Below are 55,002 nucleotides of genomic sequence, written 5' to 3'. Positions count from 1 at the left end.
CGGCGAGAAGTTGCTCGGCGACGCCCAGCCCGTCGAGGCGCGGCATCATCCAGTCGAGCACGACGAGATCGGGCATCCGCTCGCGAATCTGTTCGAGCCCGTCGATCCCATCGACCGCAGAACGCACCTCGTGACCGGCGCGCTCCAGCCTGCGCACGATGAGCATCCGGATGTCGTCATCGTCTTCGACGACGATAACGCTGCCCATGCGGGACCCCCTGTACTGGCGTCGCGGGCGAGAGCATGCGCGACTACGGTCGCAGTATATTCCGCGACAGGGCGTGGGGAGGGGTCATGTACCGCGACAGTTTGACGGCAGCGGTGCGCCGTCAAACGACGCCGCGTTACTGGATGTCGATCGCGCTGATGCTCGTGCTCGTCTTCTTCGCAAGCGTCATCTCGGCCGAACTCCGGTTTCCGGGCGAGTCGACCGCCCCGTGGTGGCCGGCCGCCGGCATCTCGGTGATCGCGGTGTTCGCCGCCCGAGGTCGGGGCGTTGCGGTCGCCGGGCTGATCGTCGCGGTCACGACGGCCGCGAATCTCGTCGCCGGCACCCTCTGGTGGGTAGCGATCGGTTTCGGCATCGCCAACGCCGCCGAGGCTTGGCTGGTACCGGCGATCACCCGGTACGGACGCCGCCCTGGTCACCGCTTTCGACACCCCGATGCCGCGCAGTACGTCATCGCGACCGGCGGTGGAGCCGCCGTTGCCGGGTTGCTCGTCGGGCTCGTCGTGGCGCTGAACGAAGGCGACCTCCTCGGTACTGCGGCTCAGGTCGCCGCCTCGCACGGCAGCTCGGTGTTGTTGCTCGGCGCGCTCGGGGTCATCCCGCGCGCCTCGTTCATCCCGCGCCGCGCGTTCGAACTGCTCCTTCAGGCGACCCTGCTGGCCGCTGCCGTCGTCGTCGCGTTCGGGCCGGGACAATACGTTCCGGTGGCGTTCCTGATCATCCCGGTGATGGCGTGGGCAGCGTTTCGGTTCACTGCGGGGGTGACCCTGATCGAGATCACTCTGGTGAGCTTCGCGATCACCATGCTGAGCTTCCTCGGCGGGGGGGCCTTCGCGGTCTTCGCCGACGGGAATGGCGAGGTGCTCATCGGACTAATCCAGCTGTTCACCCTCGCCCTCGGTGTGTCCCTGCTGCCGCTCGCGGTGGCTCAGGACGATCGAAACGACCTCTATCTGCGGTTGAGTGCACGCGAGCAGCTGCTGCGTGGTGCGATCATCAGTTCCGACGCCGGGTTCATCGTCGTGCGCCGAGAGGACGGCGGTGGCCACCTCGTCGTGGAGTCGAACCCGAACGGGGAACGGATGCTCGCCTCCTGGCTCAGCCGGGACGGTGACAGGACGCTCGTCGACGGCGTGCGGCTGGCGGAACTCGCCGAGTCCACCGGTGACCCTGTCATGACCGACGTCGCGTTCCCCGACGGCCACCACCTCGAAATCTCGGTGAACGTCGTCGCAGGCGACGCGACGCTGCTGCTGATCCAGGCGATCGACGTCACCGAACAGACCAAAGCGGCGCGGGCTCTCGCCGACGCGTTCGTGCACGAGCGGGAAGCGGCGGATCGCCTCCGCGCGCTCGCCGCTCAGAAGGACGAGTTCGTATCGTCGGTGAGCCACGAGCTGCGCACGCCGGTGACCAGCATCCTCGGCTACGCCGAAGACCTGGCCGAAGCCGACCTCCCCGAGAGCGAACGGCGGAGCGTCGAGGTCATCATGCGCAACGCGCGCCGGCTCGCCGACCTGGTCGAAGATCTTCTCGATGTCTCCCGGGAAGCGGGCCAGTCGGGTGGGGAAGCAAACGCGGTCGACCTGCGCGCGGCGATCAAGCAGTGTGTCGAAGACCTGAGCGCGATCGCCGAGCGCGCCCACGTCACCGTCGCAGTGGTCGACGACGGCCAACGCGTCGTCGCGGCCGATCGTCTCGGTCTCGACCGCATCCTCGTCAACCTCCTCGCCAACGCGATCAAGTTCACCCCGCCCGGCGGGCGGATCGACATCACGACCGCGGCGGTCGGCGACTTCGCCCACGTCGAGATCACCGACACCGGGCGCGGCATCCCGCCAAGCGAGCTGGGCAAAGTCTTCGAGCGCTTCCATCGCGTGGCGGCAGGGAAAGACTTCGTGCCCGGCACGGGCCTGGGTCTGCCGATCGTGCGCGATCTGGTCACCCGCATGGGTGGCCGGGTCGAGCTGCGGAGCGACGGCACCACCGGAACGACGGCGATCGTCGAGCTTCCGCTGTTTCGCGAGGCTGACCTCACCGCTGGCGCCACCCCCCGGTGATCGCATTCGACCGCGGGTCGGGCGCCTCCACCGTTCCCGAGGTCGGAGGCATCGGCGGTCGGCGCAACCCGAGGCGACTCATCGTGACGGCGAGGACCCGGTCGGCGACGCCAGGGGCCACGGCGTGAAGAGCGAGGAACGACCCCTGAACCATACCGACGACCCGCCGCCGCCGCGGGCGCACTGACGCCCGGACGATGGCACGCGCGACGCGGTCGGGTTCGACGGCCGGCGGGATGGGGTGGATGCTGCGACCGGTGCGGTTGGCAGCGTGCTGGTAGATGGGGGTGTCGGTCGTTGCGGGCCAGATCATCGCCACATCCACCGGATGTGGGCCGCGACGCAGCTCTTGGCGCACCGAGGCCGCGAAGCCCGCGACCGCGTGCTTGCTCGCCACGTACGCCCACACGTAAGGGCTGGCGAGGGCGGAGAACACCGACCCGACGATCACGACCACCCCACCGGAACCCCGGAGGGCGGGAAGTGCGGCCCGCACCTGGTCGATGGTGCCGTGCAGATTGGTGTCGATGATCGCGCGGGCCTCGGCGGCCGGCATCCGGTCGATCTCGCCGTAGCCGAACACGCTGGCGGCGGCCACCCACACGTCGATGCGACCGAACCGACGCTGTGCCTCGTCGGCGATGCGCTCCACCTCACCCGGTCGCGTGATGTCGGCCACCACGATGCCCGCCTCGGCCCCAAATCCGACGCACTGATCGGCCACCTCGGTGAGGCTCGACCGGCTCCGCGCGGCCAGCACGAGGCGACACCCGTGACGCGCGAACCGCAGAGCGGCGGCCCGCCCGATGCCGCTCGATGCGCCCACGATCACGACGACCGTCGACGCATCGAGGCGTCGGCGCATGCTCAGGCCGACTCGTGAGCGCCGGCCTGATCCGTTTCGTCGGCCACCCGCACGCCGTGTCGGTACACCAGCTCACCGCCGAGGAACCCGGAGACTCCCAGACCCAGCAGTCCGATGATGCCCAGCACGAGTCCGAGCGCGGACGGGTCGTCGCTGCCGAGGTGCACCGCCCACGCGGCCGTGAAGATCACGACGGCGGTGAGGTTGAGCACCAGGTGGGTGGTGGCGATCTTGCGAGCGCGGGTTCCCGGCGTGAGGCGCGTGTAGTCGAGCAGCCCGAACACGGCCGCGACGACGGCGGCGAGCACCCCGAGGCCATAGAGCCATCGCGCGCCGGTCGTGAACGCCGCGGGGTCGTCGCCGGCGAAGGCGACGATGTCGAAGATCACGGCCATCAGCCAGGCCCCGATCGGCACCGTGACGAGCATCGGATGGAACGGATGCCCGTACGGCCCCGCGATCGGGGTGGCGGGTCGCTTCGCCCGTCGAAGTGGGGTGTCGGTCATGGCGCTACCTCGTCTCTCGTCGATGAAAGGCCGGAGACCTCACGGTACGTAGGGCCTGCTGACGCACAGAAGGGCTTGCGCGGCGGCTCGCACCGAGCTAGCGAGGTCGTGCCCGACGTGGTGTGCTGGGCGGATGCACGACGCCCAGCATCCCGACGAGCCGCACGGCAACGGACTCGCGAGCCGCCTCAACTGGCTGCGCGCCGGCGTGCTCGGCGCGAACGACGGCATCGTGTCGGTCGCGGCGATCGTCGTCGGTGTCGCAGGTGCGACTCCCGCGTTCGCCCCGATTCTCACCGCCGGTGCCGCCGGCCTCGTCGGCGGCGCCGTCTCGATGGCGCTCGGGGAGTACGTGTCGGTGAGCAGCCAACGCGACAGCCAGCGCGCGCTCATCGCCAAGGAGACCCGCGAGCTGCGCGACATGCCCGACGAGGAGCTCGACGAGCTGGCCGGCCTCTACGCCGCCAAGGGCATGTCCCCCGCGACCGCCCGGCAGGTGGCGATCGAGCTCACGACCCACGACGCGCTCGCCGCTCACCTCGACGCCGAGCTCGGCATCCGGGAAGAGGATGTCGTCAGTCCCTGGCAGGCTGCGGGCGCCTCGGCGGCGGCGTTCACGGTCGGCGGTCTGCTGCCGTTCGCCGCGATCCTGCTGCTGCCGGAGCCGGTGCGCATCCCGCTCACCTTCGTCGCCGTGCTCGCCGCCCTCGCCGCCACGGGAGCCGTGAGCGCGTGGATCGGCGGCAGTCCGTGGCTGCGGCCCACCCTGCGGGTCGTGATCGGCGGGGCGCTCGCCCTCGGCGCGACGTTCCTCATCGGAACGTTGTTGGGAGTGTCCGGCGTCGTCTGACCGGATCGGTCGGTGCGCTCACATCCGCGCGAGCTCGTAGACGATCACGCTGGTGATCATCGGGTTCGTCTTCGCGAGGGCGATCGCCTCATCGGCTGACTCGGCGTTGAGAATCGAGTAGCCCGACAGAGACTCGAGGCCCGTTTCGATCGGCTGGACCCCCTGCGGGGTAACCTCCGCTCCACCGCTCATGGGATTGCCGCTGTCGATCATCCGGTCACCCATCGACGCAAACCACGACATCCACGCGTCACCGATCTCTGGGGTCGGGGTCACGTAACCCTTGTAGAGGAACATGAACTTCTTCACGGGGTGCTCTCCTTCTTGTTCGCCGGTGTACGCGTGATCGCGGCCACGTAGTTCTCGAGGGTCTCGGTGTCCGAGCCCCAGTGCGGGCTGTAGCCGTCCAGCCAGCGGCGGACGGCGAGCAACCCCTCGCGGCGCACGGCCAGGAAGTTGACCCGTCCGCTCTTGAGTCGGCGGATGAGCCCGGCGGCCTCAAGGACGGCGAGGTGGCGGTTGATGGCCGTCAACGAGAGCCCCACCTGCTCGGCGACCTGCTGGATCGAAGCGGGCTGCGACGCGAGCACGTCGACGACGCGGCGACGATGTGGACTCGCCAGCGCCGCGAATACGGCGTCGAGCCTCTCGTCGTCCTCTTGATGGTTCACAATAGTGTGAACTATAAGGCGGCAGCGTCAGACCGTCAAGGGCCCGTGACGGGGGTGCTGCCTACCCTGGAGCGATGGACGTCATCCTCATTCCCGGCTTCTGGCTCGACTCCTCTGCGTGGGACGACATCATTCCCGCCGTGCGCGCGGCGGGTCACGAGCCGAAACCCATCACGCTGCCGGGCTTGAAGCCCGCCGACCCCGAGGTGGGGCTGCGCGATCAGGTCGACTTCGTCATCGGGCTCGTGGATGCCACGACCGGCCCGGTCGTGCTCGTCGGGCATTCGGGTGGCGGCGCGGTTGCGCACGCCGTCGTGGATGCGCGACCCAAGCGTATTGCGAAGGTGATCTACGTCGATTCGGGGCCGCTCGGCGACGGCGGATTGATCAACGACGAGTTCACGGCCGTCGACGGGATGGTGCCCTTGCCGCCCCGCGAAGAATTCGACGACGAGACGGTCGTCGACATGGACGATGAGCGCTGGGCGGCCTTCGCGGCGCGCGCGCTGCCGATCCCCGAGAAGGTGGCGACCGAGAAGCAGGTGCTCTCCGATCCCCGCCGCTACGACGTGCCGGTCACGGTGATCACGTGCGAGATGTCGGAGGCGACCCTGCGCGAGCTCATGGCGAAGCAACATCCCTACGTCGCCGAACTCGCCGCCGTGAAGAACTTCGAGATCGTCGAACTCCCGACCGGGCACTGGCCGATGCTGAGCAAGCCGGCACAACTCGCCGCCCTCGTCGCGGCGGCCCTGCCGGCGTAACGCTGCTACTCCGATGCGGGGGCCTTGCCCGACGCCTTCAGGTCGGCGTAGTAGGCGCGCGCCTCATCCTGCCGCTGCTTCTCGGCGCCGGTCGCGATCGGCGCACGCAGGTGCTCCGGCGCGAAGCCGAAGGCATCCACGAGATCGAGCGCGTGCGTGCGCAGCCTCGGCAGCAGGCGGTCGTCGATGTAGTCGGTGATCGCGACAGCACGGGCCGTTGAGAGCCGCCCATTGATCAGATACCAGGCCGCATGCTTCTCGACCAGCGTGAACCCGAAAAGGTCGCGCAGCCAGGTGAGCACCTGCTTGGTGCCGGGGTCGGTGGTGGCGTCGACGGCGTCGGTGAACGCCTCCCACTCGAGCAGCTCGGCGTGCGCGTAGGCGGCCTCGATCAGCTCGTTCTGGTTCGCGTTGAAAAGCGCCGCGGCTTTGAGTGGAGGCAGCTTCGCGACTCCTTTCAGGCGGCCGGCGATCTCGGCGACCATCGTGTGCACCCGGTCGGTGAGCAACTGCCGCTGGGCGCCGGGGCCGCGCACGAACCCGATCGACCGGGCGCGGGATCCGAAGTCGGCGAAGCTCTGCACGAACGACCGCAGACCCGAACGGTTGATCGCCACCTCGCCCACCTGCGCGGCGACCAAGCCGGCAATTGCTGCGGCATCCGCGTTCTTGAAGCCCTTCGCGTAGTCGGCGAGCAGGCGTTTGGCGACCAATTGCAGCAGCACGTTGTTGTCACCCTCGAAAGTGACGTAGATGTCGAAATCCTGCCGGAGGTGCGTCAGCCGATTCTCGGCGAGGAACCCGGCGCCGCCGCACGCCTCGCGCGACTCCTGAAGGATGTCGAGGGTCGACCAGGTGGAGAATGACTTCAGCGCGGCGGCGAGGGTTTCGAGCTCCTGGCGGTCGGCATCCGTCGCCTTCTCGCCGCTGAAGACGGCGTGGAAGGACTCGAGCAGCCGTTCGTGGGCGAACGACATCGCGTAGGTCGTCGCGAGGCGGGTGAGCAGCCGGCGCTGGTGGCGCTGGTAGTCGAGAAGCACGATCTCTTCGCCGTGCGGACCGTCGGCGAACTGCCTCCGCTCGCCGGCGTAGGTGATCGCGATCTTCATGGCGAGCTTGCTCGCGACGACCGCGGAGCCGTCGAGCGAGACCCGGCCCTGGACGAGCGTGCCGATCATCGTGAAGAAGCGGCGACCGGCGCTCGGGATGCTCGAGGTGTAGACACCGTTCTCGTCGACGTCGCCGTAGCGGTTGAGCAGGTTGGTGCGCGGAACCCGCACGCCGGTGAAGTGCAGCCGGCCGTTGTCGATTCCGTTGAGCCCGCCCTTGAGCCCGTCGTCGTCGCCGCCGATGCCGGGCAGGAAGTCCTTGCCGTCGCGGATGGGCACGTACAGGGCGTGCACGCCGTGGTTGACCCCGCCGACGATGAGCTGGGCGAACACGACCGCCGCCTGGCCGTGCAGCGCCGCGTTGCCGAGGTAGTCCTTCCAGGCCGCGCGGAACGGGGTGTCGATGACGAACTCGTCGGTCTCGGGGTCGTAGGTGGCCGTCGTGCCGATGCTCGCGACATCCGAGCCGTGACCGGTCTCGGTCATCGCGAAGGCGCCGGGCACGGCGAGGCTCATCGCGCCGGGCAGGAAGTTGTCGTGGTGGTGCTCGGTGCCGAGGTGCATGATCGCGGCGGCGAAGAGGCCCCACTGCACGCCCGACTTGATCTGCAGCGACGGGTCGGCGATCGCGATCTCTTCGAACTGGGCCAGGTTGCCGCCGTGGTCGTCGAACCCGCCGAGCCGCTTCGGGAACGCCCGCAGTACGGTGCGCTCGTCGACCAGCTTCTTCAACTGGCCGAGTACGCGCTCGCGGTGCTCCGCCATCGACTGCCCGGGAATCTGGTGGAAGTCGTCGCGCTTCATCAGCTCGCGCGATGCGAGGCGCACGTCCTTCCAGCGGCCGAGCAGGGTCTCACCCAACGCAGCGACATCGACACGCACTTGTCCACCGGGAGTCACCGCGGCAGCGCGGTCAGTAAGATCCGTCATGTTCTCACGGTACGTCGGGGGTGCCGAGGCGCGCGGAATCGTCGTCGAGGGCTACGAACCGACCGCGTCGGGCAGCCGCGAGAGTTGTCGATGCTCTACAAGCTGGGCTGCTCAGGTTCGGAGCAGTTCTACAGTTGCACTCCCGTTGCGAACGTGTCGCAGGCCCCGACGCCCTGGGTGAATCCAGTGCGGAACCACGACTGGCGCTGCTCGCTCGAGCCGTGCGTCCAGGTCTCGGGGTTCACCTGGCCACTGCCGAGGTTCTCTTGGATGTAGTCATCCCCGACGACCTCCGCCGCGTTGAGTGCATCGGCGATCTCGGCATCCGTCGGTTCCTTCAGAAGGGCGATGCCGCTCGAATCCTCGGTGTCGCTCGACGCGGCCACCCAGGCGCCCGCGTAGCAGTCCGCCTGCAGCTCGAGCCGCACCCCGTCGGAGGTCGGTCCCTGATCTTGCAGGTCGAGCCCGTTCATGGTGCCGACGATGTTCTGGATGTGGTGGCCCCACTCGTGGGCGACGATGTACATCTGGGCCAGGCTCTGGCCGGTCGCCCCGAACTGCGTCTGCAGCTGGTCGAAGAACGCGGTGTCGATGTACACGGTCTGGTCGGGCGGACAGTAGAACGGGCCGACGGCGCTCGTGGCGTTGCCGCATCCCGTGCCGACGGAGCCGCTGAAGAGGATGAGCTGGGGTGCAACGTAACCCTCGACCTGGGTTTCCCAGTAGAGGTCGAGAGAGGTCGCCGCCCCCTTCATCCGGCAGTCGAGGATCTCGTTCGCCTCTTCGCCTGTGTCGCAGTAGTCGAGCGACGTCTCTTCGACTGTCGGCTCGCCGCCGCCGAGGAAGGGCGCGAGCCCCGAGAGGTCGAAGCCCGTCAGCTGCGAGACGACGAAAAGCGCGATCACGACGAGCCCGCCACCACCCGCGCCGATGGCGGTGTTGCGCCCGCGCCGGGAGACGCGCCCGCCGCTGATGTTCGCGTCGTCGTTGAAGGTCATGAAGGAACGCTATCGGGGGTCATCGATCTGGCGAGCCTCTTGCTCTCGAGCCGATACAGCACGTGGCGGCGCAGGGGGCTCCCGATCGCGACGTTCGGGTGGTCGAAGTCGTCGATGGGATCACAGGTCATGCCCAGGCGCTCCATCACGGCGCGCGACCGCGCGTTGCCGACGCTCGTGAACGACACCAGCTCGGGGACGCCGAGGGTGTCGAACGCGAAACTCGCCGCGGCGACGGCCGCCTCGGTCGCGAAGCCGTGGCCCCAGGAATCCCGCCGCAGCCGCCAGCCGATCTCAATCGCCGGGGTGAACGGCGCCTCGAACCCCACCGGGTTGAGCCCCGTGAAGCCGAGGAACCGGCCTTCGTGCTCCACAGCCCACAGCCCCCAGCCACGCGTCGTCACCGCCGCTTGGAACCGATCGAACAAGGCATTTGACTGCACCCGGTCGAGCGTCGACGGAAAGAACTCCATCACCTGCGGGTCGGCGTTCATCGCCGCCCAGTCGTCGCGATCCGCGTCGCGCCAATTGCGCAGCACGAGCCGTGCGGTGCGGATCACGCCGCCGTGACCTCGGCCGCCGCGACAACCTCGAGCACGCCGTCGCCGTAGGCCTCGAGCTTCTTCTCGCCGACGCCGCTGATGGTGCCGAGTTGTTCGAGCGAGGTCGGCTTCGTCACCGCGATGCCGCGGAGTGTCGCGTCGCCAAACACGATGTAGGCAGGAACCCCCTGCTCGCGCGCGACGCCCGCCCGCCACTCCCGCAGCCGTTCAAACAGGCCGCGGGCGGCATCCGGCAGTTCCACCCCGGCGCGCTGCTTCGACACCTTGGCCTTGCGCTCGGGCTCGCGGCGCAGCATCACCCGGCGGGAGCCATCGAGCACCTCGGCCGCGGCGGGGGCGATGACGAGCGTTCCGTAGCCGTCGGAGCTCACCGCGAGCAGCCCCTGCGCGAGCAACTGCCGCACGACACCGCGCCACTCCTGATCACCCAGCTCAGTGCCGATGCCGAAGGTCGTCAGTTCGTCGTGCCGGTTCGAGCGCACGCGGTCGGTCTCCTTGCCGAGCAGGATGTCGATGAGTTGCCCGGCCCCGAACCACTGATTGCGCTCGCGCTGCAGTCGCACGACGGTGGAGAGCAGCTTCTGCGCGGGCACCGTGCCGTCCCATGCTTCCGGCGGTTGTAGACAGGTGTCGCAGTTGCCGCACGCCTCACTCTGCTGGCCGAAGTAGCTGAGAAGCTGCTGCCGGCGGCACGACACCGTCTCGCACAGGGCGAGCATCGCATCCAGATGCTGGCCCATGCGCTGCTTGTGCGCCCGGTCGCCCTCACCCTCGTCGATCATGCGGCGCTGTTGCACGACGTCTTGCAGGCCGTAGGCCAGCCACGCCGTCGACGGCAGGCCGTCGCGGCCCGCGCGACCCGTCTCTTGGTAGTACCCCTCGACGCTCTTCGGCAGATCGAGGTGGGCGACGAATCGCACGTCGGGCTTATCGATGCCCATGCCGAACGCGATCGTCGCGACCATGACAATGCCGTCTTCGCGCAGGAACCGCGACTGGTTGCGCGAGCGTACCTGCGCATTGAGACCCGCGTGATACGGCAGCGCCGGGATGCCTTCCGCCACAAGCGCGTCGGCGGTCTTCTCGACGCTCGCCCGCGACAGGCAGTAGACGATGCCCGCGTCGCCCGGGTGCTCGCTCTTCAGCAGCGACAGCAACTGCCCGAACGGCTGATTCTTCGGATCGATGCGGTACTGGATGTTGGGGCGGTCGAACGACGACACGAACTGCCGCGCCCCCGCGAGGTCGAGCCGCTCGGCGATCTCCTTGCGGGTGACTTGCGTCGCCGTCGCCGTGAGCGCGATGCGCGGCACTGCCGGCCAGCGCTCATGCAGCACTGACAGCGCGAGGTAGTCGGGCCGAAAGTCGTGGCCCCACTGCGACACGCAATGCGCCTCGTCGATCGCGAACACCCCGACATCCACGCGGTCGAGCAGCGCGAGGGTCTGCTGCAACTTCAGCCGCTCCGGCGCAAGGTAGAGCAGGTCGACGTTGCCGGCGAGTAGCTCCGACTCGACGCGATGCCGCTCGGCCGCGTCTTGCGTCGAGTTGAGGAACGCCGCCCGCACCCCGACCGCCGAGAGCGCATCCACCTGGTCCTGCATGAGCGCGATGAGCGGCGAGATGACGACCCCCGTGCCCGGCCGGACCAGCGCGGGGATCTGGTAGCACAGCGACTTGCCGCCGCCCGTCGGCATGAGCACGAGGGCATCCCCGCCCGCCACGACGTGGTCGATGATGGCCGCCTGCTCGCCGCGGAAGTCGGCGTACCCGAAGACGCGGCGCAGCACGTCGAGCGGGGCTTCGGGGGTGGCAGTCACGCGCCCACCCTACGACGCACCGCCGATCCCCCGGCCTCCGGGACGCGACCCGGGGATGGAGGCCGTCGCGGTAGCTTGGGGAGGTGCTGGCGATCGTCATCGGACTGGCGAGCGCCGTCACCTACGGAGTCGCGGACTTCTTCGGCGGACTCGCCGCGAAACGCACCCCCGCGGTCGTCGTCACCGCGTTCGTCGCGCTCGTCGGGCTCGCCGCACTGGTGCCGATCGCGCTGCTGGTGCCGGCCCGCCTGTCGTACGAGGCGGTGCTCTGGGGCGGGCTCTCGGGTGTGACGGGGGCGGCGGCCATCTTTCTGCTCTACGCCGCGCTCGCGATAGGACCGATGAGCATCCTCTCGCCGCTCACCGCCGTGCTCTCGGCGATCGTGCCGATGACCTGGGGCCTCGTCGGCGGGGAGCGGCTGCCGTGGTGGGGCTACCTCGCCCTCGGCGGGGTGCTCGTCGCGATCGTGCTCGTCGGGTTCGTGCCCGAGAAGGGCGCCGTGCGGCCCCGCCTGCGCGGGCTCGTCTACGCGACCTTCTCCGGCATCCTCATCGGCTGCTTCTTCATCCTCGTCGACCAAGCCCCCGCCGATTCGGGGCTGTACCCGATCGTCGCGAACCGCGTCGTCGCCGGGGCGATCCTGCTCGTCGTGCTCGCGGTGCTGCTGGTGCGAGCGCGTCGGCGTAGCGTGCCTGCCTTCCCCGGGCTGCGCGGGGCGTGGGGGCTCATCGTCGCCTGCGGAATCGCGGATGCCGCCGCCAACGTGCTGATCCTCACCGGGCTGCGGATGGGCGACCTCACCGTGATGAGCGTGCTCGCCGCGCTGTACCCAGGCGGCACGATCGCCCTCGCCGCTCTCGTGCTGCGGGAACGCATCGCGCCCGTGCAGTGGGTGGGACTGCTGCTCGCGCTCGCCTCGGCGGCCGTGCTGGCAGTCCCACCCGCGGCTTAGAGCAGCCCCTGCTCGGTGAGCCAGGCTTCCGCGACGTCGGCCGCGGAGGGCTTGGCATCGCCGGCCATCTCGGCGTTCAGCTCGAGCAACACCTCCGTCGTGATGAGCGCCGAGACCTCGTCGAGCAGGTCGGCGATCTCGTCGGTCAGCACCTCGGCGTTGAGCAACGGGATGATGTTCTGCGCGGCGAACAGGTCGAGATCGTCTTCGAGAACGACGAGGTCGTTCGCGGCGATCGACGGGGTCGTCGTGTAGATGTCGGCCACCTGGATGGCGCCGGCAAGCAGGTCGGCCAGGGTTCCCGGGCCGCCGTAGTCGTCGATCGCCTTGAACGTGAAGCCCTCGAAGCCGTAGACCTCGGCGAGGCCGTCGCGCCAGCGGGGCTCGAACTCGGTGTTGGCGCCGAGGGTGATCTCAGCCGACAGCGGGGCGAGGTCGCCGATCGTCGTGAGGTCGTTGGCCTCCGCGAACTCCGCGGTCACGACGAGCGCATCCGAGTCCTCACCCGGCGCGGCCTCCGTGACAGCCAGCCCGAGCGGTTCGAGAGCCGCGGGGAGCGCCGCCTCGACGTCTTCGGCCGACGTCTCCTGGGCATCCGGGTTCGCGTAGACCAGCGCGTTGCCGGCGTAGTCGGGGATCAGGTCGATCGACCCGTCTTGCAGCGCGGCGATGAAAGTTTCGCGCGAGCCGATGCCGGCCTCGTATTCCACCTCATAGCCATTCGCCGCGAGCACCTGTCCGTAGATCTGCGCGAGCAGCTCGCTCTCGGGGAATGCCTGGTTGCCGATCGTGATCGTGTCGCCGGTGTCGCCGCCGTTCCCTGAGTCGAGCGGGTCGGCCGTCGCGCAGCCGGCGAGCACGAGCGCGCCGACCCCCAGCGACAGCGCGCCGACAGCGGCGCGCTTCATGGTGCGAGAGAACATCCGATTCATCCTTCCGTGACGGGTGTCCGGGTGGCATCGAGCGACCGGGACGGCCGCTGCGCGGTACTGCCGGTGGTGCTTGTGGTGCGCGGGGCACCGATTCGCGTCTCGCCGCGGAACACCCCGCGCGGCGTGACGAGCTTTTGGGCGACGGCGAGGAGCGCGTCGAGGAGCAGGGCGAGGGCGGCGACGAGGAGCGCGCCCACCACGGCACGCGTGTAGTCGCGCACCTGGATGCCCTCGATCAGGTACCGGCCGAGTCCGCCCTGCGCGACGTAGGCCGCGATGGTCGCCGTGGCGACGACCTGGAGGGTCGTCGCCCGCAGCCCGCCGACAAGCAGCGGAAGCGCGAGCGGGAGTTCGACGCGGGTGAGGATCTGCCACTCCGTCATCCCCTGCGCGCGGGCGGCGTCGATCGTCTGGCGGTCGACCGCCTCGACTCCCGAGTAGGCCCCCGCGAGAAGCGGCGGAACGGCGAGGATGACGAGCACCGCGATCACGGGGCCGAGGCTCAGCCCCAGCCCGAAGTTGATGCCGATCAGTACGAACAGGATCAATACCCCGAACGTCGGAAGCGCGCGAGCGGCGCCGGTGAAGCCGATGACGAAGGCCCGCCCGCGACCGCTGTGGCCGATCAGCAACCCGAGCGGGACGGCCACCGCCGCCGCGATGAGGACGCTCAACCCGGTGATCCCGAGATGCTGAAGTAGTCGCGCGCCGATACCGGTGGATCCGGCCCAGGACTCACCATCGAAGATGAAGGCCAGCGCTTCCAGCAGGAAGGTCATGCGGTCCTCGCCTTCACGAGAGCATTCCGCGTCGGAGGTGTCGAGCGTCGGGACCAGGGCATCAGCAGGCGGCCGGCGATCACGAGAATCGCGTCGAAGAGCAACGCGAGAAGCACCGTGAAGACGATGCCGATGACGATCTCCTCGATGAAGTAGCGCTGGAAGCCGTTGGTGAACAGGTACCCGAGGCCACCCGAACCGATCAGGGCCGCGACACTCAGCAGGGAGACGGTGCTGACCGACACCACCCGCAGGTTGGCGAGGAGCACCGGTCCGGCGAGCGGTAGTTGCACCCGCCAGAATCGCGACGTCGCCGAATAGCCCTGCGCGGTCGCCGATTGCAGCACGTCACCCGAGACGCTGCCGAACGCGTCGACGGTGCCGCGCAGCATCATCGCGATGGCGTAGATCGTGAGGGCGACGACGACATTGAGATCGTCGAGGATGCGCGTGCCGAGCACGACGGGCAACACGACGAAGAGCGCGAGTGACGGAATCGTGTAGAGCACGTTGAAGACACCGACCAGGATGCCGCGGAGCCACGTAAGGCGGCTCGCGATCCAGCCGAGCGGAAGGGAGGCTGCGAAACCGATGAGGATCGGGATGGCCGAGAGCCGAGCGTGTTCCGCAGTGAGCTCCAGGACGAGATCCAGGTTGTTCCACAGCCAGGTCATCAGGCGTCGCCCGCCTGGTCGGTCTTGTTGGAGATGCTGCGGGATTTCGGGCTCGCATCTCCGACGGCGAGCTTGCCCCCGGGCGCCGCGATGACGCCGACCGGGTAGCCCCCGGCATCCACCAGCACCTTGTCTTCGCCCTGACCCGAGTGAGTCGAAACGGTCAGCCGCCGCTTGCCGCGGTCGGCGCCGACGAACGCCGCCACGAAGTCATCGGCCGGGGCCGCGAGGATCTCCTCGGGCGTGCCGCGCTGCACGATGCGTCCACCCTGGGCGAGGATCACGACCTGGTCGCCGAGCAGGAACGCCTCGTCGATGTCGTGCGTGACGAAGACGATCGTCGTCTCGGTCTGGTCCTGGATGCGCAGCACCTCCTGCTGCAGCTCGGCCCGCACGATCGGGTCGACGGCGCCGAACGGTTCGTCCATGAGCAGGATGTTGGGCTTCACCGCGAGTGCTCGCGCCACGCCGACGCGCTGCTGCTGACCGCCGGACAGCTCGGCGGGGTAGCGCTGCGCGAACCCACGGTCGAGGCCCACGACATCCATCAGCTCGAGCGCCCGCGCGTGCGCCTGCTCACGCGGCACGCCGGTGAGCCGCGGCACCGTTGCGACGTTGTCGATCACCCGGCGGTGCGGGAGCAGTCCCGAACTCTGCATCACGTAGCCGATCCGGCGGCGCAGAGCGACCGGCGACACGGTGGCGACATCTTCCCCGTCGATCTCGACCGTGCCCGAGGTCGGGTCGACCATGCGGTTGATCATGCGTAGGAGCGTCGTCTTGCCCGAGCCGCTCGAGCCGACGAGCACGGTGACCTGGCGCGGGGGGATCACGAGGCTGAAGTCGTCGACGGCGATCTCGTCGCCGAAGCGTTTCGTCACGTTGCGAAATTCGATCACGCGGGCTCCTTCCCCTCTTCCGGAACTATTCGGCGCGCTGTGCCATTCCCCGATTGCCTCACCCGGCGTCGAAACCCCAACGCTCGCCAGCCTCCCACCGGGCGGCGACATTGCCGACAGCCGGGATGCCACCGGCATCCTTCAGGAGCCGCGCAAGGTGCAACAGATTCCACGTCATCGCGGTGGCGGTGCGATTCGTGTAGTCGCTCTGCGGCCCGCCCGAGTCGTCGTCGAGGTAGCTCGGGCCCGGCCCGATCTCGCCGATCCACCCGGTCTCCGCCGCCGGGGGAATCGTGTAGCCGATGTGTTGCAGGGCGTAGAGCAGGTGCCTGTTCACGTTCTTCACGCCGTCCTCGTTGCCCGTCGCGATCGCCCCGGCGACCTTGCCGTAGAACACCGGCTGCCCCGCCGCGTTGGTCTCGTCGGTCATCGCGTAGAGACGCTCGATGAGACGGCGACAGACCGACGACACCTCGCCCAGCCAGATCGGCGTGCCGATCACGAGGATGTCGGCATCCCGAACCTTCGGCCAGAGCTCGTCGGGCCAGGCATCCGCTGCCCACCCCTGCACGCGCATGTCGGGTTGCACGCCCGGCGCGACGTCGAAGTCGACGAGGCGCACCGATTCGACCGCCACCCCCTGCTTCTCGGCGAGCGCGATGGTGCGATCCATGAGTCCGTGCGTATTGCTGAGGTGCGGGCTGCGGGTGAGCGTGCAGTTCAGGTAGAGCGCCGAGAGGTCGCCGTAGCTCGTCATGTTGCCAGCCAACCCGAAGGTGCTCAGGGAATGCCGAGTCTTGACAAGAGGTTCCCCCCGATATGCCTTCCGCAACACTGAACGGCGTCGTCATCGCCGAAGCTCCCGAATCCGAGATCGTTCGAGTCGAAGGAAACGTGTACTTTCCCCCGTCGGCGGTGCGGCACGAGGTTCTCACCACCTCGCCGACCCCGTACACCTGCCCGTGGAAGGGCGCGTGTCAGTACTTCTCCGTGGATGTCGACGGACAGGCCTTGCCCGACCGGGCGTGGTCGTATCCCAGCCTGTACCCGTCGGCGGTCGACCGCGTCGGCGCCGACTTCTCGAACTACGTCGCCTTCTGGAAAGAGGTGCGGGTCAGCTAGCGTCCCGCGGGTAGACGAGGCGCCGCAGCGCCCATTCGGCAGGGCCACGCTTGCCGCCGCGCTCGAGGAGCGCGGCGAGCACGACGGTCACCAGCCAGGTCGCGATGGCGATCACCGTGATCGACCAGCTCGACAGGTGGGTGCCGAGGCCGAAACCCCACGCGCTCATGAGCGGCGCGAAGACCACCGACTGGGCGAGGTACCCCGACAGAGAGCGCTTGCCGAGCGCCTGAAGCGCACCCCGAACGATGCCGGGCGGGCGTTCGCGGACCCGGGCGGCGATCAGCCCGAAGACAGCGACGTATCCGAGGCCGCCGCACAGGCCGGCGAGAGTGTTCAGCCCCAGCCACGCCCACCCGTACTCGTCGGGCAGCAACTGTCCCGCGTTCTGGAGGGCGACCAGGATGCCGGTGCCCCAGGCGATGGCGATGCCGCCGATCGCGACGCGGCGCAGCAGCGGCAGGTGATTCTCGGGCTGCTCGAGCACCCCCGCGCGGGCGGCGACGAGGGCGATGAGGATGGCGATCGGGATGATGAAGCCCAACAACTGCGCCGCCGTCACCACGACCCACAATCCGATGCGCAACGCTGCCGCGATGAGGTAGTTGTCTTCGGCCTGCGCAAACCGCAGCAAGTCGACATCCTCACCGCTCGGCATCGAGAACGCGCCGGGTGGAAGCACCGCGGGCAACAGAAGTCCGGCGGCCAGAGCCGAGAGCGCCCACATCGCGGTGAGGCCCGCGAGGATGCCGGCGGTGAGCTTGAGCGCGAAGTCCCGACGGTCGAGGAAGATCGCGGCGAGGATGAGGCCCGCGAGGCCGTAGGCACCGACGACGTCACCCATCCAGAGCAGCAGGGCGTGCACCCCGCCGAAGGCGATCATCCAGAGGTGACGCTTGCGCAGCAGCCGGCGTGCGGTCGCCTGGTCGACGCCGGCTTCGGCCTGCCGCCGGTAGAGCTGCCAGATGCCGTACCCGAAGAGGAACGCGAACATCGGGTACGAGCGACCGTCGACGACGATGATCGAGATCGTCTGCCACACCAGGTCGAGCCCGGTGGCGCCCGGCGGATGCGCCGACGTCAGCCCCGATGGCTGGCCCCACAGGTAAAAGGGTGCGTTGGCGACGACGATGAACAACAGCATCACGCCGCGCGCGAGGTCGGGCGCGACGACCCGTCCGGTGAGTGCGGCCGGGCGGGGAGTGACGGAGGCGGCGGTCATGCCTCCAGCCTCACATCATCCCCGCGCCGACCGCCTCCGCCTTTCGACGGATGCTCAGCCGCTCGCGCGTCAGCCGCTCGCGCGTCAGCCGGCGAGGTCGGCGATCGCCTGGTCGCCGGGGCGCACCGGAATCCACTCGGGAGTGATCTCGGCGCGAGCGAGCAGATCCTCGGTCTTGCGACGACGGTTGCGCGGCACGAGGGTCACGACGGTGCCCTCCTTGCCGGCGCGGCCGGTGCGGCCCGAACGGTGCAGGTACGCCTTGTACTCGTCGGGCGCGTCGGCCTGGATGACGAGTTCGATGTCGTCGACGTGAATGCCGCGGGCGGCGACATCCGTGGCGACGAGCACCGTGACGCGACCGCTCGTGAACTTCTCGAGCGCCCGGGTGCGGCGTGACTGGTTGAGGTCGCCGTGGATCGACTCGGCGCGGATGCCGGCCTCGTCGAGGAGGTCGGCGAGCTGCTCGGCGAACGCGCGGGTGCGCGCGAAGACCAGCTTCTTGCCGGGCCCGGCGGCTAGCTCGATCAGCACGTCTTGCTTGTCACGCTGCTCGAGCAGGAACGCCACGTGGCGGATGTCGCTCGAGGCCTGGTCTTCACCGGAGATCTCGTAGACGGCCGGGTCGACGAGGAACTCCTCGACGAGCGACGCGACACCGGAGTCGAGCGTCGCCGAGTAGAGCAGCTTCTGGCCACCGTCGCTCGTGCGCTGCAACAGCTCGCGCACGGGCTCGAGGAACCCGAGCTCACACATGTGGTCGGCCTCATCGAGAACCGTGATGACGACCTGCGAGAGGTCGAGCCGGCCCTGCGACACGAGGTCGCCGATGCGGCCCGGGGTGCCGATGATGATGTCGACGCCGCGCGAGATCGCGCCGGTCTGGCGGGCGTAGGGCACGCCGCCGTAGATCTGCGTGGTGAACAGCCCGACGCTCTGGGCGAGCGGCTGGATGGTGCGGTCGATCTGCAGGGCGAGTTCGCGGGTCGGCGCGAGGATCAGCGCGCGCGGGGCACGGCCCGGCTTGCGCCGTTCGGTCGAGCCCTTCTGCGACTGCAGGAGGCGCTCCACAAGCGGAGCACCGAAGGCGATCGTCTTACCGGAGCCGGTCTTGCCGCGGCCGAGAACGTCGCGACCCTCGAGCACCGACGGGATCGTTGCGGCCTGGATCGGGAACGGGGTATCGGCGCCGAGTTCGGCGAGCACACGCACCAGGTTCTGGCCGAGACCGAGTTCGCCGAAACCGCTGCTCTGCATGTCGGTCGCGTCGACGGCCTGCGCCTCGAGGCGGGCGAGCACGACATCCTCAGCGTGGTGGGCGGCCGGACGCTCGGTGCGGTCGCGGTCGAAGCGCTCGCGGGGCACGTAGTTGCGAGACTCAGCGCCGTCGCGGTTGCGGGGCTGGTACGCGTCGCGGGCCGGACGCTCGCTCCGAGGGGCGGCGTCGCGGTCGTAGCGCGGGCGCTCGGTACGCGGGGCGTAGCCGTCGCCGGCGGGACGCTCGGTACGCGGGGCATAGCCCTCGCGGGCCGGACGCTCGGTACGCGGCGCGTAGCCGCGGTCGTCACGGGGAGCACGGTCGGTGCGGGGCGCGTAGTCGCGGGTCGGGCGTTCGGTGCGGGGCGCGTAACCGTCGCGGGCGGGGCGCTCGGTACGGGGCGCGTAGCCGCGGTCGTCGCGCGGTGCACGGTCGGTACGCGGGGCGTAGCCCTCGCGCGCCGGACGAGCGGAACGGTCGAACCGGTCACCCGTGCGGGGCGCCTTGTCGCGCGGTTCCCAGTTGGGGCGGGTCGACTGACCGCGTTCGACGTTGTCGCGCCGCTCCGAGGAGTCGGCCTGACGCTCGCGCACCGGTCGCGGTGCGGTGCCGCGCGGCCGCACGGGCGACTTGCCCTGCGCGGCGCGCTGCTCGGTGCTCCAGCGGGCCTTCTTGGCTCCGCCGGTGGCGTTCTTGTTGCCGGCGCGCACGGGCGCGCCCTTCTTGTTCGTGGGCATTCTGGTTCTTTCGATACTCGGTGTTCAGCGTGCGACGCGCGCCGAAGCACCCGCCGAGAACCCGGGCATACGTAGACCGGGGCCGTTTTCCTGAATGGATTCCTCGTGCCTCGACTGAGTCACGATCCGGCCCGCTCGACTGACAGTCTTGCTTTCGCGCCTGAGGCGCGTGTCGAGAGCCGACGCACCGACGATACAGCATCCCGCCCGTGAAGAACGGCCATTTGCCCGACATGGCCCCTTCAGCGCGTGCGCAAGGGGCCTTCTCGGGCAGATAGCCGGGTCGCTTAGGCTTCCGGGATGCGTGTGGCTGTCGGCATCCCGGTGGCGGTCGCCGCGCTCGCGCTGGCCGCATGCGGACCGACCGGGGCGGATGCCGGAAGCATCGACCCACAGATCGACGCCGTCGGTACCGATCTCGCGACCGACCCGAACGTGACGGTGCTCGACGACCTCGAGTACGGCGTCGCGGGCGGGGTGCCCCTGCTGTTGGACGCCTGCCTGCCGCCCGACCGCGCCGTCGATGCGGAGCCGGTGCCCGGCATCCTCGTCATCCACGGCGGAAGCTGGCGCGAGGGCACGAAAGACAGCGTCGGGTGGCGGGCCGTCTGCACCTGGCTCGCCGCCGCCGGATACCCGGCGTTCTCGGTGAACTACCGGCTCGCGCCGGAGTGGGTCTTCCCCGCCGGGTTCGACGACCTGCAGACCGCGGTGACCTGGTTGCGGGATGACGAGCGGGCCGAGCGCTTCGGCACCGATCCCGCCCGCATCGGAGTCTTCGGCGGCTCAGCCGGAGGCAATCTCGCGGCACTGCTCGGCACCTCGGGCAGCGGTGACCTCGGCATCGGACCGCGGGTCGCCGCCGTCGTCGACCTAAGCGGTCCGATTGACCTGACGGGGGTCGACCTCACCGACGATTTCGCACCCCTGCAACTCGAGTACCTCGGCTGCGACAACTTCGCGGACTGCGCCACCGCCGAGCCCGCGTCACCGAACGCCCACATCGACGACAGCGATCCGCCGTTCTTCATCGCCCACTCGACCACCGAGAAGATCCCGCTCGACCAGTCGGAGCACTTCGTCGAAGACCTGAGAGCCGAAGGCATCGACGTCGAGTTCCTCGTCGCCGACGGCACCCTGCACTCGATCGCGCTGCTCGACGACGACCTCAAGTCGCGCATCCTCGCCTTCTACGCCCGCACCCTCGGTCTGCCGGCCCCACCCGCCGACGACTGATCTCGAGTGCATCGATTTGCGTCGAGCGCAATTGCTTCATCCCGCGCGCTCGGCGCAAATCGGTGCAGTGGGCGGGCCGAGGAGGGTCAGGACAGAGCGCGCTTGGCCTCGCGGCGTTCCCGGGCGCCCTCGACGAGCGAGTAGAGAGCGGGAAGCACGAGCAGCGTCAGCACCGTCGACGAGATCAGGCCGCCGGTCACCACGAGCCCGAGCGGCTGCGAGATGAATCCGCCCTGCCCCGTCACCCCGATCGTCAGAAAGAACAACGCGCCGATCGTCGCGAGCGCCGTCATCAGGATGGGGCGCAGTCGCCGGGCGCCGCCGTGCCGCAAGGCATCGCGCACGTTCATCCCACGCTCGCGGTACTGATTGACGAGGTCGATGAGCACGATCGCGTTGGTGACGACGATGCCGACCAGCATGAGCAGTCCGATGATCGACGCTGCACCGAACGGGATGCCGGAGACCAGCTGCAGCAGGAAGGCGCCGGTCGCCGCGAATGGGATCGACACGAGCAACAGCAACGGCTGGCGCAGCGAGCGGAACGTCGCGACCATGATCGTGTAGACGATGAGGATGGCGGCGAGCAGCGCCAGGTAGAGCTGGCCGAAGCCCTCCGCCTGGTCGGCCGCCACTCCGCCCACCGACGCCGAGACACCGTCGGGCAGGTCGGCATCCAGAATCGCCTGCTCGAGCGCGGGGGTGACCGCGGCGAGGTTGGGCGTCGAGGGCGTGATCGTGATCGTGGCCGTGCGGATGCCGCGCTCGGTCGAGATCTGCGCGGGGGCGTCGACCTCTTCGATGCTCGCGAGCTCCGAAAGCGCGACGAGCCCGCGTGACGTCGGGATCTCGAAGTCCCGCAGTTCCTGAAGCGTGACCGGCGCGTTCGGGTCGGTGACGTAGACCGAGAGCACGGTGGCGTCGATCGTCACCTCTCCCACCGCTGCAGGCAGCATCGAGTTGGCGACGATGCCGCCCACCGCGATCTCCGAGAGCCCGTACTCGGCAGCGGTCTTCCGATCCACGACGATCGCGAGATAGGGCTGCGTCACCGCGAGGTTCGACTCCGCCTGCGTCGTGACCTCGAGTTCCTGCACGTCGCCGAGCAGCGACGCGGTCGCCTCGGCGAGCACGTCCGCGTCGGCCGCCCGCAGGTCGATCGTCACGTCGTTCGAGAAGCCACCGCCGCCCGAGCCCACCGACACGTCACCCACGCCGTCGAGATCGTCGAGCTGCGCCGTGACGGTGCGCCGCAGCTCTTCCTGATCGGCGGAGGCGTCGGTGGTGATCGAGAAGGTCGCGTCGGCGCCACCGCCGAAGAACGAGCGGATCGAGCCGCCATCGCTGCCGATCGACACCTGCACGACGTCGATGCCGTCGATATCGAGCAGCGTCTGCTCGACCTCCTGCGCGGCTTCGTCGACCCGATCGAGGTTGGATCCGGCTGGCAGCGTCTGAGTGACCGTCATCGTGTTCTGCCCGGAGTCCGACACGAAGTTCGTCGGCACGAGCGTGTAAAGCCCGGCGGTGCCGACGAGCACGACGGCCGCCGCCGAGAGCGTGACGACCGGGTGCCGCAGTGTCCAGTCGAGGGCGGGCAGGTAGGCGCGCTGCAGCCGGGTGGGCTTGTCGAGCTCGTCGGCCTCCGTCACGATCGACCCGGGCTTGGGCGCCTTCAAGAACCAGTACGCGAGCACCGGCACGATCGTGAGCGACACGAGCAGCGACGCGACGAGAGCAATCGTCACCGTCAGCGCGAACGGCCGGAACAGCTCCCCGGTCACGTCGCTGACGAGGGCGATCGGCAGGAACACGGCAACCGTGGTGGCCGTCGACGCGGTGATGGCGGTCGCGACCTCGCGCACTCCGTTTCGGATCGCGGTGAGCTTCTCTTCCCCCAGCGACATGTGTCGTTTGATGTTCTCGATGACGACGATCGAGTCGTCGACGACGCGGCCGATGGCGATCGTGATCGCGCCGAGGGTGAGCACGTTGAGCGAGTAGCCGGTCGCCCACATTCCGATGAAGGTGATGAGCACCGACGCCGGGATCGAGATGGCGGTGACCAGGGTCGAGCGGATCGACAGCAGGAAGATGAGGATGACGACCACGGCGAAGACGAGACCGAGCACGCCCTCCGTCGCGAGCGACTCGATCGACTGCTCGATGAACGGTGCCTGATCGAAGACCGCGGTGAACTCGGTGCCGTCGCCGAGCGCTTCCGCGAGCGCCGGAAGCGCGGCGTGGATCACGTGCGACACCTCGACGGTGTTCGCGGCGGCGGCCTTGGTGATCGAGATCGTCAGCGACGGGTCACCGTTGACGCGTGAAAGCGCCGTCACCGGGTTGGAGACGATCTCGACGTCCGCGACATCGCCGATCGTCGTGGTCGCGTCCGAGCCTCCGAACAGCGGCAGGGCGGCGATGTCGTCGGCCGAGGTGAGCGCACTGCCGGCCTGCACCGTGAGCTCCTGATCGCCTTCGTCGATCACGCCGGTCGCGAGCAGCACGCCGTTGTCGTCGAGCGCATCCCGGATCGCCTGATTCGACAGACCGGCCGCGAACAGGGCGTCGGTGTCGGGCGTGATCGTCACACGCTGTCCGCTCGCCCCGGAGAGCGACGCCTCGGCCACACCCGGCAGGTTGGCGAGGTCGACGATCGTCTGGTCACGCAGTCGGGCGGAGAGCTCTTCCGCATCCAGGTCGCTCGTGACGGCGAGAACGACGACGGGGAGGTCGCTCAGCGAGAACGCGACGACCTGCGTGTCGACCGCGTCGGGAAGGGTGTCGGCGATGCGGCCTATCGCGAGGGAGATCTTCTGCTCGGCGCGTCCGAGGTCGGTGCCGTAGGTGAACGAGGCCGAGATGGTCGAGACGCCCGCACCGGAGGTCGCCGACGTCGACTCGAGTCCGTCCACGCCCTGGATCGCGGCCTCGATCGGGGTCGACACGTCGTTCTCGACGACATCCGGAGTCGCGCCGCGGTAGGTACTGATGATCGTGAGACTCGGCAGCGAGATGGAGGGGAACAGCTCCTGCTTGAGCGAGGTGAGAGCGATGCCGCCGAAGATGCCGATGACGATCGTGAGCAGGGCGATGAGCGCGCGGTTGCGCAGACTGAACACCGACAACAGATGCACGACAGGCTCCTCAAGCAGGGGATGGAAGGCAGGCACGCCGCCGTGCTACCCGAGTCAGTATCGCAACCGGCGGGAACCCGACCGTACTCCCGAGGGATGAATGCCGCTCAGACGACCTGGGCGTAGTCGCCGTCGGTGACCGCGAGCGGGGTGCGCGCGACCGACCGCCAGGCGGCGGCGAGCGCGTCGACTCCCCGGTCGATGACGTCGGGCGGGTAGGTGAACGGGATGCGGATGAAGCGCTCGAAGAGCCCCTCCACTCCGAAGCGCGCACCGGCGGCGATCACGAGCCCCTCGTTGCGGGCGGCGAGGGCGAGCTGGGACGAGATCGGAAGCCCGATGTTGACCCACGCGGCGATCCCGCCCGCGACGGTCGGCATCCGCCATGACGGGAGATCTTCGGCGAGCCGCCGCGCGAGGTGGTCGCGACTCGCCCGCAGGTACGCACGGCGGTCGTCGAGGATGCGGTCGAGGTCGGCGAGCAGGTCGACGAGGATGAGCTGCTCGAGGATGGGCGTGCCGAGGTCGGAGGCCGCGAACCGGTTGCGCGCCACCCGTTGGATGAGTTCGCGATCGGCCCGGATCCAGCCGATGCGCAACCCGCCCCACACCGACTTGCCGAGCGAGCCGAGCATGACGGCGCGGCCGAGGGTGGCGAACGGCGGCTGCGCGGCCTGGCCGTCGAGCTCGAGTCCGCCGATCGTCTCATCGATGATGAGCGTGGTGCCCTGCTCGGCGGCGAGCGCGACGACCTGCTCCCGCTGCGCGCGAGGCATGGTCGCGCCGGTGGGGTTGTGGTTGTCGGGCATGAGGTAGGCGAGCACCGGGCTGGTGCGCTGGAACGCCTGCTCGAGGGCCGAGGCGTCCCAGCCTTCGTCGGGCGTCACCGGCACGGCGACGACCCGCGCGCCGGCGGCGCGGATGGCCTCGACCGCGTGCGGGAAGCTCGGGGATTCGATGATCGCCCGATCGCCGCGCGACAGGAGCGTGTGGGCGAGCAGAACGATCGCGTGTTGCGCCCCGACGGTGATCAGCACCTCGTCGGCATCCGTCGGCAGTCCCCGAGCGGTGTACCGGTCGGCGATCGCCTGGCGGGCCAGTCGCATCCCCATCGGATCGAAGCCCGACTCGTCGAGGAATGACGGCAGGGCGGCGACCGCCCGCTGGGCCGCGTCGGCGACGGCCGGATGAGCCGGCAGCACGGCCTTGCTGAAGTCGAGTTGATCGGTGACGAACACGTCGGGCACGATGCCACCGCGGGAGGGCAGCCGTGCGACGCTGCCGGATCCGCGCAAGCTGTCGAGGTAGCCGCTGTCGCGGAGGTCGGCATAGGCGGCGGAGACGGTGGTGCGACTGAGCCCGAGCTGCGCGGCGAGCTCGCGTTCGGCCGGCAGCCGGGTGCCGAGGGTGATGCGGCCGTCGAGGATCAGCAGCCGCACCCGGTCGGCCAGTGCGGCGTAGGCGGGGCCGTTCGCGAGGTCGCGCCAGCCGACGATGAGGGCGGCCAGGGCGCGGGCAGAGAGGGATGCCATCCAGCCACCGTAGCAGGATTGGCACCTTGCTCAAGGGCCAATTTGGGAGTTGGCTGGCCTCATGCTCGCATCGGACCCCTCATCCCCCGCCCTGTGGGTGCGCCGCGGGGTCCAGTTGGTCATCGGCCTCGTCGCCTACGGCATCGCCATCGCGCTGCTCGTGCGGGGCGGGATCGGTGTTCCGCCCTGGGACGTGTTCGCCCAGGGGATCACCCGGCAGACCGGCATCCCGTTCGGGCTCGTCGTCAGCCTGGTCGGCGCGCTCGTGCTGCTGCTGTGGATTCCGCTCCGCGAGAAGCCCGGCGTCGGCACCGTGCTCAACGTGCTGCTCATCGGGCCTAGCGCCGAACTCGGACTGTGGCTCGTGCCCCAACAGACCGTGCCGTGGCAGCAGGGCGTCGTGTTCGGCGGCGGGCTCGCGCTGCTGGCGATCGCAACCGGCCTGTACATCGGGGCACGCCTCGGGCCCGGCCCGCGCGACGGGCTGATGACGGGGCTCCACCGCCGCACCGGCTGGCCGATTTGGGTCGTGCGCACCGGTATCGAGGTCACCGTGCTCACCATCGGCTTCGTGCTCGGTGGTCAGCTCGGCGTCGGCACCCTCGCCTTCGCGCTGCTCATCGGCCCGATGGTCAACGTCACGCTGCCGCTGCTGCGGGTGCCGGAGCGGCCCGTCCCGATCGTGGAGGAGGAGGTGCCCGCATGATCGCCATCACGATCTCGCTGCTCGCGTTCGCGGCCTGGGCCGCACTCGCGACCGTCGTCGCCGTCGCGACCGATGGCTACGGCCGCGTGCCGACGAGGGCCGAGTAGTACTCCTTCGTCGGGCCGGCTTGGCCGCCGCCGGGGGTGCCTGGGATGCCGCACAGCCAGTCGAACTGCCGCTGAGCGATGGCCTGCGCCTCGTCGCTCACCGGGTCGACGCCACGCTGGGCGGCATCCGCCCAGTCGGCACCGAGCCGGGCCGCGGTCTGCTGAAACGCTGACTTCTCATCGCCGCTCAGCCCGCGCCACCAGGCGTCGGACTTCGCGTACGCATCCTTGCCCCAGCGCTCCTCGACCTCTTCCTTGTACTGCGTGTGGTCGAAGCCGTCGAACATGTTCTCTGCCATCGGTTTCTCACCTCCTTTCAGGGTCTGGATCGTGGTCTCGACGCTGGCGATCTGCCGGTCGAGCCGACGCTGCTCCTCGCGAAGCCACGTCAGGTGGAGCGTCAGCGCGTGCCGGTCGTCGCGCTCGCCCGCCAACACCTCGGCGATCGCCGGGATGCCGAGTCCGAGTTCGCGCAACAGCAACACCCGCTGCAAGCGCACGAGGGCATCGGCGTCGTAGTACCGATACCCGTTGGCGCCGACCCGGCTCGGCGGCACGAGGCCCGTGTCGTCGTAGTGACGCAACGTGCGGCTCGTGGTACCGGCCAACTTCGCGATCTGTTGGATGCTCCACTCCATGCCGTCCACGCTAGAACTTGACGTTGCGTCAATGTCAACGCCTAGCCGCCGACTTACCGTTTTCAGGAAGGTGAGGGGAAGGAGTTGCTGATGTGACCCGTGTCACCTCGAATCGGGCTGGTTCCGGACATCCGCCACACAACCTCCTGAAAACGGAAAGGCACCCGGGTGTTGACCACCCCGTCATTCGCGATATATCGTGACTAGGCAACGCGATATATCGCGAGAGAGGACGGGGCGATGTCCCAGCAGAAGTGGCTCCTCAGTGAGCCGAAGACGATCGAGATCGACGGCATCCGCAAGCTGAAGGTCGGTCTCGTCGCCGGTCACGTCGACGTCATCGCGCACGACGAGCCGGTCGTGCGTGTCGAGGTGCACAGCGTGAGCGGCAAAGACCTGCGCATCACCGCCGAAGGCGAGACCCTCGAGATCGACCACGCCCAGCTCTCCTGGGAGAACTGGCTCGACGTGTTCCGCAACTTCCGTCCGGGCGCGGCGCGGGCCGACGTCAGCATCCTCGTGCCGCGCGACGTCTCGCTGAAGCTCGGCGTCGTCAGCGCGACCGCGCTGGTGAGCGGCCTGCAAGAGGATGCCGACCTCAGCACCGTGAGCGGCGACCTGTCGACCGATGGCATCGCCGGCGACCTACAGCTCAACTCGGTGAGCGGTGAGCTGAGCGCCCGCAACCACTACGGCCGGATCTTCGCGCACACCGTCAGCGGCGACATCACCGCCACTGGCGCGGTGCTCTCGTACACGAGCGACGGGGTGAGCGGCAACGTGTTCCTCGACCTCGCCGAGATTCCCGACGTGGTGAAGGTCAACTCGGTGAGCGGCAACGTCACCGCCCGGCTCGAAGCCGATGTCGCGACCTCGTACTCGATCAACACCGTCAGCGGCCGGCTCCAGCTCGACGACGCTTCGTTGCGGGTGCGCGGCAAGTACACCGGCAAGACCGGCGTGCTCGAGGGTCGTTGGACCGACTTCCGCGTGAACACCGTGAGCGGCGACGTGAGCGTGCTGCATGTCGCGCGCGCCGAGACGCCCAACCCGTGAGCCCGCCGGTCTTCGCCCACGGGCACCTCCGGCTCTACCTGCTCAGGCTGCTCGTCGATCGCCCGATGCACGGCTACGAGATCATCCAGGCCCTCGCCGACCAGTCGGGCGGCACGTACCAGCCGAGCGCAGGCACGATCTACCCGCGCCTCGGCAAGCTCGAAGAGGAGGGTCTCGTCACGAAGGAGGCCGACGGCCGCAAGACCGTCTACGCGATCACCGACGCCGGACGCGCCGAACTCGTCGCCCGGGAGCCGGAACTCGACGGCATCGAGACCGAGTTCACCGACTCGGTGCGCCGCCTCGCCGACGAGGTGCGGGCATCCGTCAACGACGCGATGCGCACCCTGCGCGCCGACCTCGCCGCGGCGGCCCGCGAGGCGCGGTCGGAGGCGCAGGGCGCGGCACGCGAAGCGACACGCAACGCGACCGACGATCCGCGGGTCGCCTCCCGGCTCCGACTGCACGAGGCCGAGGCGGCGCTCGGCGAGTTCCGCAGCGACGTGCGCGACGAGCTGCGATCCGCCGCGTCGTCGGGGATCCTTGCCCCCGAGACGGTGACGCTGCTCACTGACGGGTTGAACGACCTGCGCCGCCGCCTGGTGCAGCAGCTGCGCGGCTAGCCAACAAACCCGAGCGGGATGTAGACATCCTGCACTCGGTCGTTTGCCGCGGTGTGGTCGTTGCGGGTGTAGAGCGCGCACGCGACCTCGCGGCAGTCGACGTTCTCGTCGGCCGTCGGCGGAACCTCGAGGTAGGCGGTGAAGGTTCCGGAGTCGCGGTCGTCGAACGAACGTGCGCCGAACAGCCGCCAGGCCCAGTCGTCGTTGATCCAGTTGCTCGGCGCGAACTGGATCGTGCCGTCCTCGACCTCGACGGCTTCCTGATCGGGCACGCCGCCCAGGCACGGTCCCGGCTTCTGCGTCGGCTCGGTGGGAATCGCGCAGATCGCAACGTAGATGCCGCGCGCGGGGTCGTACCCGGTGCCGCTCACCACGAACCGGTCGCCCGGCGCGAGGGCCGAGGTGTCGACGGTTCCGCCCGGTTCGACCGACACGATCTGGATGCTGCGCTCGCGCCCGTCGTCTCCGGTCGCGGACGCCTCGAGCGGCCACTCCTCGTCGGGAGCCTGCTGGTTCGACTCACCCTGAGGGACGTGCGTGAGAATCGGCACGATCACGATTCCGATTCCGGTGAAGACCAAAGCGAGCAGAATCGCGACCACCCACGGCCATCGCCTCCGCCGGGTTGTCATCACCGCTAGATCATAGGTCCGGGGGATGGAGGCGGCAGACTGAGGGCGTGAAGACCGTGCTCGCTGTGCTCGCCGGGGGAGCCGTCGGCACCGGGGCTCGGCTCACGGTCGACCTGTTGCTGCCCCACGGCGGCGCGGACCTCCCGATCGGCACATTCCTGGTCAACCTCGTCGGCTCGTTCGCGCTCGGTGTTCTCGTCGCACGGCTGTGGCCAGTCGCACCCGAGTGGCTGCGCGTCGGCCTCGGCCCGGGGCTGCTCGGCTCGTTCACGACCTTCTCGGCGCTGGCCGTCTCGGCTGTCGAACTGACGACAGAAGGTGCCGGGGTCACGGCGGCCGTCTACGTCGTCGCGTCGCTCGTCGGCGGCATCACGGCGGCCGCTCTCGGCATCCGTTTCGGCGCCCCTCGCGCGACCGCCCCTCCGCCGATCGGAGCCGACGAATGACCCCGCTGCTCGCTGTCGCGGTGATCGCCGCGGGTGCCTTCGGCGCCCTCGCCCGCTACCTGATCGGTCGAGCGGGCGCGAAGGCGGCGTGGCCGTGGCCCGTGTTGCTCGTCAATGTCGTCGGCTCGCTCGTCGCGGGCGTCGCGCTGCAGACCGACCTCGCCCTCATCGTCGCCACCGGGTTCGCCGGCGGCCTCACCACGTTCAGCACCTTCAGCGTCGAGACCGTGCAACTGGTCGGCCAGGGGCGCTGGCGCGCGGCGGCGGCATCCGTCGCTCTCAACCTCGCCCTGGGCCTCGCCGCCGCGACGGCGGGCTGGTTCCTCGGCCCGGTGTTCTTCGGCTGAACCTCAGCCCTTCTCGGCACCCTCGGCAGTCGACGTGATGCGCCGCTGGAAGACGAAGAACAACACTGCAACCGGAATCGACATCAACACCGCGGCGGCGAGTTTGAGCGGGAACTGATTGCCCTGCCCGAGCTGTCCCGAGGTGAGCGTCGCGACACCGGTCGTCAGGGTGTGCAGATCGGCGTCCTGCCGCGCGACGAGGAAGTACGAGAATTCGTTCCACGAGCCCTGGAAGCTCAGAATGAACAGCGTGATGAGCGCGGGCCGGGCCATCGGCAGCACGATCGACCAGAACGTGCGGAACACGCTCGCGCCGTCGATGCGGGCCGCCTCCTCGACCGAAACCGGGATCGAGTCGAAGAACTGTTTCATGATGAAGATGCCCGCGGCGTCGATCATGATCGGGATGATCATCCCGGCGAATGAATCGAACATGCCGAACTGTTTGAGCACGAGGAACCGCGGGATGAGCAGGGCCACCGGCGGCACTGCGAGCACCGCAATCAGAGCGGCGAACACGATCCGACGACCCGGAAAGCGCAGGCGCGAGAGCGCGTATCCGGCGAGCGAGTCGAAGAAGACGCGCCCGATCGTGATGCACACCGTGACGATGGTGGAGTTGCCCGCCCACTGCAGAAGCGGCACCTCGGTGAAGAGCCGCTCGTAGGCGGCGAACGACCAGGTCTGCGGCAACAACGAGAGCGGATTCTGGGTCGCGTCGGCGTCCGTCTTGAAGCTGCCCGCCACCGACACCAGGAACGGATAGATGTAGATGACTGCGAGCAGGATGAGGATGGCGTAGCCCACGCCCACCCCGGCGAGTGCGCGGGGACCCAGCCGGTACCGCCCGCCGCTGACGGCAGCACTCATGATGCCGCTCCGTTCGGTCGGGCGTTCGCGGCATCCCGATGCAGCCGCGCTACGGCGCGCGTTGCACGACGCACGCCCGGGCGACCGAGATCGCGGTCGCGCAGGACCCATCTCTGGATGAGCGTGAACGTCACGATGATCGCGAACAACAGGAACGAGATCGCCGTACCCTCTCCCCACTGCAGGTCTTTGAACGACGCCTGGTATGCGAGGTAAGCGGGGGTGAGCGTCGTCTTGCCGGGGTCGCCGCCGCCAGTCAGGTACACCTGGTCGAACACCTGCCAGGTGCCGATGAGCCCCAGGGTCAGCACCGTGAACAACGTCGGCTTGAGCAAGGGCAGCGTCACGGAAAAGAAGGTACGAAAGGGCCCGGCGCCGTCGATCGATGCGGCCTCCTGCACCTCCTGGCTGACGCTTTGCAACGCAGCGAGGAAGAGCAGCATGAACGTCCCCGAGGTCGTGAAGACCGCGAGGCTGATGAGCACGCACATCGCCACCGACGGGCCGGAGAGCCAGTCGTACCAGCTCAGGCCCAGTGCGCCGCCCTCGGCGATCGGTCCGCTCGAGCGGATGCCGAACACGGCGAGCAGCTTGTGGCCGAGCCCGCTCGGGTCGGAGAACCAGTTCGGGCCATCCGCCCCGAGCCACGAGATGACCCGGTTCACGGCTCCCGATCCGGCAAACAGGAAGATGAAGATCGTGGTGATCGCGATTGACGAGGTCACCGACGGGAAGTAGAACGCGGTGCGGAAGAAGCCGCGGCCCCGCAGGATGCGCCGGTTGACCTGCACGGCGAGAAAGAGCGCAAGCGCCGTCTGCAGGGGGACCACCGCGAGCACGTAGTACAGGTTGTTGCGCACTGCGGTGCCGAAGTCGCGTTGCGACAGGCCCTCCTCGACGAGAACCGCCGAGTAGTTGTCGAACCCGATCGGCTCGGAGTTGCCGATGGGTGAGCCGCGGCCGTTCCAGTCGCTGAAACTCACGAACACCGCGAGGGCGATCGGGAGCACGAGGAAGACGCCGATGATGAGCACCGCGGGTGCGGTGAACAGCCAGCCGGTACGGGCTTCTGGCCCGCGGATGGTTTTCGCCATCGTCGTCTCCTCGTGCTCCCTCGCCTGCTACCGCTTAGCCGTTGGCCTCGGCGTACGCCGCTTCGAGCTGCGCCTGGAAGTCGGCGAGAATCGCTGCGAAGTCCGCGTTGCCGAAATCGGCGAGCCGGGCGTTGAACTCGGCCACGACGGCGGCGGAGCCGTCGAAGTTCGCCGGGCTGACCGCGTACTCGGCACCGGCGACGAACGCCGCGTTCTCGGGGTGCTTCTCGGCGTAGGTCGCTGCGGCATCCCGCGTCGAGGGGATCACGCCGAAGGCGTCGCCGAACTCCACCTGCTGCTCATCGCTCGTCAGGAACTCGACGAACTCGACGGCGGCATCCGTGGTGGCCGCCCCTTGCGGGAGGCCCCAACAGTTGGTGAACGAGTATGTCGACGGTCCACCCGGGCCGGCCGGGAGTTCGTACGCAGCGTAGTTCGTGTCGGGGAAGTCCCCGGCGATGCCCTTGATCCACGGGCCCTCGATCACCATCGCGGCCTTACCGGCACCGAGAGCCTCGCCGCCCCAACCCGCGTCGATCTCCGACGGGAAGCGCAACACGCCCGCGTCGTAGAGCGACCTGACGTACTCGAGACCTTCGATGTTCTCGGCGCTGTCGGCGGCGATGGTGTCACCGTCGACGATCGTGCCACCGGCCTGGTTCATGAAGACGCCGAGCCGCGCGTATTCGAGCCCGAACGACAGACCCACGGTTTCGGAGGTCGTGAGCGCGGTTGCCGCGGCCGTGAGGCTGTCCCAGTCGGTCGGAATGTCGGCGTCCGTCAGTCCGGCGGCGGCCCACAGGTCGGTGTTGATGATGAGACCGAGGGTGGAGAAGTCCTTCGGGGCGCAGACGAACTCGCCGTCGTAGCTGAAGGTGTCGACCAACCCGGGGAAGAAGTCTCCGGCGTTCGACAGGTCACCGGCGTACGGCTCGAGGTAGCCGTTGCCCGCGTAGGTCTGGAACTGGTCCCAACCCATGTAGAACAGGTCCGGCGGGTCGTCGCCGGCGAAGCCCTGCGAGAGCTGTTCGTTGAGGTTGTTCGCGAGAACGACGTCGACGTCGATGCCGCTCTGCTCCGTGAAGGCGGCTGCCGCCGCGTTGACCGCGTCGGCTTCGGCGTCACCGCTGGCGGCGATGAGCACGGTCAGGGACTGGTCGGGCGAGTCACCGCTGCCGCCGCCGGCACAGCCGACCAGCACCAGTGCCGCGCCGCCGGCGATCGCCGCGACGCCCCACTTGTTGGTTTTCATGATTTCTCTTTCTCTCGGTTGGGAGTGCCGGGCAAGGTGCTCCCGGCTTCTTCCTTGACGGGCGCCAGGTGACTCGACCGACGCACGACAAGTTGGGGGGTGATGAGCCGGTGACGCGGCTCGCCCGAGTCGTCACCGTGAGGGCGGACGCGCTGCCCGGTCGGCCCCATCAAGAGGTCGAGAGTCGCTGTCGCGACTTCACCGAGCCGCTGGTCGACGCTCGAGAGGCCGACGGCGGATGCGACGGGCGTGTTGTCGAAGCCGATTACCGGAAAGTGGGGCAGGCCGGCCTCGCGGACGGCCATCATGGCGCCGAGGGCGAGCGCGTCGGACGCGCACACGACTCCTTCGAGATCGGTGCCGGCGCGCAATAGCTGCTCGATCGCGACCCGGGCGCGCGGCACACCCTCGTCGGTAGCGGTCGCGAGAGCCGCCAGAGCGGTCGGCCCCAGCCCGAAAGCCTCCGTCATCGCCGCCTCCCATCCCTGGCGGCGGTCGTCGCCCGTTCCCGTGCCTGCGGGCCAGCCGAGATAGCCGATGCGCGTGAGGCCGCGCCCGATGAGGTGGCTGGTCGCCTGGTGCACACCCGCGCGACCGTCGACATCTACCCACAGAGGTGCCGGGTCGAGATCGGCTTCGGCTCCCCAGGGGCGCCCGAAGGCGACGAACGGGATGCGTTCCCGGGTGAGCCAGGCGATGCGCGGGTCGTCGTACTCCGTCGCCGTCAACACGAACGCGTCGACGTCGGCGCCGTCGCGCAGTCGCTCGAAGTGTCGGATCTCGTCGTCGGCGTCGGCTGCGACGAAGAGCGACACCCGCATCCCCCGCTGGTCGGCGCGTTCGGTGAGGGCGTGGAGGTAGCTGTCGAGCACTGATCCCGAGATGCCATTCACCACGGGGTGCAGGCGGATGCCGATCGTCGACGAGGTCCGGGTGCGCAGGCGGCGGGCTGACGCATGTGGGCGGTACCCCAGTTCGCTGATCGCCGAGTGAACTCGTTCGCGCGTCTCTGCCTTCACGATGTCGGGAGCGTTGAGAACGTTCGAAACGGTCTGCCGCGACACGCGCGCGAGCCGTGCGACGTCGGTGACGGTGGGCAGCTGGGGCACGGTGCAGACCTCCTTTGGTCGCCTCGCGGATGGATTCCGCTGGCTTGATCGTTCAAGTGTCCAATGATTCGGGGTTTGAACGATCAAACTCTGGGTGTTATGTTACCGATCTGGCGGGTCTTGTCAATCGACGATCCGTTCCCGGTTCCGATGCAAAGGAGCGTCACTCGGATGCGAACACCAGCGCCGAAGACGACCCGTCAGCCGCTGCTCCACGATGCGGTCGTGACGCTTCGCGCGCCGGCTCAGGCGTGGTCACGTTCCGATGGATCGATGGGCGCGGGTGCCATCGACGGGGTCTACGTCTCCGACGTGCGCGTTCTCCGAACCCTCGACGTCACCGTCGATGGAGCATCGCCCGAGCACATCGCTACCCTGCAGGACGCGGCCGACCGGTCGAGATTCGTGAGCCTTCTGCGCGGCCTCGACGACGTGGGCGCCGACCCCGACGTGCGCGGTGAACTCATCCGCGAGGTCACTCCTTCGGGCGCGCGTCACACGTTCACCCTCTCGTCTCGCCTGACCCGCTCCGTCACCGCGACCATCCGCGTCGCGCTCGAGCCCGCGCTCGACGAGGTTCAGGTCGTCAAGTCGGGAATGCTCAGCGACCCGCCCGCGACGCACGTCACCGGCGAGAGCGCAACCTGGGGTGGCGGCGGAATCGCCGTCGTGCTCCAGGCCGACGGTGCCGACCTGCGCGAGGCGGCCGGAGTGATCACCGCCGAGTGGTCGGTCGAGGTACCTCCGCAGGGTGCGGTGAGCATCGCGATCGACGTGCGGGCAACCGACGATCACGCCGTTGTCGCCGCTCCCGCGGAGCCTCCGCAGTGGGCGAACCCCGCCACCGAAGCCGCCGACGATCGTCTGCGGCGCTGGGTGCACCGGTCGCTCGGAGACCTCGACGCCCTCCGGCTCACGACGACATCGGCGCCGGACTTCCCCTTCGTCGCCGCCGGCGCACCGTGGTTCTTCACCCTGTTCGGTCGCGACGCGCTCTGGGTCGCCCGGTTCCTCGTCCCGCTCGGGAGCGACATCCCGATCGGCACTCTGCGCAGCCTCGCCGCGCTGCAGGGCACTACGACCGATCCCGAATCCGCGGAGCAGCCCGGCAAGATCCTGCACGAGCTACGTCGCGGCGAGTTCTCCATCCCGGGTGAATCGCTCGTGCTCCCGCCGCGCTACTTCGGCACGGTGGACGCCACCGCGCTGTGGATCTGCCTCCTCGCCGATCTGCACAAGACGGGGTACCCGCTCGACGGGTTGCGTGAGTTCCGGCCGGCGCTCGAGGCCGCCCTCACCTGGATGCGTGACTTCGGCGACTCCGACGGCGACGGGCTGCTCGAGTACATCGACGAATCCGGCCATGGGTTGTCGAATCAGGGTTGGAAGGATTCGAGCGACTCGGTGCAGTGGCGAGACGGCACCCTGGCTGAGGGGCCCCTAGCGCTGTGCGAGGTGCAGGCCTACGCGGTCGAAGCGGCGCTCGGTGGCGCTGAGCTGCTCGACGCACTCGGCGGGGATGGGAAGCCGTGGCGCGGTTGGGCGAAGAAGGTGACGGATGCCTTCCGTGCCTCGTTCTGGGTGGAGACCCCCGAGGGGCGTTACCCGGCGATCGCTCTCGACGGGGCCAAGCGTGCGGTCGACACCTTGACGAGCAATGTCGGCCACCTTCTGGGCACTGGCCTGCTCGATTCGGATGAGTCGCGGCTCGTCGCGACCCACCTGACGTCACCGGCTCTCTCCAGTGGTTACGGCGTTCGAACGCTGTCCATCGGAGCGTCGGGCTTCTGGCCGCTCGGCTACCACGTCGGATCGGTGTGGACGCACGACACCGCGATCGCGGTCCGCGGTCTCGTCGCCGGCGGCTTTCACGCCGAGGCAGCTCAGCTCACCGAGGGTCTGCTGCGCGCCGCCGTCGCGTTCGACTATCGCATCCCGGAGCTGTATTCGGGTGATGCCGCCGCCGACGTTCCCGCGCCCGTGCCGTACCCGGCCGCGTGCCGCCCGCAGGGGTGGAGCGCCGCGTCGGCGATCGCGGTGCTCAGCGCCTCGCAGTCCGGGAACTGAGCCTCAGTACCCGGCAGAGGCGCCGCGCCTCTCACTCGCGAGGGTGCTGAGGGTCGCGACGACCTGGCGGGCGATGGCGCGGCCGGCGCGGTTGGCGCCGATCGTGGATGCCGTCGGCCCGTAGCCCGCGAAGAACAGGCGGGGGTTCTTCCACGACACGTTCTTGCCGACGACGATGCCGCCCGACTTCTCGCGCAGCTTCAGCGGGGCGAGGTGCCGCAGCTCGGGGCGGAAACCGGTCGACCAGATGATCGCATCCGCGGGGCGGAACGCTCCATTCGACCAGCGCACGCCATCCGGTTCGATGCTGGTGAACATCGGACGCGCCTGGAGCAGGCCGCGGTCGATCGCAGCCTGGATGCGACGACTGCGCGGCACCCCGGTGGTGCTGACGATGCTCGGCAACGCCCGGCCCTCGCGCGCAGCCGCATCTTGGAGCGCGACGGCCGAGACGCCGCCCTCGATGTTGAGATCCTGCCCCTCGAGGAACTCGATCGGCCGACGGGCGACCCAGGTGAGGGATGCGGCGACCTCTTCGAGTTCCATCAGGAACCCGATGGCACTCGTGCCACCGCCGACGACGACGACGTTCTGACCGGCGAAGTCTTCGGCCGCCTTGTACTCGGCCGTGTGCAGGTGCCGACCGCGGAACTCGTTCATGCCCGGGTAATAGGGAACGAACGGCGCCCCCCAGGTGCCGGTGGCGTTGACGAGCACATGACACGAGACCTCGCGCTGCCCGTAGGGTCCCTCGAACTCGACGACGAAGCCGTCCGCGTTCATCTCGACGCGCGTCACATCCGCTGGGCGCACCACCTGGAACCCATAGTGCTCCTCGTAGCGTGCGTAGTAGTCGGCGACGACATCCTTCGCCGGAAGCGTCTTGTCGGCGGTGTCGAAGCTCACCCCGATTTCATCCATGCCGGGCAGATCGTGCACCTTGTGCGCGTAGCCGAGCCGCAGCGCCTCCCAGCGGAACTGCCACGCCCCGCCGGTGCCCGGGCCGCGATCGAGCATGACGAACTCGTTGCCCGGGTCGAGGCCCAGGCGACGCAGGTAGTAGGCCACCGAGAGCCCCGCCTGCCCCGCGCCGACGACCACGACCGAGGTGTCGATGTCGCTCTCGGTCACCCGGTCAACGTTACCTGTCGGGCGCGCCGCCCCCGAGTGGCGTACAGGGCGTGCGTGTTACACTTCCCGACAGTCTTTCACCCAATTCGCAACCTGAGATCGAGGGGGTCACGCATGGGGCGCGGCCGTCAAAAGGCGAAGCACACCAAGGTGGCGCGGGACCTCAAATACTTCAGTCCTGACACGAACTACAACGCTCTTCAGCAAGAGCTCGGCGGCAACCCCCGCCTCGAAGAAGACCTCGAGAAGTGGGCCGACTACATCGTCGACGACGTCGAGACCGACGGCGACGAGCTCGACGCGCCGGAGTCGAAGACCGCTTAGTCGCGGTTTGTGCACACCGCGCGTCGCGTGACAGCAGCGGCTGTTAAGTTCGTCGCGTGCTGGTTCCTACCGATATTGCGAGCGCGCTTCTGACCATCGTTCTGGTGATCCCTGGCTTTGTCTATGGCATGGTCCGCGCGACTTTCCGAGGGCCGAGCGGCTCCCACGACACGCAGCTGAGTTCACGCGTAGCGAGTGCCGTGATCACGAGCGTCATATTCGACGCGCTCTATCTGATCGCGTTGGGGTTGCTCGATCCGCGCGTCGACCTGTCGCGTCTCAACGGCGACCCGAGCGCCCTCCTGCCGCGTGAGCCGTACGTCCTCGGAATCGTGGTTCTCGTGTTGGGGTTCGCCGTGCCGGCGTTCGTCAGCTTTGTCATCCACTACCGGTTCGACTGGCGACCGGTCCGGGTTCGCTGGGTGCCACGTTGGGTTCATCGCCCGGTTCGGCGCGGCGGGTACCGGAATTTTCCGACAGCCTGGGATCGTGCCGCACCAGGGCTAGGAGGCACGTTTGTTCGGGTGCGACTAGCGGACGGAAAGTGGATCGGAGGCTGGTACAGCTCGAGTTCCTTTGTGAGCACGTACCCGCAAGCCCGCGACCTCTACATCGAGCAGCAATACCGAATGAAGGGTGATGGAAGCTTCGGGGAGGCGGTTGATGGCTCATCAGGCGTTTGGCTGGCCATCGGCGACGAAGATGTAGTGGAATGGATTACGTCGCCGTTTCCTTTGGAGAGAGGAGTCGAGAAGCCATGACGACATCAAGCCTGCGGCGCTTGGGCGAGGGCGCGGTTCCGCAGACCCCAGTCGTGCGCCCAATCGATAATCGCGGCAGTCAGCCGAGCGGTCCTGCGACCGCCCCGCCCCCGCCGCGCGGACCCTCGGGCATTTCTAAGTAGCTCTCTACCCGGCGTAGGAACCGACGAGGCGCACGGCTCCGCCGTCGATGCCCTTGGCACCCTGCACGAAGCCGTCGAGGTCGTGCGTGCCGACGGTGACCCGTCCGACGACCCAGGCGGGCAGGCCGGCGGCGGTGAGGGCATGGGTGACGGTGGATGCCGCATCCTGGGCCACGACGGCGAAGAAGCCGACGCCGAGATTCCAGGTACCTTCGGTGGCTTCGAGTGCGAGCCCGCCCCAGTCGGCGAGGATGCGGAACACCGGCTGCGGGCTCCACGACGACCGGTCGACCTCGACCCAGGCTCCCGTCGGCAGGACCCGCGCGAGGTTCGCCGCGATACCGCCGCCGGTGACGTGCGACAGCGCGTGGACGGCATCCGGTGCCTCATCGATGACCCGCAGCAGAGGCGTCGTGTAGAGGCGGGTCGGCTCGAGCAGCGCCGTGCCGACGGTGCCGCCGAACTCGGGTACGTCGTCGGTGAACGCGACGCCGCGCCGCTGAAGGATGTGCCGCACGAGCGAGAAGCCGTTGCTGTGCAGCCCGCTCGACGAGATCGCGACCACCACGTCACCGTGCCGCACCTTGTCGGGGCCGAGCACGGCATCCGCCTCGACCGCGCCGACCGCTGCGCCGGCGACGTCGTAGTCGTGCTCACCGAGCAGCCCGGGATGCTCCGCGGTCTCGCCGCCGACTAAAGCGGTGCCCGTCGCTGCGCAGGCGTTGGCGATGCCGGTCACGATCGCCGCGATGCGCTCCGGCACGACCTTGCCGCACGCGATGTAGTCGGTCATGAACAGCGGCTTCGCGCCGACCACGACGATGTCGTCGACGACCATGCCGACGAGGTCCTGCCCGATCGTGTCGTGGATGTCGAGCGCCTGGGCGATCGCGACCTTGGTGCCGACGCCGTCGGTGCTGGTCGCGAGCAGCGGCCGCGTGAACGACCGCAGCGCTGAGACGTCGTACAGTCCAGCGAAACCGCCGAACCCGCCGAGCACGTCGGCGCCGTGGGTGCGGCTGACCGCCGACTTCATCAGCTCGACCGCGAGGTCTCCGGCGGTGGTGTCGACCCCCGCGTCGGCATACGGGTCGCTCGAAGTCGTGGTGGCCACGGAATCAGGGTATCGGGAGGTGCGGATGCGACAGTCCGCCGCACCTGGTGTACTCGAGGTGTATCCTCGGTGTATGGCTCGCACGAACATCGACATCGACGAGGAGGCGTGTGCCCTCGTTATGCGGCAGAAGGGGTTCACGACGAAGCGCGATGCGGTGAACTACGCGCTGCGGAGGGCCGCGATCATCCCGTACTCGACCGAGGAAGTCCTCGCGATGGAAGGCAGCATGCCCGATTTCCCCACCATCGAGGAGCTGCGGCCGGCGGAGGACATGAGCGCCTGGTGATCCTGCCCGACTCGTCGGCTTGGATCGACTACCTGCGGGAACGCGACAGTCCGGCGCGCCCCGCACTTCGAGCGGCGATCCGCCAGGGCATCGCCGTACTCTGCGAACCCGTCTGGGCGGAGCTGCTCCGCGGAGCCCGCGACGACCGGAACCAGGCGCGGCTCGAACGCACTCTCGCCGGCTTCCCGATGATCCCGACGCAGCGCGAGGACTGGGAGACCGCGGCCACCATCGGCCGGATGACCCGCCGCAACGGCCTGACGGTGCGGTCGTTCCTCGATTGCCTGATCGCCGGCATCGCGATTCGCGCCGACGCGACGGTGCTGCACAGCGACGCCGACTTCGAGCGCATCGCCGAGGTGCTCCCGATGCTCGACCAGACTCGCGGCTGAACCCGAGCCCGACGCCATCCGTTCACCTGTGGGACACTAAGGCGTACCTGCCCGGTACTTCGCGCAACCTCTCCGGGAGTCACCGCAAACCATGTGCGGCATCGTCGGCATCGTCTCGTCGAACCCGGTCAACCAACAGGTCTACGACGCCCTCGGTCTGCTGCAGCACCGTGGGCAGGATTCCACGGGCATCGCGACGGCCGACGGCAGCATCATCCACCTGCAGCGCGCCCGCGGCCAGGTGCGCGAGGCGTACCGCACCCGCGACATGCGCAGCCTGCTCGGCACGATGGGCCTCGGGCACGTGCGCTACACGACGCGCGGCGACGCCAACAAGGAGCAGGAGTCGCAGCCGTTCTACGTGAACGCGCCCTACGGCATCGTGCTCGTGCACAACGGCAACCTCACGAACACCCGCGAGCTCTCGCAGGAGCTGTTCAGCGTCGATCGGCGGCACCTGAACACCGACTCCGACACCGAGATCCTCGTCAACGTCTTCGCCCACGAACTGCAGCAGCAGGTGCGCGGCACGACGCTCGACCCCGACCAGGTGTTCGACGCGATCGCCCGGCTGCACGAGCGGGTCGAGGGCTCGTACGCGGCAATCGCCCTGGTCGCCGGGCACGGGATGCTGGCCTTCCGCGATCCATTCGGCATCCGTCCGCTGGTGCTCGGCAAGAAGGTGACCGGACTGGTCGGCACCGAGTGGATCGTGGCGAGCGAGTCGCTCGTGCTCGAATCCGACGGCTACGAGCTGGTGCGCGACGTCGAGCCGGGCGAGGCGATCTTCATCACCCGCGAGGGCGAGATGTTCAGCCGCCAGTGCGCCAAGAACCCGGTGCTCATCCCGTGCGCGTTCGAGTACGTCTACCTTGCGCGACCCGACTCGATTATGAACGGCATCTCGGTATACGAGGCCCGGCTGCGGCTCGGCGACCGGCTCGCCGACACGATCGAGCGATACACCCCGTCGGGGGCGATCGACGTCGTCATGCCGATTCCCGACTCGTCGCGCCCGGCGGCGATGCAGGTGGCGCAGAAGCTGGGCATCCCGTACCGCGAGGGGTTCTACAAGAACCGCTACGTCGGCCGCACCTTCATCATGCCCGGGCAGGAGCAGCGCCGACGCAGCGTCAAGCAGAAGCTCAACGCGATGTCGAGCGAGTTCAAGGGCAAGAACGTGCTCATCGTCGACGACTCGATCGTGCGCGGCACGACCTCGCAGGAGATCGTCGACATGGCCCGCCAGGCCGGCGCCAACTCGGTGACGTTCACCTCGGCGGCGCCGCCGGTGCGCTACCCGCACGTCTACGGCATCAACATGCCGAGCCGCGCCGAGCTCATCGCGGCGGGCAAGAAGATCCCCGAGATCGCAACGGCCCTCGGCACCGACTACCTGATCTACCAGGAGGTCGCCGACATGCAGGCGGCCATCCTCGAAGGGTCCGAGATCCAGGGCCTCGAGGCGTCGTGTTTCACCGGCGACTACGTCACCGGCACGGTAACCCCCGAGTACCTCGCCTGGGTCGAGTCGAACCAGGCCTCCTGACTCGCGAGCGGGCTAGTCGCCGTCGGTGATCTCGTCGCGCGCGACCGTGACGGTACGGGCGCGCCGGGTCGAGACGCGGTCGAGGATGAGCGCGACCAAGCCGCCGAGCACGACGCCGGCCGGGATGCCGTAGAGGGAGAAGTAGGCGAAGGACGCGACGAAACCGACGGCTGGGTCGGGCTCGAACAGGCTCGTCAGGATCAGCGTGACGAGAGCGCCCACCATGGCCCCGAAGATCAGGAAGACGCCGATCCGCGGGGCACGACGGATGCTGACCTCGGATTCGCTCACGGCTCCATTGTCTCCCACGTGAGCGGAAGATGCTCGGCGAGGGTCGCCCGCTGACCGGATGCCGTGACGCGCAGCTCGGCGAGGGCGGCATCCCAGGCGAGAGCGCCGGTGGCGAGCGCGATCCAGGTGGCCGCATCCATCTCGACGACGTTCGGCGGGGTGCCGCGGGTGTGCCGCGGCCCCGGGATCGCCTGCACCGCCCCGAACGGCGGCACCCGCACCTCGACGGTGTGGCCCTCTGCCTCGTCGGCGAGCTGTTCGAGCAGGTAGCGCGTGGCGAGCGCGATCGCCGTACGATCGTCGGCGCCCGCGAGAATCGCCCGCACCGCCGGAACCCCGTCGACAGCCGCGATGCGGCGGCGCACGCTCACCGCCGTCGCCGCCAGATGAGAGCGCCGGCGATCAACCCGAGGCCGACCGCCCCCGCGCCGATGTAGAAGACGTACGGCGGGATGCCACCGTCCGCGACGGTGTCGGTGCCGATCGGCTGCCCGGTGAGATCGCAGTCGCCGACGTCGAGGGTGACGGTGAGGGGGTCGAACTCCGACCCGGCCTCGTAGTTGGGGAACGCCACCGCGCCGTCCTCGGTCAGCGTCGTCGGCGCGGCGTCGATCGTGATCACCCCGTCGACGGGCGTGAGGTTCTGCCCGGTGAGGTCGACGTCGAGGAACTCGGCTTCGGTCACCGTGACCTCGTCGCCCTCCATCGTGGGTCCGCTGACGTCGAGCAGCAGGATGCCGGTGCCGTCGGGTCGCACGACGAGCACCGGGTTGGCGACGGTGGTGTCGAGGATGCCGCCGTGCCCGGTGAAGCGCACCGACCCGGCGAACGAGACGGAGCCGTTCGGGTCACGCGGGTCGACGCGGCCCTTCTCGGCGGGAAACGCGAACGTCGGGGTGTCGTAGGTCGCGCCGTCGGCGACCGTCCACTCGCCGTTCGCGATCGACCCGTCGATGTAGGCGCGGAACGACTCCTTGAACCCCCACGACAACACACCCGACGCGACCTCGCAGCCCGGAGCCTGCGCGGATGCCGCACCGGCCGGCGCCGCGGCCAGCAGCCCGGCGGCGAGCAGTAGGACAAGGGTGCGGCGCATGGGTCCATCCTGCCTCGGTACTCTCGGAGGGTGCGCATCCTGGTTCTCGGCTCCGGCGCTCGCGAACACGCGATCGTCACCGCCCTGCTCGCCGAGGGCGCCGGCCACACGATCGTGACCGCCCCCGGCAACGCCGGTATCGCGGCCGAGGTCGAGGTCGTGGCGCTCGACGCCTCCGACGCGCGGCTTGTCGCCGGGTACGCGGCCGACAATGCGTTCGACCTCGTCGTGATCGGCCCCGAGGCCCCCCTCGTCGCCGGTGTGGCTGATGCGGTGCGCAAGCGCCGCATCCCGGTGTTCGGTCCGAACAAGGCTGCTGCGGCGCTCGAAGGCTCGAAGACCTTCGCGAAACGCATCATGGATGTCGCGAACGTTCCGACCGGGCGCGCGGTGCATGCTGCGACGCTCGACGAGGTTGCCGCCGCGCTCGACGACCTGGGTGCCCCTCACGTGGTGAAAGCCGACGGGCTCGCGGCCGGCAAGGGCGTGATCGTCACCGACGACCGGGATGCCGCACTCGCCCACGCCAAGTACTACCTCCAGCAGGGCGAAGTGCTCGTCGAGGAGTACCTCGGCGGCCCCGAAGTCTCGCTGTTCTTCCTCGCCGACGGCCACGACGTGCTGCCGCTCAGCCCCGCGCAGGACTACAAGCGCGTCGGCGACGGGGATGCCGGGCCGAACACTGGTGGCATGGGCGCCTACTCGCCGCTGCCGTGGCTCGCCGAGAAGTTCGGGTCGGAGGCGGCCTTCGTCGACGAGGTGCGCCGCACGATCGCCCTGCCGACGGTGCGCGCGCTCGAAGCCGAGGGCACCCCGTTCGTCGGACTGCTCTACTGCGGCCTCGTGCTCACCGACGCAGGGATCCGCGTCATCGAGTTCAACGCCCGGTTCGGCGACCCCGAGACCCAGGTCGTGCTGCCGCGGCTGGTGACGCCGCTGTCGGGGCTGTTGCTCGCGGCGGCCACCGGCGGCCTCGCCGACCTGCCCGACCCCGAATTCTCGCCCGACGCCGCCGTGGTGGTCGTGCTGGCAAGCGAGGGATACCCCGACGCGCCTGTCACCGGTCGGGTGCTCACCGGCGTCGACGCCGAACTCCCCGCGGGCGTGACGATCGCCCACGCCGCGACGCTGCGCGACGGCGACCGGCTGCTCGCGACCGGGGGTCGGGTGCTCGGCGTCGTCGCGAAGGCGACAGACTTCAGAACAGCTCGGGATGCCGTCTACCGCGCGCTTGCGGGCATCGGCCTCGAAGGCGGTCACTACCGTCGTGACATCGCAGAGAGAGTCTCATGACCATCGACACCCGCCTCGAAGCCCTCGGCTGGCACCACCTCTACTCGGGCAAGGTGCGCGAACTCTACGAGTCGCCCGCGCATCCCGGCCGGCTGCTCGTCGTCACCTCTGACCGGGTGAGCGCCTTCGATCACGTGCTCTCGCCCGGCATCCCGGGCAAGGGCGCCCTGCTCACCCAGCTCTCCCTGTGGTGGTTCGGCCGTCTCGGCGAGCCCACCCACCTGGCGGCGGCGCACCCGTCGCTCGGCGCGCACCTGCCGCCGGAGCTCGCGGGCCGCACGATGATCGTGCACACCCTCGACATGTACCCGATCGAGTGCGTCGTGCGCGGCTACCTGGCCGGCTCCGGCTGGGCCGAATACCGGGCCACGCAGACGGTCTGCGGGCTCCCGCTGCCGCCCGGGCTGTCCGAGGGTGACAAGCTGCCCGAGCCGATCTTCACCCCCGCCTTCAAGGCCCCCCAGGGGCAACACGACGAGAACATCACCTTCGAGCGGATGGTCGAGATCGTCGGGGCAGCGGATGCCGAACGGCTGCGCGAGGCCAGCTTGCGCATCTTCGCCACGGCATCCGCGGTCGCCGAGCAGCGCGGCATCCTGCTGGCCGACTCGAAGTTCGAGTTCGGCCGCGACCCCGGTGTCGATCACCCGGTGCTCGCCGACGAGGTGCTCACGAGCGACTCGAGCCGCTACTGGGACGCCGAGACCTACGCCGCCGGCGGCCCGGACCGCCTCGAGGCCTACGACAAGCAGATCGTGCGCGACTGGCTCGCGGCGAACTGGGACCGCACGGGTGAACCGCCGGAACTGCCGACCGACATCGTCGAGCGCACCGCCGTGCGCTACCAGGAGCTGGTCGACCGGTTCATGGCATCCGACGCGTGAACGAGACCTGCGGTTGATCGAACTGCGTGAGGTCTCCTGGGATCACCCCGACGGCGACCGCCTGCGCGCCGACCAGCAGGCCGAACTCGCGGTACGTTACGGGCGTCTCGACTCGGAGCCCGGGCCGAAGCCGTCGGCCGACGACATGTCGATCTTCTTCGTCGCCTACGACGGCACCGAGGCGGTCGGCTGCGGCGGGCTGCGCACGCTCGACGAGCGACACGGCGAGATCAAGCGGATGTACGTCGTGCCCGAGCGCCGGGGAACCGGCGTGGCGCGCGCGATCCTGCGGCACCTCGAAGTCGAGGCGCGGTCGCGCGGATGGGATCGGCTCGTGCTCGAGACCGGCGACGAGCAGCCCGACGCGATGCGGTTCTACGAGCGGGAGGGCTACACGCCCATCCCGAACTTCGGCTACTACGCCGACTCGGAGCTCTCGCGGTGTTACGCGAAGGCGCTCTGACTCGTCGGGCCCACGCGAGTAGCGTCGAGGTGTGAGCGGCACACCGATCGACGCCACCGGCCTTGCCGGTTTGCGCATCGCACGCGCCGAAGCCCGGGACGCACCCGAACTGCTCGTGCTCCAGCGCGCGTGCTGGGTCGCGGAGGCACTCGCCAACGAGACCCTCGCGATCTCGGCGCTCCACGAGACCCTCGACGACGTGGAACGCGGCATCCTGGATCAGCAGACCTGGGTGGTGCGCGACGGCCCGCGACTCGTGGGATCGGTGCGCGGCACCGTCGCGGGAGACGCCTGGGAGATCGGCCGCCTGATGGTTGCGCCCGATCTCGCCGGACGGGGGCTCGGGCGGTTCCTGTTGGCCTGGATCGAGAAGCACCGCCCCGACGGCGTCGCGCGGCTCGAGCTCTTCACCGGCGCTCGCAGTACGCGCAACCTGCGCCTGTACGGCAACGCGGGCTACGGGATCGACCGCACGGTCAACGGGGTCGCGCACCTCTCGAAGCCTGCGGGGGAATCGTCGAACGGCGCCTCGGGTTAACTGGTGACGTGACACCTTCTTCCGATCTTCTCTCCGCCGACACCGCGATGGGTGCGGTGACCCTCAACGTCGCCGACCTCGACGCGATGACGGCCTATTACCGGGATGCCGTCGGCCTTACGGTGCTCGACGCGTCGGGGCCGCGGGTCGCGCTCGGTCGCGGCGCGCGCGAGGTCGTCGTGCTCGAGCACTCGCCCGACCTGCGCCACGCGGCGCCCCGGGAGGCGGGGCTGTTCCACACCGCGATCCTGTTCGACAGCGAGGCCGCCCTCGCCGCGGCGGTGTACTCGGTCGCGCAGCGGCATCCGGGCACCTTCACGGGATCGAGCGACCACCTCGTCAGCAAGGCGTTCTACTTCGACGATCCTGAGGGCAACGGCGTCGAGTTGTATTGGGACCGCGATCGCTCCGCGTGGAGCTGGGTACACGGCACCGTGGAGATGAGCACGCTCTACCTCGACCCGAACGCCTTCCTGCAGCAGAACCTCACGGAGGAGGGTCTCGCCGGGCCGGGGATCGGGGATGCCCGCGTCGGCCACATCCATCTCTCGGTCGGCGATGTGGGGTCGGCGCGAGAGTTCTACGTCGATCGACTCGGCTTCGAGACCACGGCCGAGATGCCCGGCACTGCCCTCTTCGTGAGCGCCGGCGGGTACCACCACCACATGGCGATGAACGTCTGGAACTCCCGCGGCGCCGGCCGCCGCCAACGCACCCTCGGCCTCGGCCGACTCGACATCGAAGTCCCCTCAGCGGACGACCTCGGTGCGCTCGGTGAGCGGATGACGCACTACGGCATCCGCACCCGCGACGACGGGCGCACCGTCGAGTTCGACGACCCCTGGGCAAATCTGATCAGAGTGACCACTGGCCGCTAGCGTGGTGCGGTGCACTTGTCGCGGCTCGTCTGGGTTGTCGCATGCGCGTCGGCCCTCGCGCTTCTCGCCGGCTGCGCCGCGACGCCGCCCACTCTCGGCATCGGGCCACGCACCCACGCGGTGACGACGACCGACAAGCGCCCCCTGCAGAGCGACGCCGCCGTCGACGACCTCATCGACGCCGAGCGACCCGGGTGCTCGGCCGCGGTCGGCATCCGCGGGGAGGTCGTCTGGGCGGGAGCTACCGGGATCGCCGATCTCACCACGGGTGAGCCGGTGACGACGCAGACCCGGTTCGACATGGCATCCGTCTCGAAGCAGTTCACCGCGACCGCCATCCTCATGCTGCAACGCGACGGCGCGCTGACCCTCGCCGACCCGATCAGTGCCTACGTCGACGGCCTGCCGAGCTGGGGCCGGTCGGTGACGCTCGACCAGCTCATGCATCACACCAGCCGCGTGCCCGACTACTGGACAGTGCTCGACCGCGACGGCATCGGCTTCAGCGACCCCGCCGATCACGCGCGCATCCTGAACGCCATCCGCCGGCTGACGACCCTCGAGACCGACGCCGGATACAGCTACTCCAACTCCAACTATGTGCTGCTCGCGGAGGTCGTCGCCCGGGTGAGCGGGCAGCCGCTGCCCGAGTTCCTCGCCGACCGCATCTTCACGCCGCTCGGGCTCGACATGGAACTGTCGCCCGGTCTCGTCGCCGCCGACGTGGCGTTGTCCTACGACGCCGACGACCAGTTCCAACCGCCGGGCTGGACCGCCTACGGCGCGATCGGCATCTTTACCACGCCGTCGGAGCTGGTGCGCTGGGGCGACCAGTACCGCGCCGGCGACATCATCCAGGACGACTTCGCGGTCGGCGCCTCCGATGAGGGCACCGGTGAGTTCTACGCTGCCGGAATGGACATCGAGGCCGACGGCGACCTGAACCACAACGGCCGCTTCGGCGGTTACACGTCGACCTTCACCGTGTCGGCCGACCGCGAGACGACGATCGCCGTGATGTGCAACGGGCACGCCGCCGACCGCTTCGGGCTCGCCGACGCGCTGTGGGTGATCTGGGCTCCACCCGAGGAGGTCGCGCCGTGAGCCGCGCCCTCGCTCTGGTGCTCGCCCCCGTCGTGCTGGCGCAGGCCGCGCGGCTGCGGCGCATCACCCCGCTGATGGCTGCACCCGACGGAGAGCGCGTCGGGGGTAAAGGCAAGCTGCGCCTCGTCGTCGTCGGCGACTCCACCGCCGTGGGCACCGGAGCGGAGTCACTCGACGACGCCCTGCCGGGTCGGCTCGGCAAACTGCTCGGGGCGCGTTGGCGGGTCGTCGGCCGCAACGGCGCGACCGCGGCCGACGTGTTGCGCGACCACATCGACGAGGCCGCCGGCGGTCCCGCCGACGTCGCCGTGCTGATGGTCGGCTGGAACGACGCACTGAAGCTCCGCTCGGGCCGCGCGTTCGCCCGCGACCTCGAGATGCTGATCGACCGTCTCGTCGCCGCCAGCCCGAAGGGGCGGATCGTCGTAGTCGGGCCGCCTGCCTTCGCCGACTTCGCGGTGCTGCCCCGACCGCTCCGGAACGCTCTCGGCGCCCACACCACCGGCCTCAGCCGAATCGCCGCGCGCGTCGCCGGCGAGCGCGGGGTCGACTTCGCCCCCGGCTTCGACGGTCGGTCGGTCTCGTCCGACGGCTTCCACCCCGACCGCCGCGGCTACAAGTCGATCGCCGCCGGAATCGTCGCCGTCCTCCCGTCATGACCCGATACCTGCTCGGCGTCACCGGGGCGCCGGGCGCCGGCAAGAGTACGTTCGCGGACGCCCAGCAGCACCGCCTGGCGCAAGCGGGCACGGCCGCAGCCATCCTGCCGATGGACGGCTTCCACCTGCCGCAGGCCGAGCTCGTGCAACTCGGGCGGCGCAATCGGATGGGCGCTCCCGACACCTTCGACGTCGATGGCTTCATCGCGACGCTCGAGCGGCTGCGGGCTCCCGGCACGGTGACCGCTCCCGGGTTCGACCGCGAGATCGAGGAGCCCGTGGCCGACGCGATCGAGATCGGCGCCGACATCCGCCTGGTCATCGTCGAAGGCAGCTACCTGTTGCACGACAGGGATGGCTGGGAGCGCGTGCGTCCGCTGCTCGACCGGGTGATCTTCCTCGCCCCCGACGATGCCGTGCGGCGCGAGCGCCTCATCGCCCGGCACGTCGCGTTCGGCAAGACCCCCGCCGAGGCGGAGGAGTGGGTCGCCCGCTCCGATGACGCGAACGCCGCGCTCGTGGCCGCGACCGCGCATCGCGCCGACGACATCGTGCGCGAGGGCGCCGCGTAAGCTGAACTCGCATCCCACCCGTTCTTCGCCAAGGAGTCCCGTTGCCCACGATCGTCGTCGAGGTCATGCCCAAGGCGGAACTGCTCGACCCGGCCGGCAAAGCCGTCGCCGGCGCTCTGCGCCGCGAGGGCGGTCACCCGTTCAGCGACGTGCGTATCGGCAAGCGCTTCGAGCTCACGGTCGACGGCGAGGTGACGGATGCCGTGCTCGCCCAGGCGCAGAAGCTCGCCGACGAGATGCTCAGCAACTCCGTGATCGAGGATGTCGTCAAGATCAGCGTCTTGGAAAGCAGCCCCGCGTGAAGGTCGGCGTCGTCACCTTTCCGGGCTCACTCGATGACCGCGACGCCCAGCGCGCGGCACGGATCGCGGGCGCCGAACCCGTCGCGCTGTGGCACGGCGATCACGACCTCAAGGGCGTCGACGCGATTGTGCTGCCCGGCGGCTTCTCGTACGGCGACTACCTGCGCTGCGGGGCGATCGCGGCCCGCTCGCCGATCATGCGCGAGGTGATCGACGCCGCGAGCTCCGGGATGCCGGTGCTCGGCATCTGCAACGGATTCCAGGTGCTCGTCGAAGCGCACCTGCTGCCAGGTGGGCTCATCCGCAACGACCACGGCGACTTCATCTGCCGCGACCAGGGACTGCGCGTCGAGAACGCCGCCACCGCGTGGACCAACGGGTTCGAGCAGGGCCAAGAGATTACCGTGCCGCTGAAGAACGGCGAGGGCGGGTTCATCGCTGACGCCGAGACGCTCGCCCGGCTCGAAGGCGAGGGGCTCGTGGCCTTCCGCTACACGGGGCTCAACCCGAACGGCTCGCTCAACGACATCGCCGGGCTCACCAACGAGCGCGGCAACGTCGTCGGACTGATGCCGCATCCCGAGCACGCCGTCGAGCCGGGCTTCGGCCCCGACACCGACGTCGCGATGCGGTCGGGAGTCGACGGGTTGACGTTCTTCACGAGCGTGCTGCAGCACGCCCTCGCCCGCGCGTGACGCCGCGGCTGCTCTTCCGCATCGTCGCGATCGCGGAAGCCGTCACCTGGACGCTGCTCATCGCCGGCCTCGTGCTGCGCGCGACGACGGGCTGGGCGCTCGGGGTGACGCTCGGCGGCGGCATCCACGGATTCGTGTTCCTCGCCTACGCCGGGGTCGCCCTGCTCGTCGGGATCGACCGGCGCTGGCGCCCGGGGCTTGTCGTGCTCGCCGTCGCCAGCGCGATCGTGCCGTACGCGACCATCCCGGTCGACGTCGCCGTCGACCGGCGCGGGAAGCTTGACGGTGCCTGGCGTCGCGAACCCGACACCGCATTCCCCGATCGCACGCCACTCGACGCCCTGGTGCGCTGGTTCGTGCGACGCCCCGCCGTGCTCATCGGGGTGTTCGCGGTACTGCTCGTCGCCATCTTCGCGACCCTGCTCGCCCTCGGTCCGCCCGGCGGTCGCTGACCCTCCTCTCCAGGTCACGCAGCCGCGATCTTCCCGCCAGCGTGGCTAGCGTCATCCAGCGGTCGTGCGGATACCGGGATGGTGTTGACCATGACCCAACCACAGGTATGGGTGCTCATCGGCGTCTTCGCCGCCGCGCTCTTCGGCATGTTCAGCATCGTCTCGACGCTCTTCATCCGCGTCATCCGTTCCGAGATCGCAGGGCTTCGGGGTGAAAAGCTCGGGCGGTTCGATTGACTCGAACAGCGCGTCGACGGGCTCGATCGTGACATGCAGGCTCTCGTCAAGCACACCTTCGGTCTCGACCGCGGCTGATCCTCACAAGCCGAGCAGCACCGAGCCGACCATCCCCGCGATCGTGACAAAGATGCTCCCCACGACGATCGCGACGATCAGCACCCACCACCGGTGCACGCTCGCCCGGCTGAGGAACCCCTGCTCGAGCCGGCGTGCCGCCGGCGCGACGTTGCTGTCGGTGCCGGCCGCCCGCGGGTCGGAGTAGTTCTCGGCCTGGTCGATCGCCTTCGCGCCGAACAGCCGCACGATTTGCTCGAGCCTCTCCCACACGGCCGGATTACGCAGATCGAAGAGTGCCGGCGCGTAGATCGTGAGCCGATCGCCGATCACCTCGACATCGAGGTCGCCCGTCTCATCGATCAGAAGAGCCATCACGTCGGGGGTGAACAGGTACAGCGCATCCCGCGCGTAGCCGGTCGGGGCGTAGAGCGCGAAGTGATCATCGAAGTCGCCCTCCAGCGACACCCGGTTCTTGGGCTTGAGGGGCAGCGGAAGGCTTCGGCCGTTCGCATGCGCGTCGACGACGAAGTGCGGCAGCGACCGGGGAAGCCGGATGCTGAGGTAGCCGTGATCGCTGTGACCGGCTGGTGCGCCGGGTCATCCTCACGCGCACCTTGCCGAACTGCTCCGTGCGGGTGCCGCCCACCCGGCCCGCGACGTTGCCGACTTCGAACGGGATCGCGCCGGTCGCGACGACGCGGTCGGTGACGACGGCTTCGAGCAGGGCGCCGAAGACGGCGCCCTCGATCGCCGGAGGCGGGGCCGTCGGCTCATACCGCCAGCCCCGCTCGGCGACGAACGCCGGGAGGTCGAACCTCGCCGTGGCTCAGCCCTTCGTGGAACCCGCCAGCAGGCCCCGCACGAAGTAGCGCTGTAGGGCGAAGAACACGACCAGCGGCACCAGGATCGAGATGAACGCGCCTGCAGGAAGCAGTTCGGCGTTCTCCCCGAACTCGCCCGCGAGTTCGGCCAGGGCTCGGGTGATAGGTGCCGCCGCCCCGTTGGCGAAGATGAGCGCGATGAGCAGATCGTTCCAGACCCAGAGGAACTGGAAGATCGCGAAGGATGCGATCGCCGGCATCGAGAGCGGCAGCACGATCCGGAAGAAGATCTGCCCGTGGCTCGCGCCATCGACGCGTGCGGCTTCAATGACGTCGGACGGGATCTCGCTGATGAAGTTGTGCAGCAGGAAGATCGCGAGCGGCAGCGCGAAGATCGTGTGCGCGATCCACACCTGCGAGAACTGGCCGGCATTGCGCAGGCCCTCGTAGAGCACGCCGTCGCCGACCGTGATGCCGCGCGAGAACAGCGACAGCAGCGGCACGAGCGCCATCTGGATCGGCACGATCTGCAGCGCGAAGACGAGCACGAAGATCACGTCGCGCCCCTTGAACTTCATCCACGCGAACGCATACGCCGCAAGCGACGCGATCACGAGCGGGAACACCGTTGCCGGGATCGAGATCGCGATCGAGTTGAAGAACGGCCCGAGCAGGCTCTCCCGCCCGAAGAGCACCGCCTGATAATTCTCGAGCGTGACCGTGGGGTTGATGAAGATCTGCCACCAGCCCGAACGCTGCGTCTCGACCTCGGGCCGGATCGACGTGATGAACAGCCCGACCGTCGGTACCGTCCACAGGACAGCGATGACCAGTGCGGCGATCGTCGCGCCGCGGCTGGTGAGCCGCTGCTTCGTGCGCCGCGTCGCGGCCTTGAGCGCCGACTCGGGCAGAGCCGGGTTGGCCGTCATAGAGGTGGTCATCGCAGCTCCCGCGTCTTCTGAATCTGACGTGCGTTGTAGATCACAATCGGCATCACGAGCAAGAACAGCACGACCGCGAACGCCGCCGACCGTCCCGCCTCGAACTTCTGCAGCAGCGTGACCATCTCGTTGGCGATGACGCCGGTATCGGGGTAGGCCAAGCCCATCGTGCGCACGATGTCGAACACCTTCAGCGACGCGATCGAGATCGTCGTCAGCACGACGATGATCGACGGTCGGATCGCAGGAACGGTGACGTTCCGGAAGCGCTGCCAGGCGTTGGTGCCATCCAACTGGGCTGCCTCGAGTTGTTCGACCGGCACACCTTTGATCGCCGCTGAGAGGATCACCATCGCGAACCCGGTCTGCACCCAGATCAACACCACCATGAGCAGGAAGCTGTTGAGGGGCACCTGCTGCAGCCAGTTGACGGGTTCGCCTCCGAAGAGCGTCACGAGGCCGTTCAGCACGCCGATCTGGTCTGACCCGTCGGGGCGGTACGCGTAGACGAAGCGCCAGATGATGCTCGCGCCGACGAAGGAGATGGCCATCGGCATGAAGACCAGGATCTTCAGGTATTTCTCACCGCGCGACTTGTCGATGAACACGGCGTAGGCCAGACCGAGCGCCGTCGAGAACACCGGGACGACGAGCACCCAGATGATGGTGTTTCGGATGACCACCAGGTTGCCCGGCTGGGTGAAGATCCACACGAAGTTGTCGAAGCCGATCCAACTGCCGCGGTTGCTTTGGAACGACAGGAGGATCGTCTGAATCGACGGGTAGACGAGGCCGATGAGCAGCAGCACGATCGCGGGGGCGAGAAAGCCCATCAACGCGAACAGATAGCCCTTGCCTTGCCGACTGCGGTAGTCGAGCAAGAAGAACAGAGCGCCGAGCACGACCGCGGCGGAGACCGCCCACCAGACCGAACCCAGGAGCAGAAAGACGACGGCCGGGATGACGACGCAGGCGGCGAACCGGATGATCGTGAACCTGCGACCGGGACGCGGCGCGACTTCGATCAGCAGAACGACGACGAAGGCGACCGCCAGGAACAACCCGACGACGACGGGAATCTGGGCGAGGGGCGGGAGGCTACCGATCCAGCTGAGGAGATCTTTCATGATCACCTTTCGTGGTCAACACTGACAACGGGTGGTACGACATTACTCACTACTTGGAGACGACAGGGGGCGGGCTGCCCGGTTCTCGCC

61 protein-coding genes (1 of these 61 only partly in view) are annotated in these 55,002 nt (G+C 69.0%); 29 read left to right on the top strand and 32 right to left on the bottom strand.

The window, feature by feature from the left end; translation table 11 throughout:
* A protein-coding gene (locus WBL06_RS00635) for a response regulator transcription factor (RefSeq protein ID WP_424454038.1) crosses the window boundary here: on the bottom strand, positions 1-208 show its 5' portion. Its footprint begins 158 nt before the window's first position; only the first 208 of its 366 coding nucleotides appear in the window; its start codon is at positions 206-208; its stop codon lies beyond the left edge, outside the window.
* 143 nt (positions 209-351) lie between these two features.
* Between WBL06_RS00635 and WBL06_RS00630 the strand changes: the two genes are divergently transcribed.
* A complete protein-coding gene (locus WBL06_RS00630; RefSeq protein WP_424454037.1) occupies positions 352-2,289 on the top strand; it encodes an ATP-binding protein in 1,938 nt (645 codons plus the stop codon).
* Here the strand turns inward: WBL06_RS00630 and WBL06_RS00625 are convergent.
* Together WBL06_RS00625 and WBL06_RS00620 are read right to left on the bottom strand one after the other, a co-directional pair.
* Entirely contained in the window at positions 2,264-3,154 is an 891-nt protein-coding gene (locus WBL06_RS00625; RefSeq protein ID WP_424454036.1) for an SDR family NAD(P)-dependent oxidoreductase, read from the bottom strand. The genes WBL06_RS00630 and WBL06_RS00625 overlap by 26 nt on opposite strands.
* 2 nt (positions 3,155-3,156) lie before the next feature.
* Positions 3,157-3,660 (bottom strand): DUF2231 domain-containing protein, encoded by a 504-nt coding sequence (locus WBL06_RS00620; protein WP_424454035.1) that lies wholly within the window; start codon positions 3,658-3,660, stop codon positions 3,157-3,159.
* Between the two features lie 133 nt (positions 3,661-3,793).
* Between WBL06_RS00620 and WBL06_RS00615 the strand changes: the two genes are divergently transcribed.
* Positions 3,794-4,510, top strand: coding sequence for a VIT1/CCC1 transporter family protein (locus tag WBL06_RS00615; protein WP_424454034.1), 717 nt, complete (start codon positions 3,794-3,796; stop codon positions 4,508-4,510).
* A gap of 18 nt (positions 4,511-4,528) precedes the next feature.
* On the opposite strand, the gene WBL06_RS00610 is transcribed toward WBL06_RS00615, so the two are convergent.
* The gene (locus tag WBL06_RS00610) at positions 4,529-4,819 is read right to left on the bottom strand and encodes a hypothetical protein (RefSeq protein ID WP_424454033.1); all 291 of its coding nucleotides are present in this window, start codon (positions 4,817-4,819) and stop codon (positions 4,529-4,531) included.
* Positions 4,816-5,181: an ArsR/SmtB family transcription factor gene (locus tag WBL06_RS00605; RefSeq protein ID WP_424454032.1), complete on the bottom strand. Its 366-nt coding sequence runs from the start codon at positions 5,179-5,181 to the stop codon at positions 4,816-4,818. Before WBL06_RS00605 ends, WBL06_RS00610 begins: the two co-directional genes overlap by 4 nt.
* A 74-nt stretch (positions 5,182-5,255) precedes the next feature.
* On the opposite strand from WBL06_RS00605, the gene WBL06_RS00600 reads away from it, so the two are divergent.
* Entirely contained in the window at positions 5,256-5,945 is a 690-nt protein-coding gene (locus WBL06_RS00600) for an alpha/beta fold hydrolase (protein ID WP_424454031.1), read from the top strand.
* Between the two features lie 5 nt (positions 5,946-5,950).
* Here the strand turns inward: WBL06_RS00600 and WBL06_RS00595 are convergent, their stop codons facing one another.
* The 4 genes from WBL06_RS00595 to recQ all read right to left on the bottom strand — a co-directional run bounded on the left by WBL06_RS00595 (position 5,951) and on the right by recQ (position 11,365).
* A complete protein-coding gene (locus WBL06_RS00595; RefSeq protein WP_424454030.1) occupies positions 5,951-7,984 on the bottom strand; it encodes an acyl-CoA dehydrogenase in 2,034 nt (677 codons plus the stop codon).
* A 128-nt stretch (positions 7,985-8,112) separates the two neighbouring features.
* Positions 8,113-8,982: a KPN_02809 family neutral zinc metallopeptidase gene (gene ypfJ / locus WBL06_RS00590; protein ID WP_424454029.1), complete on the bottom strand. Its 870-nt coding sequence runs from the start codon at positions 8,980-8,982 to the stop codon at positions 8,113-8,115.
* Positions 8,979-9,542 carry a GNAT family N-acetyltransferase gene (locus tag WBL06_RS00585; RefSeq protein WP_424454028.1) on the bottom strand — a complete coding sequence of 188 codons (564 nt, stop codon included), beginning with the start codon at positions 9,540-9,542 and terminating at the stop codon, positions 8,979-8,981. Before WBL06_RS00585 ends, ypfJ begins: the two co-directional genes overlap by 4 nt.
* Positions 9,539-11,365 (bottom strand): DNA helicase RecQ, encoded by a 1,827-nt coding sequence (recQ, locus tag WBL06_RS00580; RefSeq protein ID WP_424454027.1) that lies wholly within the window; start codon positions 11,363-11,365, stop codon positions 9,539-9,541. The genes WBL06_RS00585 and recQ overlap by 4 nt, the downstream gene beginning before the upstream one ends.
* Before the next feature lie 83 nt (positions 11,366-11,448).
* Here recQ and WBL06_RS00575 point away from each other — a divergent pair, with 83 nt between their 5' ends.
* A complete protein-coding gene (locus tag WBL06_RS00575) occupies positions 11,449-12,318 on the top strand; it encodes an EamA family transporter (protein ID WP_424454026.1) in 870 nt (289 codons plus the stop codon).
* Here WBL06_RS00575 and WBL06_RS00570 read toward each other — a convergent pair.
* Genes WBL06_RS00570 through WBL06_RS00550 form a run of 5 tightly spaced genes read right to left on the bottom strand, consistent with a single transcriptional unit; the run spans position 12,315 to position 16,359 of the window.
* Positions 12,315-13,241, bottom strand: a complete 927-nt coding sequence (locus WBL06_RS00570) for a glycine betaine ABC transporter substrate-binding protein (RefSeq protein WP_424454025.1) — start codon at positions 13,239-13,241, stop codon at positions 12,315-12,317. The genes WBL06_RS00575 and WBL06_RS00570 overlap by 4 nt on opposite strands.
* A gap of 5 nt (positions 13,242-13,246) precedes the next feature.
* Positions 13,247-14,029, bottom strand: coding sequence for an ABC transporter permease (locus WBL06_RS00565; RefSeq protein WP_424454024.1), 783 nt, complete (start codon positions 14,027-14,029; stop codon positions 13,247-13,249).
* A complete protein-coding gene (locus WBL06_RS00560) occupies positions 14,026-14,703 on the bottom strand; it encodes an ABC transporter permease (protein WP_424454023.1) in 678 nt (225 codons plus the stop codon). The genes WBL06_RS00565 and WBL06_RS00560 overlap by 4 nt, the downstream gene beginning before the upstream one ends.
* Entirely contained in the window at positions 14,703-15,602 is a 900-nt protein-coding gene (locus WBL06_RS00555) for an ABC transporter ATP-binding protein (protein WP_424454022.1), read from the bottom strand. Before WBL06_RS00555 ends, WBL06_RS00560 begins: the two co-directional genes overlap by 1 nt.
* Positions 15,603-15,660: 58 nt before the next feature.
* Positions 15,661-16,359, bottom strand: a complete 699-nt coding sequence (locus WBL06_RS00550) for a flavodoxin family protein (RefSeq protein ID WP_424454021.1) — start codon at positions 16,357-16,359, stop codon at positions 15,661-15,663.
* A 62-nt stretch (positions 16,360-16,421) separates the two neighbouring features.
* Between WBL06_RS00550 and WBL06_RS00545 the strand changes: the two genes are divergently transcribed.
* Positions 16,422-16,724 (top strand): DUF427 domain-containing protein, encoded by a 303-nt coding sequence (locus WBL06_RS00545; protein WP_424454020.1) that lies wholly within the window; start codon positions 16,422-16,424, stop codon positions 16,722-16,724.
* Here the strand turns inward: WBL06_RS00545 and WBL06_RS00540 are convergent.
* Together WBL06_RS00540 and WBL06_RS00535 are read right to left on the bottom strand one after the other, a co-directional pair.
* A complete protein-coding gene (locus WBL06_RS00540; RefSeq protein WP_424454019.1) occupies positions 16,717-17,946 on the bottom strand; it encodes a DUF418 domain-containing protein in 1,230 nt (409 codons plus the stop codon). The genes WBL06_RS00545 and WBL06_RS00540 overlap by 8 nt on opposite strands.
* An 84-nt stretch (positions 17,947-18,030) precedes the next feature.
* Positions 18,031-19,941: a DEAD/DEAH box helicase gene (locus WBL06_RS00535; RefSeq protein WP_424454018.1), complete on the bottom strand. Its 1,911-nt coding sequence runs from the start codon at positions 19,939-19,941 to the stop codon at positions 18,031-18,033.
* 300 nt (positions 19,942-20,241) lie between these two features.
* Between WBL06_RS00535 and WBL06_RS00530 the strand changes: the two genes are divergently transcribed.
* Positions 20,242-21,177, top strand: coding sequence for an alpha/beta hydrolase (locus WBL06_RS00530; protein ID WP_424454017.1), 936 nt, complete (start codon positions 20,242-20,244; stop codon positions 21,175-21,177).
* A gap of 86 nt (positions 21,178-21,263) precedes the next feature.
* Here WBL06_RS00530 and WBL06_RS00525 read toward each other — a convergent pair whose 3' ends face one another.
* Both WBL06_RS00525 and WBL06_RS00520 read right to left on the bottom strand, forming a co-directional pair.
* Positions 21,264-24,317: an efflux RND transporter permease subunit gene (locus WBL06_RS00525; protein ID WP_424454082.1), complete on the bottom strand. Its 3,054-nt coding sequence runs from the start codon at positions 24,315-24,317 to the stop codon at positions 21,264-21,266.
* A gap of 107 nt (positions 24,318-24,424) precedes the next feature.
* Entirely contained in the window at positions 24,425-25,849 is a 1,425-nt protein-coding gene (locus WBL06_RS00520; RefSeq protein WP_424454016.1) for a PLP-dependent aminotransferase family protein, read from the bottom strand.
* A 61-nt stretch (positions 25,850-25,910) separates the two neighbouring features.
* On the opposite strand from WBL06_RS00520, the gene WBL06_RS00515 reads away from it, so the two are divergent.
* Positions 25,911-26,555, top strand: a complete 645-nt coding sequence (locus tag WBL06_RS00515) for a YczE/YyaS/YitT family protein (protein ID WP_424454015.1) — start codon at positions 25,911-25,913, stop codon at positions 26,553-26,555.
* A 76-nt stretch (positions 26,556-26,631) separates the two neighbouring features.
* Here WBL06_RS00515 and WBL06_RS00510 read toward each other — a convergent pair whose 3' ends face one another.
* Positions 26,632-27,300: a MerR family transcriptional regulator gene (locus WBL06_RS00510; protein ID WP_424454014.1), complete on the bottom strand. Its 669-nt coding sequence runs from the start codon at positions 27,298-27,300 to the stop codon at positions 26,632-26,634.
* Between the two features lie 240 nt (positions 27,301-27,540).
* On the opposite strand from WBL06_RS00510, the gene WBL06_RS00505 reads away from it, so the two are divergent.
* Both WBL06_RS00505 and WBL06_RS00500 read left to right on the top strand, forming a co-directional pair.
* Positions 27,541-28,356, top strand: coding sequence for a DUF4097 family beta strand repeat-containing protein (locus tag WBL06_RS00505; RefSeq protein ID WP_424454013.1), 816 nt, complete (start codon positions 27,541-27,543; stop codon positions 28,354-28,356).
* Positions 28,353-28,979, top strand: a complete 627-nt coding sequence (locus WBL06_RS00500) for a PadR family transcriptional regulator (protein ID WP_424454012.1) — start codon at positions 28,353-28,355, stop codon at positions 28,977-28,979. Before WBL06_RS00505 ends, WBL06_RS00500 begins: the two co-directional genes overlap by 4 nt.
* On the opposite strand, the gene WBL06_RS00495 is transcribed toward WBL06_RS00500, so the two are convergent.
* Positions 28,976-29,611 (bottom strand): hypothetical protein, encoded by a 636-nt coding sequence (locus tag WBL06_RS00495; RefSeq protein WP_424454081.1) that lies wholly within the window; start codon positions 29,609-29,611, stop codon positions 28,976-28,978. The genes WBL06_RS00500 and WBL06_RS00495 overlap by 4 nt on opposite strands.
* Before the next feature lie 47 nt (positions 29,612-29,658).
* Between WBL06_RS00495 and WBL06_RS00490 the strand changes: the two genes are divergently transcribed.
* A complete protein-coding gene (locus WBL06_RS00490; RefSeq protein ID WP_424454011.1) occupies positions 29,659-30,057 on the top strand; it encodes a fluoride efflux transporter FluC in 399 nt (132 codons plus the stop codon).
* Positions 30,054-30,404, top strand: coding sequence for a fluoride efflux transporter FluC (locus WBL06_RS00485; RefSeq protein WP_424454010.1), 351 nt, complete (start codon positions 30,054-30,056; stop codon positions 30,402-30,404). The genes WBL06_RS00490 and WBL06_RS00485 overlap by 4 nt, the downstream gene beginning before the upstream one ends.
* 3 nt (positions 30,405-30,407) lie before the next feature.
* On the opposite strand, the gene WBL06_RS00480 is transcribed toward WBL06_RS00485, so the two are convergent.
* The 4 genes from WBL06_RS00480 to WBL06_RS00465 are packed head-to-tail and all read right to left on the bottom strand — an operon-like array spanning position 30,408 to position 34,729.
* Entirely contained in the window at positions 30,408-31,274 is an 867-nt protein-coding gene (locus WBL06_RS00480; protein WP_424454009.1) for a carbohydrate ABC transporter permease, read from the bottom strand.
* The gene (locus WBL06_RS00475; protein WP_424454008.1) at positions 31,271-32,368 is read right to left on the bottom strand and encodes a carbohydrate ABC transporter permease; all 1,098 of its coding nucleotides are present in this window, start codon (positions 32,366-32,368) and stop codon (positions 31,271-31,273) included. Before WBL06_RS00475 ends, WBL06_RS00480 begins: the two co-directional genes overlap by 4 nt.
* Before the next feature lie 34 nt (positions 32,369-32,402).
* Positions 32,403-33,620, bottom strand: coding sequence for a sugar ABC transporter substrate-binding protein (locus tag WBL06_RS00470; RefSeq protein ID WP_424454007.1), 1,218 nt, complete (start codon positions 33,618-33,620; stop codon positions 32,403-32,405).
* Positions 33,617-34,729, bottom strand: a complete 1,113-nt coding sequence (locus WBL06_RS00465; RefSeq protein ID WP_424454006.1) for a LacI family DNA-binding transcriptional regulator — start codon at positions 34,727-34,729, stop codon at positions 33,617-33,619. The genes WBL06_RS00470 and WBL06_RS00465 overlap by 4 nt, the downstream gene beginning before the upstream one ends.
* A gap of 225 nt (positions 34,730-34,954) precedes the next feature.
* On the opposite strand from WBL06_RS00465, the gene WBL06_RS00460 reads away from it, so the two are divergent.
* Positions 34,955-36,796: a glycogen debranching N-terminal domain-containing protein gene (locus WBL06_RS00460; protein WP_424454005.1), complete on the top strand. Its 1,842-nt coding sequence runs from the start codon at positions 34,955-34,957 to the stop codon at positions 36,794-36,796.
* A 3-nt stretch (positions 36,797-36,799) separates the two neighbouring features.
* Here the strand turns inward: WBL06_RS00460 and WBL06_RS00455 are convergent, their stop codons facing one another.
* Complete coding sequence (locus WBL06_RS00455) at positions 36,800-37,927, bottom strand: NAD(P)-binding domain-containing protein (RefSeq protein WP_424454004.1); 1,128 nt, start codon at positions 37,925-37,927, stop codon at positions 36,800-36,802.
* A 114-nt stretch (positions 37,928-38,041) separates the two neighbouring features.
* Between WBL06_RS00455 and WBL06_RS00450 the strand changes: the two genes are divergently transcribed.
* Together WBL06_RS00450 and WBL06_RS00445 are read left to right on the top strand one after the other, a co-directional pair.
* Complete coding sequence (locus WBL06_RS00450; RefSeq protein WP_424454003.1) at positions 38,042-38,251, top strand: DUF3073 domain-containing protein; 210 nt, start codon at positions 38,042-38,044, stop codon at positions 38,249-38,251.
* A 56-nt stretch (positions 38,252-38,307) separates the two neighbouring features.
* Positions 38,308-39,012 (top strand): DUF6338 family protein, encoded by a 705-nt coding sequence (locus WBL06_RS00445; RefSeq protein ID WP_424454002.1) that lies wholly within the window; start codon positions 38,308-38,310, stop codon positions 39,010-39,012.
* A gap of 147 nt (positions 39,013-39,159) precedes the next feature.
* On the opposite strand, the gene purM is transcribed toward WBL06_RS00445, so the two are convergent.
* Entirely contained in the window at positions 39,160-40,269 is a 1,110-nt protein-coding gene (gene purM, locus WBL06_RS00440; protein ID WP_424454001.1) for a phosphoribosylformylglycinamidine cyclo-ligase, read from the bottom strand.
* A gap of 73 nt (positions 40,270-40,342) precedes the next feature.
* Between purM and WBL06_RS00435 the strand changes: the two genes are divergently transcribed.
* The 3 genes from WBL06_RS00435 (at position 40,343) to purF (ending at position 42,499) form a co-directional block, all read left to right on the top strand.
* A complete protein-coding gene (locus tag WBL06_RS00435; RefSeq protein ID WP_424454000.1) occupies positions 40,343-40,558 on the top strand; it encodes a type II toxin-antitoxin system VapB family antitoxin in 216 nt (71 codons plus the stop codon).
* A complete protein-coding gene (gene vapC / locus WBL06_RS00430; RefSeq protein WP_424453999.1) occupies positions 40,555-40,950 on the top strand; it encodes a type II toxin-antitoxin system VapC family toxin in 396 nt (131 codons plus the stop codon). The genes WBL06_RS00435 and vapC overlap by 4 nt, the downstream gene beginning before the upstream one ends.
* Before the next feature lie 91 nt (positions 40,951-41,041).
* On the top strand, positions 41,042-42,499 hold the full coding sequence (purF, locus tag WBL06_RS00425) for an amidophosphoribosyltransferase (protein ID WP_424453998.1): 1,458 nt from the start codon (positions 41,042-41,044) through the stop codon (positions 42,497-42,499).
* A 12-nt stretch (positions 42,500-42,511) separates the two neighbouring features.
* On the opposite strand, the gene WBL06_RS00420 is transcribed toward purF, so the two are convergent.
* From WBL06_RS00420 to WBL06_RS00410, 3 genes are read right to left on the bottom strand one after another with little or no spacing between them, the layout of a single operon-like run.
* Positions 42,512-42,790 (bottom strand): potassium transporter Trk, encoded by a 279-nt coding sequence (locus WBL06_RS00420; protein ID WP_424453997.1) that lies wholly within the window; start codon positions 42,788-42,790, stop codon positions 42,512-42,514.
* Positions 42,787-43,155, bottom strand: a complete 369-nt coding sequence (locus tag WBL06_RS00415; RefSeq protein ID WP_424454080.1) for a sterol carrier family protein — start codon at positions 43,153-43,155, stop codon at positions 42,787-42,789. The genes WBL06_RS00420 and WBL06_RS00415 overlap by 4 nt, the downstream gene beginning before the upstream one ends.
* Positions 43,156-43,157: 2 nt before the next feature.
* Positions 43,158-43,886: an HtaA domain-containing protein gene (locus tag WBL06_RS00410; RefSeq protein WP_424453996.1), complete on the bottom strand. Its 729-nt coding sequence runs from the start codon at positions 43,884-43,886 to the stop codon at positions 43,158-43,160.
* Between the two features lie 30 nt (positions 43,887-43,916).
* Between WBL06_RS00410 and purD the strand changes: the two genes are divergently transcribed.
* The 12 genes from purD to WBL06_RS00350 all read left to right on the top strand — a co-directional run bounded on the left by purD (position 43,917) and on the right by WBL06_RS00350 (position 51,963).
* On the top strand, positions 43,917-45,179 hold the full coding sequence (gene purD / locus WBL06_RS00405; RefSeq protein WP_424453995.1) for a phosphoribosylamine--glycine ligase: 1,263 nt from the start codon (positions 43,917-43,919) through the stop codon (positions 45,177-45,179).
* On the top strand, positions 45,176-46,063 hold the full coding sequence (locus tag WBL06_RS00400; protein ID WP_424453994.1) for a phosphoribosylaminoimidazolesuccinocarboxamide synthase: 888 nt from the start codon (positions 45,176-45,178) through the stop codon (positions 46,061-46,063). The genes purD and WBL06_RS00400 overlap by 4 nt, the downstream gene beginning before the upstream one ends.
* 13 nt (positions 46,064-46,076) lie before the next feature.
* Entirely contained in the window at positions 46,077-46,526 is a 450-nt protein-coding gene (locus tag WBL06_RS00395; protein ID WP_424453993.1) for a GNAT family N-acetyltransferase, read from the top strand.
* A 31-nt stretch (positions 46,527-46,557) separates the two neighbouring features.
* Positions 46,558-47,064, top strand: coding sequence for a GNAT family N-acetyltransferase (locus WBL06_RS00390; protein WP_424453992.1), 507 nt, complete (start codon positions 46,558-46,560; stop codon positions 47,062-47,064).
* A 47-nt stretch (positions 47,065-47,111) separates the two neighbouring features.
* Complete coding sequence (locus WBL06_RS00385; protein WP_424454079.1) at positions 47,112-47,942, top strand: VOC family protein; 831 nt, start codon at positions 47,112-47,114, stop codon at positions 47,940-47,942.
* A gap of 9 nt (positions 47,943-47,951) precedes the next feature.
* Positions 47,952-49,046: a serine hydrolase domain-containing protein gene (locus WBL06_RS00380; protein WP_424453991.1), complete on the top strand. Its 1,095-nt coding sequence runs from the start codon at positions 47,952-47,954 to the stop codon at positions 49,044-49,046.
* Positions 49,043-49,705, top strand: a complete 663-nt coding sequence (locus WBL06_RS00375) for an SGNH/GDSL hydrolase family protein (RefSeq protein ID WP_424453990.1) — start codon at positions 49,043-49,045, stop codon at positions 49,703-49,705. Before WBL06_RS00380 ends, WBL06_RS00375 begins: the two co-directional genes overlap by 4 nt.
* Positions 49,702-50,277, top strand: coding sequence for a nucleoside/nucleotide kinase family protein (locus tag WBL06_RS00370; protein ID WP_424453989.1), 576 nt, complete (start codon positions 49,702-49,704; stop codon positions 50,275-50,277). Before WBL06_RS00375 ends, WBL06_RS00370 begins: the two co-directional genes overlap by 4 nt.
* 41 nt (positions 50,278-50,318) lie before the next feature.
* Positions 50,319-50,579, top strand: a complete 261-nt coding sequence (purS, locus tag WBL06_RS00365) for a phosphoribosylformylglycinamidine synthase subunit PurS (protein WP_424453988.1) — start codon at positions 50,319-50,321, stop codon at positions 50,577-50,579.
* Positions 50,576-51,274, top strand: a complete 699-nt coding sequence (gene purQ / locus WBL06_RS00360) for a phosphoribosylformylglycinamidine synthase subunit PurQ (RefSeq protein WP_424453987.1) — start codon at positions 50,576-50,578, stop codon at positions 51,272-51,274. The genes purS and purQ overlap by 4 nt, the downstream gene beginning before the upstream one ends.
* Positions 51,271-51,726 carry a DUF3817 domain-containing protein gene (locus WBL06_RS00355; RefSeq protein WP_424453986.1) on the top strand — a complete coding sequence of 152 codons (456 nt, stop codon included), beginning with the start codon at positions 51,271-51,273 and terminating at the stop codon, positions 51,724-51,726. Before purQ ends, WBL06_RS00355 begins: the two co-directional genes overlap by 4 nt.
* Positions 51,727-51,816: 90 nt before the next feature.
* Complete coding sequence (locus WBL06_RS00350; protein ID WP_424453985.1) at positions 51,817-51,963, top strand: hypothetical protein; 147 nt, start codon at positions 51,817-51,819, stop codon at positions 51,961-51,963.
* Between the two features lie 81 nt (positions 51,964-52,044).
* Here the strand turns inward: WBL06_RS00350 and WBL06_RS00345 are convergent, their stop codons facing one another.
* The 3 genes from WBL06_RS00345 to WBL06_RS00335 form a co-directional block, all read right to left on the bottom strand.
* Positions 52,045-52,488: a hypothetical protein gene (locus WBL06_RS00345; protein WP_424453984.1), complete on the bottom strand. Its 444-nt coding sequence runs from the start codon at positions 52,486-52,488 to the stop codon at positions 52,045-52,047.
* Between the two features lie 361 nt (positions 52,489-52,849).
* A complete protein-coding gene (locus WBL06_RS00340) occupies positions 52,850-53,785 on the bottom strand; it encodes a carbohydrate ABC transporter permease (protein WP_424453983.1) in 936 nt (311 codons plus the stop codon).
* Positions 53,782-54,912: a carbohydrate ABC transporter permease gene (locus WBL06_RS00335; RefSeq protein WP_424453982.1), complete on the bottom strand. Its 1,131-nt coding sequence runs from the start codon at positions 54,910-54,912 to the stop codon at positions 53,782-53,784. Before WBL06_RS00335 ends, WBL06_RS00340 begins: the two co-directional genes overlap by 4 nt.
* Positions 54,913-55,002: the final 90 nt, after the last annotated feature.

The organism is Pseudolysinimonas sp. (assembly GCF_049651805.1).
Classification (GTDB): domain Bacteria; phylum Actinomycetota; class Actinomycetes; order Actinomycetales; family Microbacteriaceae; genus Pseudolysinimonas_A.
This window is presented reverse-complemented; position numbering and strand designations above follow the sequence as displayed.

Bases quoted from the DNA above. Each gene is read 5' to 3' on its own strand.
- WBL06_RS00570 (WP_424454025.1), bottom strand. From the start codon at position 13,241: ATGTTCTCTCGCACCATGAAGCGCGCCGCTGTCGGCGCGCTGTCGCTG.
- WBL06_RS00560 (WP_424454023.1), bottom strand. From the start codon at position 14,703: ATGACCTGGCTGTGGAACAACCTGGATCTCGTCCTGGAGCTCACTGCG.
- WBL06_RS00370 (WP_424453989.1), top strand. From the start codon at position 49,702: ATGACCCGATACCTGCTCGGCGTCACCGGGGCGCCGGGCGCCGGCAAG.
- WBL06_RS00615 (WP_424454034.1), top strand. From the start codon at position 3,794: ATGCACGACGCCCAGCATCCCGACGAGCCGCACGGCAACGGACTCGCG.
- WBL06_RS00335 (WP_424453982.1), bottom strand. From the start codon at position 54,912: ATGAAAGATCTCCTCAGCTGGATCGGTAGCCTCCCGCCCCTCGCCCAG.
- WBL06_RS00470 (WP_424454007.1), bottom strand. From the start codon at position 33,620: ATGAAAACCAACAAGTGGGGCGTCGCGGCGATCGCCGGCGGCGCGGCA.
- WBL06_RS00630 (WP_424454037.1), top strand. From the start codon at position 352: ATGTCGATCGCGCTGATGCTCGTGCTCGTCTTCTTCGCAAGCGTCATC.
- WBL06_RS00505 (WP_424454013.1), top strand. From the start codon at position 27,541: ATGTCCCAGCAGAAGTGGCTCCTCAGTGAGCCGAAGACGATCGAGATC.
- WBL06_RS00435 (WP_424454000.1), top strand. From the start codon at position 40,343: ATGGCTCGCACGAACATCGACATCGACGAGGAGGCGTGTGCCCTCGTT.
- WBL06_RS00400 (WP_424453994.1), top strand. From the start codon at position 45,176: ATGACCATCGACACCCGCCTCGAAGCCCTCGGCTGGCACCACCTCTAC.
- WBL06_RS00340 (WP_424453983.1), bottom strand. From the start codon at position 53,785: ATGACCACCTCTATGACGGCCAACCCGGCTCTGCCCGAGTCGGCGCTC.
- WBL06_RS00535 (WP_424454018.1), bottom strand. From the start codon at position 19,941: ATGCCCACGAACAAGAAGGGCGCGCCCGTGCGCGCCGGCAACAAGAAC.
- WBL06_RS00530 (WP_424454017.1), top strand. From the start codon at position 20,242: ATGCGTGTGGCTGTCGGCATCCCGGTGGCGGTCGCCGCGCTCGCGCTG.
- WBL06_RS00545 (WP_424454020.1), top strand. From the start codon at position 16,422: ATGCCTTCCGCAACACTGAACGGCGTCGTCATCGCCGAAGCTCCCGAA.
- WBL06_RS00620 (WP_424454035.1), bottom strand. From the start codon at position 3,660: ATGACCGACACCCCACTTCGACGGGCGAAGCGACCCGCCACCCCGATC.
- WBL06_RS00550 (WP_424454021.1), bottom strand. From the start codon at position 16,359: ATGACGAGCTACGGCGACCTCTCGGCGCTCTACCTGAACTGCACGCTC.
- WBL06_RS00350 (WP_424453985.1), top strand. From the start codon at position 51,817: ATGACCCAACCACAGGTATGGGTGCTCATCGGCGTCTTCGCCGCCGCG.
- WBL06_RS00475 (WP_424454008.1), bottom strand. From the start codon at position 32,368: ATGGCGAAAACCATCCGCGGGCCAGAAGCCCGTACCGGCTGGCTGTTC.
- WBL06_RS00450 (WP_424454003.1), top strand. From the start codon at position 38,042: ATGGGGCGCGGCCGTCAAAAGGCGAAGCACACCAAGGTGGCGCGGGAC.
- WBL06_RS00480 (WP_424454009.1), bottom strand. From the start codon at position 31,274: ATGAGTGCTGCCGTCAGCGGCGGGCGGTACCGGCTGGGTCCCCGCGCA.
- WBL06_RS00385 (WP_424454079.1), top strand. From the start codon at position 47,112: ATGGGTGCGGTGACCCTCAACGTCGCCGACCTCGACGCGATGACGGCC.
- WBL06_RS00515 (WP_424454015.1), top strand. From the start codon at position 25,911: ATGCTCGCATCGGACCCCTCATCCCCCGCCCTGTGGGTGCGCCGCGGG.
- WBL06_RS00520 (WP_424454016.1), bottom strand. From the start codon at position 25,849: ATGGCATCCCTCTCTGCCCGCGCCCTGGCCGCCCTCATCGTCGGCTGG.
- WBL06_RS00625 (WP_424454036.1), bottom strand. From the start codon at position 3,154: ATGCGCCGACGCCTCGATGCGTCGACGGTCGTCGTGATCGTGGGCGCA.
- WBL06_RS00510 (WP_424454014.1), bottom strand. From the start codon at position 27,300: ATGGAGTGGAGCATCCAACAGATCGCGAAGTTGGCCGGTACCACGAGC.
- WBL06_RS00495 (WP_424454081.1), bottom strand. From the start codon at position 29,611: ATGACAACCCGGCGGAGGCGATGGCCGTGGGTGGTCGCGATTCTGCTC.
- WBL06_RS00565 (WP_424454024.1), bottom strand. From the start codon at position 14,029: ATGACCTTCCTGCTGGAAGCGCTGGCCTTCATCTTCGATGGTGAGTCC.
- WBL06_RS00600 (WP_424454031.1), top strand. From the start codon at position 5,256: ATGGACGTCATCCTCATTCCCGGCTTCTGGCTCGACTCCTCTGCGTGG.
- WBL06_RS00485 (WP_424454010.1), top strand. From the start codon at position 30,054: ATGACCCCGCTGCTCGCTGTCGCGGTGATCGCCGCGGGTGCCTTCGGC.
- purF (WP_424453998.1), top strand. From the start codon at position 41,042: ATGTGCGGCATCGTCGGCATCGTCTCGTCGAACCCGGTCAACCAACAG.
- WBL06_RS00540 (WP_424454019.1), bottom strand. From the start codon at position 17,946: ATGACCGCCGCCTCCGTCACTCCCCGCCCGGCCGCACTCACCGGACGG.
- WBL06_RS00410 (WP_424453996.1), bottom strand. From the start codon at position 43,886: ATGCGCCGCACCCTTGTCCTACTGCTCGCCGCCGGGCTGCTGGCCGCG.
- ypfJ (WP_424454029.1), bottom strand. From the start codon at position 8,982: ATGACCTTCAACGACGACGCGAACATCAGCGGCGGGCGCGTCTCCCGG.
- WBL06_RS00595 (WP_424454030.1), bottom strand. From the start codon at position 7,984: ATGACGGATCTTACTGACCGCGCTGCCGCGGTGACTCCCGGTGGACAA.